This window comes from Gordonia sp. NPDC127522, from assembly GCF_042672305.1.
Lineage (GTDB): Bacteria > Actinomycetota > Actinomycetes > Mycobacteriales > Mycobacteriaceae > Gordonia > Gordonia hongkongensis.
The window spans coordinates 650528-708198 of the sequence record NZ_JBHXVK010000002.1; the positions used below are offsets into that span (position 1 = coordinate 650528).

Annotated in this window: 51 protein-coding genes and 1 riboswitch (2 of these 52 running past the window's edge); of the genes, 26 read left to right on the forward strand and 25 right to left on the reverse strand. The window is 68.6% G+C overall.

What is annotated here, in order from left to right; translation table 11 throughout:
- The 3 genes from ACFVHY_RS07225 to ACFVHY_RS07235 form a co-directional block, all read left to right on the forward strand.
- Nucleotides 1-543 carry the 3' portion of an alpha/beta hydrolase gene (locus ACFVHY_RS07225; RefSeq protein ID WP_058252202.1) on the forward strand. It extends 432 nt beyond the left edge of the window, so only the last 543 of its 975 coding nucleotides appear in the window; the start codon falls outside the window, past its left edge; the stop codon is at nt 541-543.
- A 4-nt stretch (nt 544-547) separates the two neighbouring features.
- Complete coding sequence (locus ACFVHY_RS07230) at nt 548-955, forward strand: YidH family protein (RefSeq protein ID WP_390270158.1); 408 nt, start codon at nt 548-550, stop codon at nt 953-955.
- A gap of 75 nt (nt 956-1030) precedes the next feature.
- Complete coding sequence (locus ACFVHY_RS07235) at nt 1031-1312, forward strand: hypothetical protein (RefSeq protein ID WP_269552678.1); 282 nt, start codon at nt 1031-1033, stop codon at nt 1310-1312.
- Nucleotides 1313-1589: 277 nt separating this feature from the next.
- On the opposite strand, the gene ACFVHY_RS07240 is transcribed toward ACFVHY_RS07235, so the two are convergent.
- From ACFVHY_RS07240 to ACFVHY_RS07250, 3 genes are all read right to left on the reverse strand, one after another.
- Complete coding sequence (locus ACFVHY_RS07240) at nt 1590-3506, reverse strand: ABC transporter ATP-binding protein (protein ID WP_058249912.1); 1917 nt, start codon at nt 3504-3506, stop codon at nt 1590-1592.
- An 89-nt stretch (nt 3507-3595) separates the two neighbouring features.
- Nucleotides 3596-4327: a cysteine hydrolase family protein gene (locus ACFVHY_RS07245; protein WP_390270162.1), complete on the reverse strand. Its 732-nt coding sequence runs from the start codon at nt 4325-4327 to the stop codon at nt 3596-3598.
- Between the two features lie 82 nt (nt 4328-4409).
- A complete protein-coding gene (locus tag ACFVHY_RS07250; RefSeq protein WP_390270165.1) occupies nt 4410-5780 on the reverse strand; it encodes a purine-cytosine permease family protein in 1371 nt (456 codons plus the stop codon).
- 180 nt (nt 5781-5960) lie between these two features.
- On the opposite strand from ACFVHY_RS07250, the gene ACFVHY_RS07255 reads away from it, so the two are divergent.
- Both ACFVHY_RS07255 and fgd read left to right on the forward strand, forming a co-directional pair.
- Nucleotides 5961-6641: a GntR family transcriptional regulator gene (locus tag ACFVHY_RS07255; protein ID WP_390270168.1), complete on the forward strand. Its 681-nt coding sequence runs from the start codon at nt 5961-5963 to the stop codon at nt 6639-6641.
- 135 nt (nt 6642-6776) lie between these two features.
- On the forward strand, nt 6777-7787 hold the full coding sequence (gene fgd, locus ACFVHY_RS07260) for a glucose-6-phosphate dehydrogenase (coenzyme-F420) (RefSeq protein WP_390270171.1): 1011 nt from the start codon (nt 6777-6779) through the stop codon (nt 7785-7787).
- Here fgd and ACFVHY_RS07265 read toward each other — a convergent pair whose 3' ends face one another.
- Nucleotides 7788-8687 carry a LysR family transcriptional regulator gene (locus tag ACFVHY_RS07265; RefSeq protein WP_078113230.1) on the reverse strand — a complete coding sequence of 300 codons (900 nt, stop codon included), beginning with the start codon at nt 8685-8687 and terminating at the stop codon, nt 7788-7790.
- Nucleotides 8688-8783: 96 nt separating this feature from the next.
- Here ACFVHY_RS07265 and ACFVHY_RS07270 point away from each other — a divergent pair, with 96 nt between their 5' ends.
- From ACFVHY_RS07270 to ACFVHY_RS07300, 7 genes are all read left to right on the forward strand, one after another.
- Nucleotides 8784-9875, forward strand: a complete 1092-nt coding sequence (locus ACFVHY_RS07270) for a DMT family transporter (RefSeq protein WP_390270174.1) — start codon at nt 8784-8786, stop codon at nt 9873-9875.
- Nucleotides 9833-10423, forward strand: coding sequence for a hypothetical protein (locus ACFVHY_RS07275; RefSeq protein ID WP_390270177.1), 591 nt, complete (start codon nt 9833-9835; stop codon nt 10421-10423). Before ACFVHY_RS07270 ends, ACFVHY_RS07275 begins: the two co-directional genes overlap by 43 nt.
- 17 nt (nt 10424-10440) lie before the next feature.
- Nucleotides 10441-11046 carry a TetR/AcrR family transcriptional regulator gene (locus ACFVHY_RS07280; RefSeq protein WP_065630369.1) on the forward strand — a complete coding sequence of 202 codons (606 nt, stop codon included), beginning with the start codon at nt 10441-10443 and terminating at the stop codon, nt 11044-11046.
- Nucleotides 11043-12731 carry an FAD-binding oxidoreductase gene (locus tag ACFVHY_RS07285; RefSeq protein WP_390270180.1) on the forward strand — a complete coding sequence of 563 codons (1689 nt, stop codon included), beginning with the start codon at nt 11043-11045 and terminating at the stop codon, nt 12729-12731. The genes ACFVHY_RS07280 and ACFVHY_RS07285 overlap by 4 nt, the downstream gene beginning before the upstream one ends.
- 41 nt (nt 12732-12772) lie before the next feature.
- Nucleotides 12773-14971: a phosphate acetyltransferase gene (pta, locus tag ACFVHY_RS07290; protein WP_390270388.1), complete on the forward strand. Its 2199-nt coding sequence runs from the start codon at nt 12773-12775 to the stop codon at nt 14969-14971.
- Nucleotides 14968-16170: an acetate kinase gene (locus ACFVHY_RS07295; RefSeq protein WP_390270183.1), complete on the forward strand. Its 1203-nt coding sequence runs from the start codon at nt 14968-14970 to the stop codon at nt 16168-16170. The genes pta and ACFVHY_RS07295 overlap by 4 nt, the downstream gene beginning before the upstream one ends.
- A 278-nt stretch (nt 16171-16448) precedes the next feature.
- Nucleotides 16449-18284: a DUF222 domain-containing protein gene (locus tag ACFVHY_RS07300; protein ID WP_390270185.1), complete on the forward strand. Its 1836-nt coding sequence runs from the start codon at nt 16449-16451 to the stop codon at nt 18282-18284.
- 2 nt (nt 18285-18286) lie between these two features.
- On the opposite strand, the gene ACFVHY_RS07305 is transcribed toward ACFVHY_RS07300, so the two are convergent.
- Genes ACFVHY_RS07305 through ACFVHY_RS07315 form a run of 3 tightly spaced genes read right to left on the reverse strand, consistent with a single transcriptional unit; the run spans nt 18287 to nt 23339 of the window.
- Complete coding sequence (locus ACFVHY_RS07305; RefSeq protein WP_390270391.1) at nt 18287-20887, reverse strand: tetratricopeptide repeat protein; 2601 nt, start codon at nt 20885-20887, stop codon at nt 18287-18289.
- Nucleotides 20888-20892: 5 nt separating this feature from the next.
- Nucleotides 20893-21891, reverse strand: coding sequence for a glutamate ABC transporter substrate-binding protein (locus tag ACFVHY_RS07310; protein ID WP_390270188.1), 999 nt, complete (start codon nt 21889-21891; stop codon nt 20893-20895).
- Nucleotides 21888-23339 (reverse strand): hypothetical protein, encoded by a 1452-nt coding sequence (locus tag ACFVHY_RS07315; protein ID WP_390270191.1) that lies wholly within the window; start codon nt 23337-23339, stop codon nt 21888-21890. The genes ACFVHY_RS07310 and ACFVHY_RS07315 overlap by 4 nt, the downstream gene beginning before the upstream one ends.
- Nucleotides 23340-23688: 349 nt before the next feature.
- Here ACFVHY_RS07315 and ACFVHY_RS07320 point away from each other — a divergent pair, with 349 nt between their 5' ends.
- From ACFVHY_RS07320 to ACFVHY_RS07330, 3 genes are all read left to right on the forward strand, one after another.
- A complete protein-coding gene (locus ACFVHY_RS07320; protein ID WP_390270193.1) occupies nt 23689-24171 on the forward strand; it encodes an NUDIX domain-containing protein in 483 nt (160 codons plus the stop codon).
- 883 nt (nt 24172-25054) lie between these two features.
- The gene (locus tag ACFVHY_RS07325) at nt 25055-25906 is read left to right on the forward strand and encodes a hypothetical protein (protein WP_390270196.1); all 852 of its coding nucleotides are present in this window, start codon (nt 25055-25057) and stop codon (nt 25904-25906) included.
- Nucleotides 25907-25911: 5 nt separating this feature from the next.
- Nucleotides 25912-26526, forward strand: coding sequence for a class F sortase (locus ACFVHY_RS07330; protein ID WP_390270199.1), 615 nt, complete (start codon nt 25912-25914; stop codon nt 26524-26526).
- A 20-nt stretch (nt 26527-26546) separates the two neighbouring features.
- Here ACFVHY_RS07330 and ACFVHY_RS07335 read toward each other — a convergent pair whose 3' ends face one another.
- Both ACFVHY_RS07335 and thiE read right to left on the reverse strand, forming a co-directional pair.
- The gene (locus ACFVHY_RS07335; RefSeq protein ID WP_390270202.1) at nt 26547-26933 is read right to left on the reverse strand and encodes a hypothetical protein; all 387 of its coding nucleotides are present in this window, start codon (nt 26931-26933) and stop codon (nt 26547-26549) included.
- A gap of 316 nt (nt 26934-27249) precedes the next feature.
- A complete protein-coding gene (gene thiE / locus ACFVHY_RS07340; protein WP_390270205.1) occupies nt 27250-27960 on the reverse strand; it encodes a thiamine phosphate synthase in 711 nt (236 codons plus the stop codon).
- Nucleotides 27961-28007: 47 nt separating this feature from the next.
- Nucleotides 28008-28119, forward strand: a riboswitch (TPP riboswitch).
- Here thiE and thiO point away from each other — a divergent pair.
- The 6 genes from thiO to ACFVHY_RS07370 all read left to right on the forward strand — a co-directional run bounded on the left by thiO (nt 28115) and on the right by ACFVHY_RS07370 (nt 34827).
- Nucleotides 28115-29179: a glycine oxidase ThiO gene (thiO, locus tag ACFVHY_RS07345; protein WP_390270208.1), complete on the forward strand. Its 1065-nt coding sequence runs from the start codon at nt 28115-28117 to the stop codon at nt 29177-29179. Its footprint overlaps the riboswitch before it by 5 nt.
- Entirely contained in the window at nt 29176-29388 is a 213-nt protein-coding gene (gene thiS / locus ACFVHY_RS07350) for a sulfur carrier protein ThiS (RefSeq protein WP_390270211.1), read from the forward strand. The genes thiO and thiS overlap by 4 nt, the downstream gene beginning before the upstream one ends.
- A 58-nt stretch (nt 29389-29446) precedes the next feature.
- Nucleotides 29447-30235, forward strand: a complete 789-nt coding sequence (locus ACFVHY_RS07355; RefSeq protein WP_390270394.1) for a thiazole synthase — start codon at nt 29447-29449, stop codon at nt 30233-30235.
- 71 nt (nt 30236-30306) lie between these two features.
- Nucleotides 30307-31350, forward strand: a complete 1044-nt coding sequence (locus ACFVHY_RS07360) for an ABC transporter ATP-binding protein (RefSeq protein WP_390270214.1) — start codon at nt 30307-30309, stop codon at nt 31348-31350.
- On the forward strand, nt 31347-32093 hold the full coding sequence (locus tag ACFVHY_RS07365; RefSeq protein ID WP_390270217.1) for an ABC transporter permease: 747 nt from the start codon (nt 31347-31349) through the stop codon (nt 32091-32093). Before ACFVHY_RS07360 ends, ACFVHY_RS07365 begins: the two co-directional genes overlap by 4 nt.
- Before the next feature lie 127 nt (nt 32094-32220).
- Complete coding sequence (locus tag ACFVHY_RS07370) at nt 32221-34827, forward strand: LuxR C-terminal-related transcriptional regulator (protein ID WP_390270220.1); 2607 nt, start codon at nt 32221-32223, stop codon at nt 34825-34827.
- A gap of 83 nt (nt 34828-34910) precedes the next feature.
- On the opposite strand, the gene ACFVHY_RS07375 is transcribed toward ACFVHY_RS07370, so the two are convergent.
- From ACFVHY_RS07375 to ACFVHY_RS07390, 4 genes are all read right to left on the reverse strand, one after another.
- Nucleotides 34911-35597 carry a phosphoribosyltransferase gene (locus ACFVHY_RS07375; RefSeq protein ID WP_390270223.1) on the reverse strand — a complete coding sequence of 229 codons (687 nt, stop codon included), beginning with the start codon at nt 35595-35597 and terminating at the stop codon, nt 34911-34913.
- A 9-nt stretch (nt 35598-35606) separates the two neighbouring features.
- Nucleotides 35607-36077 (reverse strand): nuclear transport factor 2 family protein, encoded by a 471-nt coding sequence (locus tag ACFVHY_RS07380; RefSeq protein ID WP_390270226.1) that lies wholly within the window; start codon nt 36075-36077, stop codon nt 35607-35609.
- Nucleotides 36074-36940, reverse strand: a complete 867-nt coding sequence (locus tag ACFVHY_RS07385) for a hypothetical protein (RefSeq protein ID WP_390270229.1) — start codon at nt 36938-36940, stop codon at nt 36074-36076. Before ACFVHY_RS07385 ends, ACFVHY_RS07380 begins: the two co-directional genes overlap by 4 nt.
- A 62-nt stretch (nt 36941-37002) precedes the next feature.
- Complete coding sequence (locus ACFVHY_RS07390; protein WP_390270232.1) at nt 37003-38055, reverse strand: EamA/RhaT family transporter; 1053 nt, start codon at nt 38053-38055, stop codon at nt 37003-37005.
- Between the two features lie 268 nt (nt 38056-38323).
- Between ACFVHY_RS07390 and ACFVHY_RS07395 the strand changes: the two genes are divergently transcribed.
- The 3 genes from ACFVHY_RS07395 (at nt 38324) to ACFVHY_RS07405 (ending at nt 41535) form a co-directional block, all read left to right on the forward strand.
- Nucleotides 38324-39511: a carboxylate--amine ligase gene (locus ACFVHY_RS07395; protein ID WP_390270235.1), complete on the forward strand. Its 1188-nt coding sequence runs from the start codon at nt 38324-38326 to the stop codon at nt 39509-39511.
- A 142-nt stretch (nt 39512-39653) separates the two neighbouring features.
- Nucleotides 39654-39842: a hypothetical protein gene (locus tag ACFVHY_RS07400; RefSeq protein ID WP_390270238.1), complete on the forward strand. Its 189-nt coding sequence runs from the start codon at nt 39654-39656 to the stop codon at nt 39840-39842.
- 112 nt (nt 39843-39954) lie between these two features.
- On the forward strand, nt 39955-41535 hold the full coding sequence (locus ACFVHY_RS07405) for an MFS transporter (RefSeq protein WP_390270241.1): 1581 nt from the start codon (nt 39955-39957) through the stop codon (nt 41533-41535).
- Nucleotides 41536-41544: 9 nt separating this feature from the next.
- On the opposite strand, the gene ACFVHY_RS07410 is transcribed toward ACFVHY_RS07405, so the two are convergent.
- The gene (locus ACFVHY_RS07410; protein ID WP_390270397.1) at nt 41545-42120 is read right to left on the reverse strand and encodes a TetR/AcrR family transcriptional regulator; all 576 of its coding nucleotides are present in this window, start codon (nt 42118-42120) and stop codon (nt 41545-41547) included.
- Between the two features lie 120 nt (nt 42121-42240).
- Here ACFVHY_RS07410 and ACFVHY_RS07415 point away from each other — a divergent pair, with 120 nt between their 5' ends.
- Nucleotides 42241-43479 carry an oxygenase MpaB family protein gene (locus ACFVHY_RS07415; RefSeq protein WP_390270244.1) on the forward strand — a complete coding sequence of 413 codons (1239 nt, stop codon included), beginning with the start codon at nt 42241-42243 and terminating at the stop codon, nt 43477-43479.
- On the opposite strand, the gene ACFVHY_RS07420 is transcribed toward ACFVHY_RS07415, so the two are convergent.
- Entirely contained in the window at nt 43431-44066 is a 636-nt protein-coding gene (locus ACFVHY_RS07420; RefSeq protein WP_390270247.1) for a pyridine nucleotide-disulfide oxidoreductase, read from the reverse strand. The two genes, ACFVHY_RS07415 and ACFVHY_RS07420, sit on opposite strands and share 49 nt — an antisense overlap.
- A gap of 176 nt (nt 44067-44242) precedes the next feature.
- Here ACFVHY_RS07420 and ACFVHY_RS07425 point away from each other — a divergent pair, with 176 nt between their 5' ends.
- Nucleotides 44243-45730: a cryptochrome/photolyase family protein gene (locus ACFVHY_RS07425; RefSeq protein WP_390270250.1), complete on the forward strand. Its 1488-nt coding sequence runs from the start codon at nt 44243-44245 to the stop codon at nt 45728-45730.
- 44 nt (nt 45731-45774) lie between these two features.
- Here ACFVHY_RS07425 and ACFVHY_RS07430 read toward each other — a convergent pair whose 3' ends face one another.
- From ACFVHY_RS07430 to ACFVHY_RS07475, 10 genes are all read right to left on the reverse strand, one after another.
- Nucleotides 45775-46446: a TetR/AcrR family transcriptional regulator gene (locus ACFVHY_RS07430; RefSeq protein ID WP_390270253.1), complete on the reverse strand. Its 672-nt coding sequence runs from the start codon at nt 46444-46446 to the stop codon at nt 45775-45777.
- Between the two features lie 50 nt (nt 46447-46496).
- Nucleotides 46497-47288 (reverse strand): ABC transporter ATP-binding protein, encoded by a 792-nt coding sequence (locus tag ACFVHY_RS07435; RefSeq protein ID WP_390270256.1) that lies wholly within the window; start codon nt 47286-47288, stop codon nt 46497-46499.
- On the reverse strand, nt 47285-48109 hold the full coding sequence (locus ACFVHY_RS07440; RefSeq protein ID WP_058249620.1) for an ABC transporter ATP-binding protein: 825 nt from the start codon (nt 48107-48109) through the stop codon (nt 47285-47287). Before ACFVHY_RS07440 ends, ACFVHY_RS07435 begins: the two co-directional genes overlap by 4 nt.
- A complete protein-coding gene (locus ACFVHY_RS07445) occupies nt 48102-50105 on the reverse strand; it encodes an ABC transporter permease (RefSeq protein ID WP_065630387.1) in 2004 nt (667 codons plus the stop codon). Before ACFVHY_RS07445 ends, ACFVHY_RS07440 begins: the two co-directional genes overlap by 8 nt.
- A 126-nt stretch (nt 50106-50231) precedes the next feature.
- Nucleotides 50232-51506, reverse strand: a complete 1275-nt coding sequence (locus ACFVHY_RS07450) for an ABC transporter substrate-binding protein (RefSeq protein ID WP_390270259.1) — start codon at nt 51504-51506, stop codon at nt 50232-50234.
- 340 nt (nt 51507-51846) lie between these two features.
- Entirely contained in the window at nt 51847-53037 is a 1191-nt protein-coding gene (locus tag ACFVHY_RS07455) for a phosphatase PAP2 family protein (RefSeq protein ID WP_390270400.1), read from the reverse strand.
- 86 nt (nt 53038-53123) lie between these two features.
- Nucleotides 53124-53768: a TetR family transcriptional regulator gene (locus ACFVHY_RS07460; RefSeq protein WP_390270262.1), complete on the reverse strand. Its 645-nt coding sequence runs from the start codon at nt 53766-53768 to the stop codon at nt 53124-53126.
- A 37-nt stretch (nt 53769-53805) separates the two neighbouring features.
- Complete coding sequence (locus ACFVHY_RS07465) at nt 53806-56010, reverse strand: MMPL family transporter (protein ID WP_390270264.1); 2205 nt, start codon at nt 56008-56010, stop codon at nt 53806-53808.
- A gap of 166 nt (nt 56011-56176) precedes the next feature.
- Nucleotides 56177-56713 carry a hypothetical protein gene (locus tag ACFVHY_RS07470; RefSeq protein ID WP_390270266.1) on the reverse strand — a complete coding sequence of 179 codons (537 nt, stop codon included), beginning with the start codon at nt 56711-56713 and terminating at the stop codon, nt 56177-56179.
- Between the two features lie 98 nt (nt 56714-56811).
- Nucleotides 56812-57671, reverse strand: the 3' portion of a protein-coding gene (locus ACFVHY_RS07475) for a DUF418 domain-containing protein (RefSeq protein ID WP_390270270.1). It continues 316 nt past the right edge of the window; only the last 860 of its 1176 coding nucleotides appear in the window; its start codon lies beyond the right edge, outside the window — the gene reads right to left on this strand; the stop codon is at nt 56812-56814.

The window sequence follows — 57671 nt, forward strand, 5'->3', positions numbered from 1 at the left end:
ATCAACGAGCGTGGCTTCCGACGGGTGATCGTCGCCGGTGACTCGGCCGGCGGTTTCCTGGCCGCGAAGGTGGTCGAGGCCGCCACAGCCCGCGGCCTGCCCACACCCACGGCGCTGATCGGGTTCTCGCCGCTCCTCGACATGGACCTGGGGGTCCACCCGGACCGTTCGAGTCGATCCGACGCCTATCTGCCCAAGTCGAAGATGGCCCGGCTGGCGCCCCAATTCGACCAGGGGCCCGTCCAGCTGACCGGTGTGCGCCGCATCGCCGACGCCGATCTCACCTCGTTCCCGCCGACCGTGCTGGTCGCGGCCGAAGGTGAGATGCTCGAGCCCGACGTCATCGACCTCGTCGAGTCGCTCGACGCTGCGGGCGTCACGGCCGTGGCGCACCTCTACGCATGGCAGGTGCACGCCTTCCCGGTGTTGAGCGCCCGTCACCCGGAGACCCTGGACGCGGTCGAGGTGACCGCGGCCTTCGCCGCCGAAGCGATCCGAGAGGGCAAGAGCACTGACGAGCGAACGGGCAAACGGGCCGGCTGACGGGGTGAGTGCCCCGAACCCGGCGACTCCGGATGCGGTGAACCCGGGGCAGTCGTACGCCGACGAGTTGGAGACCAGACCGCCCGGCGCGGTGGACGCCCGATTCACCCTCGCCGCCGAACGAACGCTGCTCGCCTGGGTGCGGACCGCACTCGGCTTCATGGCGGCCGGTATCGCGGTGGTCTACCTCGCTCCCGACGAGACGACGCCGATGGTCGACATCGCACTTGGCGTCGTGATGGTCGGACTCGGTGCCTCGCTGGCGGTCCTCGGCGCCTGGCGGTGGCGACGGACCACGCACGCGCTGACCTCCGGTGGCGAGATGCCGGGGCCGACGCAGGTCATGCTCGTGGTCGCTGCGATAGTGGTGGTGGCCGTCCTCGTCGCGGTTGCCATGGTGATCCAGTCCTGACCTGCGCTCCACACCGGCACGCTGCCCATGTCGGCGGCCGCGACCATCAGCTGTCCACCACTGCAGGAGATCATCGTGACCACCGGCCCCGACTTCTCGCGGAGCGCGCAGACGTTCTCGATGACGCTGACCATCGTCGGCGCGACCATCCTCATCTTCTGCATCGGCTGGCTGACGGTCGGCTGGTGGCAGGACGGTCGGTGGTTCTGGGTGGCCGTCGGGATCGCCGTGGTCGTCGTGAACGTCGTGCTGATCGCCATGCAGCTCCGCCGCCGCCTCGGTGAGCGGGTCAAGGACACCGACGATCGCCCCCGGCGCCGTGGCCTGATCGACAACTTCGACGACCTCGACGACTGAGCTCACCCCCGCTATCTATTGCTCCCTGAGGTGCGAGGAGCGCATGCGACGCCCTCCCTATGCTCCCTGAGGTGCGAGGAGCGCTAGCGACGAGCCACGAAGGGCCTGGTGAGACACCTTGCGAGACCCTTCGTGACGGCCTCCGCAAGCTCCGGCCTCCTCAGGGAGCAGTGGTTGGGCTCGCTTCGCTCGCACCTCAGGGAGCAGGAAACCGGGCCGCGTCTGCCACCGCTCCCTGAGGAGCGGGCGGAGCTTGCGGAGCCCGCGTCACGAAGGGTCACGCCGTCAGCGAATCCGAGTCCTCGGGGTCGTCCTCGGCGAACTGCGTCCGGTAGAGCTCGGCGTAGCGTCCGTTGCGCGCCAGGAGCGTCGGATGATCACCGCGTTCGACGACACGCCCGGCTTCGAGCACGACGATCTCGTCGGCGGCCCGGATCGTCGAGAGCCGGTGCGCGATGACGATCGAGGTCCGTCCCTCGAGAGCCTCGCCGAGCGCCGCCTGAACCGCCGCCTCCGACGTCGAATCGAGATGTGCGGTCGCCTCGTCGAGGATGACCACCGACGGTTGTGCGAGCAGCAGGCGGGCGATCGTCATGCGCTGGCGCTCACCGCCGGACAGCCGGTAACCGCGTTCGCCGACGACGGTGTCGAGTCCGTCGGGCAGCGAGCCGACCAGCTCGTCGAGCCGAGCCCGTCGCAGTGCGTCCCAGATCTCGTCGTCGGATGTGTTCGGCTGGGCGAGCACGAGATTCGCCCGGATGGTGTCGTGGAAGAGGTGGCCGTCCTGGGTGACGAGACCGACGGTCCGGTGGACCGACGCGGTCTGCAGTTTCCGGATGTCGACTCCGGCCAGCTGGATCGAGCCCTCGTCGACGTCGTAGAGGCGGGTCGCGAGACTCGCGATGGTCGACTTGCCGGCGCCGGAACTGCCCACGAGAGCCACCATGCTGCCGGCCGGGACATCGAGGTCGACATGGTGCAGGACCGTCGTGCCGGCCCGATTGTCGAGTTGGGCAACCTCTTCCAGTGATGCCAGCGACACCTTGTCCGCCGCCGGATAGGCGAAGGACACGTCGTCGAATCGGACGGACACCGGCACGGGCCGCCCGCTCTCGGTGCCGGGCACCGGGACCGCGTCGGGCGCGTCAGCGATGAGGGGTTGTAGGTCCAGGACCTCGAAGACGCGCTCGAAACTGACCAGGGCGCTCATGATCTCGACGCGTGCGTTCGCCAGGGCCGTGAGCGGCGCGTACATCCGGGTGAGCAACAGGGCCAGTGAGACGACCGCGCCCGCGGACAGATGATCCTGTACCGCAAGCCATCCGCCGAGCCCGTAGACCAGGGCGAGGGCCAGCGCCGACACCAGCATCAGCGTCGTCATGAAGTACGCCTGCAACATCGACCGCCGTACGCCGATGTCGCGGACCCGGTCGGCGCGGTCGGCGAACTCGCGCGACTCGAGATCGGGGCGCCCGAACAGTTTCACCAGCGTGGCGCCGGGGGCGGAGAAGCGCTCGGTCATCTGCGTGGACATGCGGGCGTTGTGCTCGGCGGCCTCGCGGGAGAGCGCGGCCATGCGCCGGCCCATCCGCCGCGCCGGTATCACGAAGACCGGCAGCAGGATCAGCGCCAGCAACGTGATCTGCCAGCTGATCGCGATCATGACGCCCAGCGTCAGGGTGAGGGTGACGATGTTGGACACGACGCCGGACAAGGTGTCGCTGAATGCCCGCTGGGCGCCGATGACGTCGTTGTTGAGCCGGCTCACCAGGGCCCCGGTGCGGGTGCGGGTGAAGAACGCGATCGGCATCCGCTGCACGTGGTCGAAGACGGCTCGCCGTAGGTCGAGGATGAGACCCTCCCCGATGTTCGCCGACAGCCACCGGACCCCGATTCCCGCGGCGGCTTCGGCGACGGCGATCAGCGCGATGGCGACCGCGAGTCCGACGATCATCATCTCCGAGCCGCTCTCGGTGATGAGGTTGACGACGCGACCCGCCAGAAGCGGGGTCACGACGGTCAGCACCGCGGTGAAGACCGACAGCAGGAGGAACCATCCGATCCGGCGTCGGTGCGGTCGGGCGAACCCACCGATACGACGAAGTGTCACCCGGCGGTCGCCCCGCAATCGCTTGCTGCTGGGCTGGGTGGAGGACTTGTACATCATGTCCCAGGCCACGGACTGCATACTCATGCCGTCCACGGTAGAACTTAAACCCAACTTGAGGTCCAGCTTGTTCGCTGCCGGAGGAATCGCCGGCGGCGAACACGCTGGTCAAGCGACTAGACGGCGATCGCGGCGTCTGGCGTGGCACTCATCGCGGCGAGGAGTTCCGAGGACGTGGCCACGGCGCCGAACACCCCGCCCTGCATCGTGACCATGTTCAGCGCGGCCTCGTGGTTGGTCGGGTCGGTCGCACCCGTGCAATCGGAGAGGATGAGGCACTCGTAACCGCGGTCGTTGGCCTCCCGCATCGTCGTGTGGACGCAGACGTCGGTGGTGATCCCGGTCAGGATGATGTGCGTGATCCCATTCGTGCGCAACACGAGGTCGAGATCGGTCGCGTAGAAGGCGCCCTTGCCCGGCTTGTCGATCACGATCTCGCCGTCGAGGGGAGCGACCTCCGGCACGATCTGCCAGCCGGGTTCGTCGCGGATGAGGATGCGACCGCACGGGCCGGTGGAGCCGATCTCGGCCCCGATCCGTCCCGACCGCCAGCGCTTGTTCGCCGGGAGGTCGGAGAGGTCGGCGCGGTGTCCTTCACGAGTGTGGATGACGGTGAGGCCGGCATCGCGTGCCGCGGCCAGGACGCGGGCGGTCGGTTCCAGCGGGGTCCGCGTCAGCGACAGGTCGTATCCCATCGCGTCGACGTAGCCGCCGGGACCGCAGAAGTCCGTCTGCCAGTCGATGCAGAGCAGTGCGGTGGTGGCGGGATCGAAGCCGCCGTCATACGGCCAGGCGTACGGGCGTGCGGCGTCGATCGTCGGAAACTGATGTGGTGCAGAAGAAGTCATGGTCGATTCCTGGTCGGGTCGGGGTGAGCCTGTTTCTGCTCCCTGAGGTGCGAGGAGCGAAGCGACGAGCCTCGAAGGGCGGTCACACCGGCGCCGAGGTCGTGTCCTCGGCGGTCCGCGCTGGCGTCGACGACGCGTCGGTGGCAGCCGGTCGGCTCAGAACTGCTGCGAGGGCACCGGATACGACGATCCCCACCGCGACGACGCACAGGGCGGGCGCGAAGTAGTGCGTGACGAGGGCCGCGACCGCGCCGACGACCCACGCGACGAACGAGGACACACGCCAGGCCGCCGGGGTACCGGCCGCCGCGGGCCGCCGCGTCCGGGGGAGCACCTGGTCGACGATGAGAACTGCGCCGAGCGGCGGGACGACGACGCCGAGCAGGTTGAGCCAGTCCTCGAAGTGCTGCCAGATCCCGGCGACGGCGAGCGCGACGCCGACGGCTCCGAGGAACACTGTCAGGACGCGCATCCGGATGCCGGTCAGCTCGCTCCACCCGACGGCGCCGTTGTAGAGGCAGTGTGTGCACACCGAACCGAGGTTGATGAACACGAAGGCGATCGCGATCGGGGTCAGCACCCCGCCGTTGTCGATGAGGATGCCGAGGAAGCCGCCGCCGTTGGCGGCCGGATCGTCACCGGCGCCCATCGCCACGATGACGCCGCCGATGGTCAGCGCGATGGTGTTGCCGATCGGGAAGGCGCTGAAGGCGGCGAAGAAGGCCTGCTTGCCGTTGACCGACCAGCGGGTGAAATCGGCTGTCATGGTGCCGGAGTCGGCGAACAAGGCGACCACGAGCGTGACCGCTGCGCCGAACGTCAGCGCCGTCGCGCCGGCGCCACCGGCGTAGGAGGTGAAGTCGCCGGCGCCGGGCGCGGAGGAGGCATCGACGATCGCGAGGACCCCCAGGATCAGGTAGAGCGGGGCCGCGATGATCCCGATGACGGTCAGTGCCCGGATACCGAGCAGCGTGGCCGCGACATATCCGACGCCCGCGATCAGCGCGATGAGGGTGGCGTTCCAGCCCATGCTCGCCTCGAGCGTCGACCCGGTCAGCCCGGTCTGGAAGGCGAACCAGCCGATCACCACGGTGGTGAGGAAGGCGGCGGGGATGCGGTAGCCCTTCGAGCCGAAGGTCCGGGCCGCCATCAGCGCGAAGTTCTCGCCGGTCCGACCCGCCTGGTAACTGAGCAGTCCCACGTAGGCCATCAGGATCAGGTTGCCGACCGCGATCGCGGCCATGCCCGGCCAGAAGCCGAGCGAGTAGACGATCATGCCGCCGAACACGGCGCAGGTCAGGATCATCGGGAACCCGAGCCACACCGACGACACCGCGAAGAGGGATTTGCGCGCCGACGCCGGGACGGGCCGGTCCTCGTACTCGTCGAACGTCGTCGACGCGGACTCGTCGGGGCCGGTACCGGCGACCGGTATGTCAGAGGTGGCGCTCATGGGTTCCTCCCGAACCTCAATGGAAAGTTCCTATAGGAAACGCTTCGCGCGTCGCGTCGTCGTTGCCGGTTCGTAAACAGCCGATTAACCCGCTTCGCCTTGGGTGCGCGGATTTTCTCTGCATACCGGCGTCGTTTTGCCACCGAGCCCGCATCGGCGGATTCATATAGGATCGCGGGCATGATCGAGCGCGGCGCCGACCTGGGCGCGACCCCCGCCCCGGCCGACCGAATCCGACTCGACGTGGAAGAGGGCATCCTCTCGGGGCGACTCGCGCCCGGCACGCGGATCAACGCCGACGAACTCGCTCGCGAGTCCGGGGTGAGTCACATCCCCGTGCGGGAGGCCCTGCGTTCGCTGGAGGCCGAGGGGTGGGTCGTCCGTCGCCACAACCGGGGGACCTATGTCCGCGACCGGGATTCCGCCGAACTGTCGGACCTGTTCGAGGCGCGGCTCATCGTCGAGCGGCGAGCGGCCTGGCTCGCCGCGCAACGACGCACCGCGGCGCAGCTCGACGCGCTCGTACGGATCGTCGACCGGCAGGAGAAGACCGCCGACGATGCAACGCTGTCCGCGATCAACTGCGACTTCCACGTCGGGCTCGCCGGTTGCGCGCACAACCGCGTCCTCGAGTCGATGGTCGCCGACGTGAACAAGCGGGTTCGCTTCTACTACCTGCCCACCGCGGGGCGCCGTCACGACGTGTCGGTGGCCGAGCACCGCGCGATCCTCGACGCCGTGCGCGACCGCGATTCCGAACGCGCGGCAGAGCTGCTGGAACGGCACATCGCCGACACCCGGGCGGGGGCGTCCCGGACGCTGGCCCCGGGTGATGTGGACGCGGTCGCCCCGGCCGGTTGAGGTCCCGTCCGGCTCCCGACGTCGGCGTCTGTCCGCATGCTCTACGTTGGTATGCGAGGTCACACGACAATTGGGCCGACTCCGCAGACCGGCCCGCGCCGGCGGGTGAGGGCCGGTGGCGAAGGAGCGATGGACATGGCAGAACTCAAGCTCGGTTTCAAGGCATCGGCGGAGCAGTTCGATCCGCGCGAGTTGGTGGAGATCGCGGTCGCGGCCGAAGAGCACGGCATGGATTCGGTCGCGGTGAGCGATCACTTCCAGCCCTGGCGGCACAACGGCGGCCACGCGCCGTTCTCGCTGGCCTGGATGGCGGCGGTCGGCGAGCGCACCAAGCGCGTGCAGATCGGCACCTCGGTCATGACCCCGACCTTCCGCTACAACCCCGCGGTCATCGCGCAGGCCTTCGCCACGATGGGCTGCCTCTACCCCGGACGCATCATGCTCGGTGTCGGCACCGGCGAAGCGCTCAACGAGTACGCGACCGGTTTCCAGGGAGAGTGGCCGGAGTTCAAGGAACGCTTCGCGCGCCTGCGCGAGTCGATCAAGCTCATGCGCGAACTGTGGACCGGCGACGAGGTCAACTTCGACGGCGAGTACTACCACACGCAGGGCGCCTACATGTATGACATTCCCGAGCAACCGATCCCGGTCTACGTCGCCGCCGGCGGGCCGGTGGTCGCACGCTACGCGGGCCGTGCCGGCGACGGTTTCATCTGTACCTCGGGCAAGGGGCCCGAGCTCTACACCGAGAAGCTGCTGCCCGCGGTCGCCGAGGGTGCGGCAAAGGCCGAGCGCGATGTCGACACCATCGACAAGATGATCGAGATCAAGATCTCCTACGATCCCGATCCTGAACTGGCGCTGGAGAACACCCGGTTCTGGGCCCCGTTGTCGCTGACCCCGGAGCAGAAGCACAGCGTCAACAGCTCGACCGAGATGGAGCGGCTGGCCGACGAGCTCCCGATCGAGCAGGTCGCCAAGCGGTGGATCGTGTCCTCCGACCCCGACGAGGCCGTCGAGAAGGTCAAGTTCTACACCGACGCCGGACTCAACCACCTCGTCTTCCACGCCCCCGGCCACGACCAGCAGCGGTTCCTGGAGAACTTCGAACGCGACCTCGCCCCGCGCCTACGCAAACTCGGCTGATCACGAAAAACCCTGCGCGACAGCGGCGTCGAGCATCTCGAGCACCCGTTGGACGGGCGGCAGGTCGAGTCCGCTCTGTCGTACCCGGACCCGCACCTCGCGTGCGGGCGTCGGGTCGACGATGGGAACTGCCGTGACGCCGGGCGGCAGGTCGACGAGCGCGAGCCGGGGGACGACGGTGAGTCCGACCCCGGCCGCGACGAACCGTATCGCGGTCGGGTAGTCCTGGGTCTCGACACTGAAGTCGGGTACGAAACCGACCGACGTACATGCGTCGAGTACTGCCTGCCGGCAGGGGCCCCGCGCCACGTCGTTGTCGACCCACGGCACCTGGGAGAGCTCGCGCAGGGTCACCGACTCCAGCGCCGCCCATGCTGAATCCACGGGTACGACAGCGGAATACGGGTCGGTGGTCAGCCGGCGTCCGACGAACCCGGCCACGTCCGCGGACGGGCGTTGACTGTCCTCGACATAGATCTCGATGTCGGGTGCCGCCGACGACGGGCCCATCAGCTCGATGAGGCGGAGATCCAGTCGCAATCCGGGGAACTCGCGCGAGATGGTGGCGACGATCGGCGGGATCCAGGTGGCGCCCGCCGAGGCGAAGTAGTTGATGCGCAGCTGACCGAGTCGGCCGTCGCGCAGCTCCGAGATCAGACCGTCGATACGGGCGATCTGCTCGAAGACGGTGTCGGACTCGCGGGCCAGGATGGTGCCGGCCTCGGTGGGCACGATGCCGCGACCGTCTCGCTCCACCAGCGACAACCCGGTCTCGCGCTGCAGGGTGGCGATGTGCTGGCTGACCGCTGACGGCGTGTATCCGAGCGAGGCCGCGGCTCCGCCGATGGACTGCTCGCCGATGACCGAGCGCAGAACCCGAAGGCGGTGGATGTCGACCATGGGGCGACGATACCGCGGCGACTGTGCAGCGACACTGAAATGTTCGGAACAAGTATTCACTTGTCCTGAAGTGCCGGATGAGTGAATCTGGAACACATGTCCTCGCGCCCGACACCGGCATCGGCTGGGTCCGCCACCGCATCCCTGCCGGCTCTGGCCGCCGTCGTCACCGTCGTGCTGTGGGCGTCGGCGTTCATCGGAATCCGCGCGCTCGGTGACACGTTCTCACCGGGTTCCATGGCGTTCCTGCGGTTGCTGGCTGCGGTGATCCCGCTGACGCTCATCGTGATGGTGGTACGTCTGCGCGCACGGACAACCGGGGCGCCGGCCCGTCCGCTGCTACCGCGCGGCCGTGCGCTCGCCCTGGTGACGGCGTACGGGGTCGCCTGGTTCGCTGGTTACACCGTCCTGCTTAACTGGGCCGAACGCCACCTCGACGCCGGGACCGCGGCGCTGCTGGTGAACCTGGCGCCGATCCTCGTGGCCGTCGCCGCGGGACTGTTTCTCGGAGAGGGGTTTCCGCGTCACCTCGTGATCGGTATGACGATCGCCTTCGCCGGCGTGGTGCTGATCGCCGCCGGCGGGTCCGCCACCGCGGACGCGCACGCCGACTGGCTCGGCATCGTGCTCGGGGTCGGCGCGGCGGTTCTGTACGCGACCGGGGTGCTGATCCAGAAGTCGGCCCTACGTACCGTCGACGCGCTGACCGCGACCTGGCTGGGTGCGGTCGCCGGCCTCGTGGCCACCGCGCCCTTCGCCCCCGCCGCCGTCACCGAACTGTCCGGCGCCGAGCCGGGGGCGATCTGGGCGGTGATCTACCTCGGGGTCGGGCCGACCGCGATCGCGTTCTCCACGTGGGCCTATGCGCTGGCCCGCACCGACGCGAGTGCGATGGCGGCCACCACCCTCGTGGTCCCCGCGATCGTCATCGTCCTGTCGTGGGCGCTGCTCGACGAGTTGCCCACCGGCGTCGGCATCGTCGGGGGACTCCTCTGTCTCGGTGGGGTCGCCATCGCCCGCCGATTGCTGCCGATGAGACCGCGTACGGGCCGGTCGGCGCGTAGCCTGGACGTGTCGTCGCCGACGATGACGCCCTCCGATACACGACGCGTTCCCGGCACGACCGCAACCGAGGAGACATCGCCATGCGCAAGTTCGTCGCCGGCCTCGCCATCGGCGGATCGCTGACTTTCGCTACGGCGACAACCCTTCTGGCTGTCGACTCGGAGTCGCCCGCGGCGTCGCCCAGTGTGAACTGCGGACCGCTCGCCGGTTCCGGACCGATCCCCGGGTGTTCGTACCGCGTCGACGGGACCCGGCTGCAGATCGGTCTCTACAACAATGCGACGCGCAATCCGGCGGTGGAATGCACCCTCACACCGAGCGGCGCGGTCCATCCCACGGCCGCCACCACGATGGGGCCGGGGTCGCGTGGGGTTCTCACGGCGTCGGTGTATCCGAATGTGCCGAGGACCTTCGTCGTCCATTGCCTCGGCGGCGGTGCGGGCGCCGACCGCGTGGACCGGCAGACCACGATCACCGCGCGCGCCGAGACGCCGGAGCCGGCGCGTACGACGCCTTCGGTCCGCCGTACGTCACCGGCGCCCGTCCCGTCGGCGCCTTCGACGTCATCCGAGCCGGAGGGCCCCGCCGAGATCACCACGACGCCTCCGACCACCGAGGACGCCGCACCGGGCAACGCCGTGACCACCACGACGGTTCCCGCCTCATCCTGATTCGCTACGGTTTTCGCATGGATCGTGACCGCATGGTGGATGTCGGAGTCGGGCTGGTGTCCCGGTTCGGGGCCAAGACGCTGAGTCTGACGTCGGTGGCCCGGCACGCCGGGGTGGCGCGGGCGACCGCCTACCGGATGTTCGGCGGCCGCGAAGCGCTGGTCACGGCCATCGTGGAACGCGAGGTGTCGCTGCTGCGGGTCAAGTTGATCGAGTGGTCGGCGACCGCGCCCGACGCGGCGGGCAAGATCCACGCGCAGGTGGTGAACGTGCTGCCCTACATCCGCAACCACGACGCGTTGCAGTACGTGCTGCGCAAGGAGCCGGAGGAAGTGGTCCGCGCGCTCGTCGCCACCAACGATTCGGCCGGGCCCACCCTCATCCATCAGATCGTGTCGGAGGCCCTGCCCGATCTGGAACCCGAGATCGGGGACCAGCTGTTCCCCACCCCGCGGGGGGCCGCGGAGTTCCTCGTGCGCACCATCTACTCCCTCATGCTCATCCCCGACAGCTTCCTGAGTGACGAGCAGATCGCCGAACTGGTCGTGCGGGCGATCGTCCGAGACGACACCGAGAGCGGTGGCGCGCCGACGGGCGGCAACCGGCCGGGCCCGGTCCGATGACCGGCGAGCACGTGTCCGACGAAACCGCGATCCCCGTCGTGGGGATGCTTCGGCCGCGCTGGGGAGACCCGGCGCGCACGGCCGAACTGCCCGGCGCCGCGGCTGCGCTGGCCGGGGACCGGAAAACCGACGCCGGCGTCGACCCGGGGACGATCTCGCCGGCTCGGTCGACGGTCGATGCTGCTGTCCGCGAAGAGGTCTCGGCTGTCGTCGGCGCCGACCACGTCTCCGACGCGGACGCGGCACGGGTGCAGCACACGCGCGGGTACTCCACCCCGGACATCCTGCGGTTGCGCGCGGGTGACGCGGACGACGCGCCCGACCTCGTCGTGTACCCGGGCGACCACGAGGAAGTGGTTGCGATCCTGCGGTTGTGTTCGGAGCGACGGATCGCGGTGGTGCCGTTCACCGGCGGGACGTCCGTGGTGGGTGGGTTGACACCCGACCGCGCCGGATTCGCCGGCGTGATCAGTCTCGACCTGCGCCGCCTCGACCGCGTGGTGGAGATCGACGAGATCTCCCGGACGGCGACCCTGCAGGCCGGTCTGCGCGGACCCGCGGCCGAGGCGCTCCTGCGCGAGAAGGGTTGGACCATCGGTCATTTCCCGCAGTCCTATGAGGGCGCCGGGATCGGTGGCTATGCCGCGACTCGCTCGGCCGGCCAGTCCTCGGCCGGATACGGGCGCTTCGACGAGATGGTCGAGGGTCTCGTGTTGGCGACTCCGCGGGGAACCATCGAACTCGGTACCGCGCCCCGGTCGGCGGCCGGACCCGACCTCCGTCAGCTGGTCCTCGGGTCGGAGGGCGTGTTCGGTGTCATCACGAGCGTGCAGATCCGTATCCGGCCGGCGCCGACGACCCGCGTCTTCGACGCCTGGCGGTTCGCCTCGTTCGCCGAGGGCGCGACCGCTCTCCGTCGGCTGGCCCAGGACGGTCCGCTGCCGACGGTGCTCCGGCTGTCCGACGAGGTGGAGACGGCGTTGAATCTCGCTGATCCCGTCGGCGCCGGGAGCGAAGCGAGCGGGCCGGATGACGCCGGCGCCGGGAGCGAAGCGAGCGGGCCGGATGACGCCGGCGCCGGGAGCGAACACGGCGATGATGGAGCCGGTTGCCTGGTCGTCGCCGGGTATGAGGGTGCGGCCGACGAGGTAGCGCGGCGACGCGACGCCGCGTCGGCGGTGTTGATCGAGGCCGGTGGCAGTGCACTGGGAGATGGTCCCGGGGAGGCCTGGCGGACAGGACGTTTCGCGGGGCCGTACCTTCGCGATCCGTTGCTCGATGCCGGGGTGTTGGTCGAGACGCTCGAGACCGTCGCGTTCTGGTCGAGGCTGCACGATGTGCGCGCCGCGGTGACGGCCGCGCTGACGGACTCGCTCACCGCGTCGGGTACGCCGCCGCTGATCATGTGCCATGTCAGTCACGTCTACGAGTCGGGTGCCTCGCTGTACTTCACGGTCGTCGCACCGTTCGCCGACGACCCGCTGGCGCAGTGGGCAGCGGCGAAAGTCGCGGCCAATTCCGCGATCCGGGCGTCCGGTGCCAGCATCACCCATCATCACGCGGTCGGGCGGGATCACCGTGACGCGTACCACGACGAGATCGGGCCCCTGGCCCTGGACGCATTGCGGGCGGTCAAGGCGTCGCTCGATCCCGACGGTGTGTGCAATCCGGGTATTCTGCTCTGACGTCCGACTCCGGACCGGGGTTGCCCGGCCCGTCCGCCACTATGCTGGGGCGCATGGCCACGGATAGAGTCCAGACCGCCAACGCCGACGGACCCGCGACTGCGGATCACGTCGTCGCCGACCCCACCACCAGCATCTACATCGCCTCGGCCGAAGGCGAGACCGGTAAGTCCATCGTCGCGCTGGGGTTGCTGGCCCTGCTGTCGGCGACCGGCGGGCGGGTCGGGGTGTTCCGTCCGATCTCGCGGACGGCCGCGGAGGATCGTGATCCGATCCTCGATCTGCTCCTCGACTACGAATCCGCCGACCTCCCGTACGAGGACTGTCTCGGCGTCACCTACGAGGAGGTGCACAACGATCCCGAGGGCGCGGTCGCCGAGATCGTCGCGCGCTTCCACGCCATCCAGTCCCGCTGCGACCGCGTGGTCATCGTGGGTTCGGATTACACCGACGTCGGCACCCCGTCGGAGTTGAGCTACAACGCCCGGATCGCCGCGAATCTCTCGGCGCCGATGGTGTTGGCGATCAAGGCGATCGACCGGTCGCCGGAGGAGATGCACGGTCTGGCCGAGGGGCTGATCGCCGAGGTGACCGCTGCCCATGCCACCCCCGTCGCGCTCGTTGCCAACCGGTGTGACCCCGATCGCCTCGACGAGATCCGGGACCAGTTGCGCAGCACCGGGATTCCGGCGCTGTGCCTACCCGAGGAGCCGGTGCTCTTCGCCCCCACGATGGGGGAGCTCAAGGAGGCGCTCGGGGCGACGATGTACAGCGGCGACGAGGAATTGCTCGACCGCGAGGCGCTCCGGGTGATGGTCGGTGGCATGACCGTCGAGCACATCCTGGAGCGGCTCACCGACGGCACCGTGGTCATCACGCCCGCCGACCGGTCGGATGTTCTCCTCGCACTCGTGAACGCCAACACCGCACAGGGTTTCCCGCGTCTCGCCGGCATCATCCTCAACGGCGGACTCAAACCGCACCCGATGATCGAGGCGCTGGTGAGCGGGTTGAAGCCGACCCTGCCGATCATCAGCTGCCCGCAGGGCACCTACGACACCGCGCGTACCGCCGCTCACACGCGCGGCAAGGTGGGGGTGGGCTCGGTACACAAGATCGAGGCCGCGCTGGCGATGATGGAGACCCATGTCGACCCCGAGAAGGTCATGCGCAACCTCAACGTGTCGACGCCGACCGTGGTGACGCCGCAGATGTTCGAGTACCGCCTGATCTCCCGTGCGCGCGCCGACCGGAAGCACATCGTGTTACCGGAGGGCGACGACGACCGGATCCTGCGGGCCGCCAACAGGCTTGCGCGGCGCAGCGTTGCCGACCTCACTCTGCTCGGTGATCCCGAAGCGGTGCGCGAGCGCTCCATCGAACTCGGACTCGACCTCGCCGACGTCACGGTCATCGACCCGGCCGAGTCGGAGTATCTCGACGAGTTCGCCCGGATCTACACCGAGCTGCGCAAGCACAAGGGCATGGATCTGGAACGGGCCCAGGAGAAGATGCGGGACGTGTCGTATTTCGGCACGATGATGGTGCACACCGGGCGCGCCGACGGCATGGTGTCGGGGGCGTCGCACACCACGGCCCACACGATCCGGCCGGCCTTCGAGATCATCAAGACCAAGCCGGGGGTGTCCACCGTGTCGAGCGTGTTCTTCATGTGCCTGGCCGACAAGGTGCTCGCGTACGGCGACTGCGCGATCGTCCCGGATCCGTCCGACGAACAGCTCGCCGACATCGCCATCTCCTCGGCGCAGACGTCCGCGGCCTTCGGTATCGATCCCCGGGTCGCGATGCTGTCGTACTCGACCGGGACATCCGGATCGGGTGCCGACGTCGAGAAGGTGAAGACCGCAACCGAACTCGTGCGCGAGCGGCAACCCGAGCTGCTGGTCGAGGGGCCGATCCAGTACGACGCCGCGGTGGAACCCTCGGTGGCGAAGACCAAGATGCCCGACTCGCCGGTGGCCGGCCGAGCGACCGTGCTGATCTTCCCCGACCTCAACACGGGCAACAACACCTACAAGGCGGTCCAGCGCAGCGCGGGGGCGGTCGCGATCGGCCCGGTGCTGCAGGGCTTGAACAAGCCGATCAACGACCTGAGCCGCGGCGCCCTCGTCTCGGACATCGTGAACACGGTGGCCATCACCGCGATCCAGGCTCAGCAGGAAGGCGTGGACCCACTCGCCGAGAACGTCGCCTCCGCCGAGGCCGAGGGTTCCCGATGAGCGGGGCGTCGGGTGCGGTGCTGGTGCTCAACGCCGGCTCGTCGTCGCTGAAATACCAACTGGTGCAACCGTCGGACGGCACGGTGATCGCGGAGGGCATCGCGGAGCGGATCGGCGACTCCGGTTCGTCGATGACGCACGAGCAGAACGGCGAGACCGTCACCGAGACACTGGAACTCGACGATCACCTCGCTGCGGTCCAACGGGCGGAGCGTTTCTTCGCCGACAACGGAACCGATCTGGCCGACGCGGGACTGAGCGCGGTCGGACATCGGGTGGTGCACGGTGGCCGGTCGTTCTACGAGCCGACTGTGGTGACTCCCGAGGTGATCTCGGAGATCGAGCGGATCTCCCCGCTGGCGCCGCTGCACAATCCGGCCAACCTGGTCGGCATCCTGGCGGCCCGGGAGTTGCTCCCCGACGTCCCCTCGGTGGCCGTGTTCGACACCGCGTTCTTCCACGGGCTCCCTGACGCGTCGGCGACATACGCGATCGACCGCGCGGTCGCCGACGAACATGCCATCCGCCGCTACGGTTTTCACGGCACCAGCCACGAGTACGTCTCCGGCCGGGTGGCCGAGTTCCTCGACCGCGACCCGGCGTCGCTGAACCAGATCGTGCTGCACCTGGGCAATGGCGCGTCGGCGTCGGCCATCGCGGGCGGCCAGCCGATCGACACGTCGATGGGGATGACCCCGCTCGAAGGGTTGGTGATGGGGACCCGCAGCGGCGACCTCGACCCCGGACTGGTCCTGCATCTGAACCGGGTGGCGAACCTGTCCGTCGACGAGATCGACACGCTGCTCAACAAGCGTTCGGGACTTCGAGGTCTATGCGGCGAGAACGACTTCCGCGCCATCACCGAGCTGATGGACAACGGTGACGACGCCGCCCGACGCGCCTTCGACGTCTACATCCATCGCCTACGCCGCTACCTCGGCGCCTACGCATTCGCCCTCGGCCGCGTCGACGCCATCACCTTCACGGCCGGGGTGGGGGAGAACTCCGCAGTCGTCCGCGCCCGTGCGCTGGCGGGGTTGGAAGGGTTCGGAATCGTCGTCGATGACGAGCGAAACGCTGTGCGTGGCAAGGAGGCTCGACGCATCTCGGCGGATGACAGTGCGGTGGAGGTGCTCGTCGTGCCGACGAATGAGGAGCTGGCCATCGCGAGGCAGTCGGCGGCGGTGGTGGCCGGCTGACTTCGGGTGGTCGGAATCGTCCCGACTGCGTACTCGAACGTCGACATACCGGCCCTGGGGCGAGGGGCGGCGCCGTGGATGTTCGAGCAGGACGACGGCACTGTTCAGGAGGCGCCGGATTTCAGACCGAGCCGCAGGATGGTGCGAGCCTCGGCTGCCCCTACCACGCGCCACCGACAAGATGCGCTCTGCGACTGAACTGCGAAAAGCGTTGCACACCAGTACCATAGCGGCTACACTCGAACATGTATTCGCGCAATCGTCTCCGGGGGGTGACAATGTCTGACGAATCAATCACGCCGCAACCGCGCGCCGTCGAGCTCGTGGCCGAGCTGCACGCGACCCTCGACAAACTGCAGACCGTCGACTTGTCCCCGTGCACCGACGAAGAACTGATGGAAGTCGCCGCCGCGACCGAACGCGCGATCGCTCGAACCACTTACGCCGGCGACCGACAAATCGCCGAAATCGAGGCTCGTGATCTCCCCCGCAAGACCGGCTGCCGCACTCTCATGCAGTTCATGACCCACCGGCTGCGGATCTCCAACCCGATGCGTCGACGCAAGCAACTGAACGCCACCGCCGCGCTGACTTGTCTCAACGGCGACCGTCTCGAACCTGAACACCCCACGCTGGCAGAAGCTTTCGCCGAAGGTTCCGTGGGGACCGGGCACGTCCAGGCCGCCATCGATGTCCTCGACCAGATCCCGCATGCCGTCGACCACGACGTGAAGGTCGCCGCCGAGCGACAGATGGCCGAAATCGCCGAAGCACACACCCCCGCCGAGATCACCCAGCTCGGCGCGCGGCTGCTCGCACACCTCGATCCCGACGGCACACTGTCCGACGACACCGACCAGAAACGACGCCGCGGCCTGTGGATCGGCCGACAACGAGCCGATGGCACCGCCAAGATCTCCGGCACGCTGACCCCCGCACTTGCCGCCCGGCTGACGATGATGTTCGCCGTGTGGGGCAAACCCGGGCTCAACAACCCCGACGACCCCGCCTCGCCCAGCGGGCCGGCCGGTGCCGCCGACCCCGACGCCCTGGCCACCGCCGCCGACCGCGACGGCCGCACTCTCGCCCAGACGAACCACGACGCGCTCGACGCCGCACTGGCCGCCGGCTTTGCAGACGGGACTCTCGGACAGTCGCATCGCGGCCTGCCCGTGCAGCTGATCATCAAAGCCGACCTCTCCGAACTGATCCGGGGTGCCGGACTCGCAACCACCGCCACCGGCACCCTGCTGCCCATCCCCGACCTGGTCGCGATGGCCGCCGGCATGCAACCGTGGCTCGCGATCTTCAAAGACGCCACCGCCGTTCCGCTGTACTTCGGACGGGGCAAACGGCTCGCCACCCGCGAACAACGCCTCGTCTCCTTCGCCCGCCCAGACGGGGAAGTGTGTTCGGCACCCGGCTGCGATCAACCCGCCACCCACATCGAGCTTCATCACGCCGAACGAGACTGGGCCAAGGGCGGACTCACCGACATCGACGACCTCGCACCCGCGTGCCCCCGTCACAACCGGATGGTCGGCGACGCACCTGGCCAGTACACCACCCGCATCGTCCGGTTCGGGCCCGACGAAGGCCGCTGCGCCTGGCGACTTAACGCCGAACCCGGTGCGCCACCCAACCCCGAGCACCTCAACCGCCGACCCGACATACCCCGGCGGTTCGCACAACATCTGAACACCGTGCGCGACGAGATCCACGGACCCTCAACCCGGCCCGGCGGTCAGACGCGCCCGACCCTTCGTGACGCGCCCTCCGCAAGCTCCGGGCACTCCTCAGGGAGCAGGGGTGACGCGCCCTCCGCAAGCTCCGGGCGCTCCTCAGGGAGCAGGGGTGACGCGCCCTCCGCAAGCTCCGGGCGCTCCTCAGGGAGCAGGGGTGACGCGCCCTCCGCAAGCTCCGGGCGCTCCTCAGGGAGCAGGGGGCCGGGCGATCAATCACGCCGCTCGTGGCTGAAAACCAGCCACGTCATCGACGTCCGACCACCACGGCGCGTTCGTCGAACCCGTCCATCACCGGTCGAGGCCCACCTCGCGGAGCTCCTGGGCGAAGACCCGCTCGTGCGCAACGCAACAGGGACGTTCTTCGGATAGCCCTAGAACAACGTATTCGGCCGGACGTAGTTGGCGAGGTCGACGAGCATGAACCGGTGGTCCCGGTTGGTGCGGGTCAGGCGGGCCAGCTGGCGCAGCGAACGTTCGGTGCCGGTGCGAATGCCGTACTCGGTGAACGGGAATCCGAGCAGCGTCGAGGGTTCGTTGTCCTGCTCGGCGTCGTCGGGATTGTCGTGAATCCACCCCAGCGCGGTGCCCAACACGATGAGCAGCATCCGGGCCTTGCGTGGTTCCGTGTCCGGGATCTGTTCGAGGCGCCGCGCGGCCTCGACGATCTGCTCGCGGGTCACCTGCGAGGTGGGTCGGCCGTGCACGAGCGCGATGATCGCCGTCGCGCGCGCCGTGTTGAAGTGGCGGCTGGTGGCCGGCACCTCGTCGAGCGGCTGGATCGCGGCGTCGATGTCACCGGCCGCCACGGCGAGCCGGGCCAGACCGAACGCGGCGGTCACGATGCTGTGATCGGTCAGCCACAGATCGTGATAATGGTGCTGCGCAACGTCATACAGTTTGGCGATCTTCTCGGCGGACTTCGCCGGGCCCTTCTCGTCGGCCAGCCAGCGGCCGATGAGTTCGGCGGTACCGGCGACGGCGAGCTTGGGCGCGACCTCGCCCGGCATCGCGCCGAGGACCTCGTCGAAGCGCTCGTAGGCCAGTTCGGGTTCGTCGTTCATCAACGCGCAAATGCCCATGTACCACTCGACCCGCCACGAATCACCGTGGTGGGTGCGGACTTCCTGGAGAAGGGCGAGCGCGGTGTCGACGTCGTCGAGCTGCAGATGCGCGCGGGCCTCGGCGAGATCGATCTCCCGCGACGGGTGGGCGTTCTTGACCGGCCGACCGCCGAAGAGCGAGGCGAAACCCTCTGCCCGGGCGGTGTTGATGGAATCCAGGGTCTGTCGCGGGTCCGACAGTGCCGCCGAGGTGAGCAGGCTCGCCGCCGGGTCGAGTGGGTTGACCAGCGGGACCGGCAAGGCGTTGGCGATGTCGACCGGATCGTAGAACGCCGCCTGATCGGGGTCGAAGAAGCCATCGACCGGCGCGAGCATCAGGTCGGTGCCGAACGTCGAGCGCTGCGGGGTGAAGACCGTGGACAGCGCGGGCCGCGGGACCCCGGTGTGCACGGCGACCGTCTCGCGCAACACGTTCAGCACCTGGGTGCTCATCTCCTCCGCGGAGACGAACCGATCGGCCGGGTCGGGGGCGGTGGCGCGTTGCAGGAGGCGGTAGTACGACGGATTGTTGCGGAAGACAGGCGTCTTCGACGCGGCGGGCAGACCGTCGACGTAGCGTCCGTTCCGCATCTCCATCGGCACGGTCAGGACCGCGAGAGTGCGCCCGATGCTGTAGATGTCGGTCGCGATCTGCGGTCCGGTCTTCACGATCTCCGGTGCCTGGAACCCGGGCGTGCCGTACAGGTGCCCGTAGCCGTTGATCGGCGAGACGGCACCGAGGTCGATCAGCTTCACCTCGTCGCTGCCGACCATGATGTTCTCGGGTTTGACGTCGTTGTAGACCAGGCCGACCGAGTGCAGATAGCCCACGGCGAGAAGCACTTCCAGGATGTAGGCCAGGCCCTGCTCCACCGACAGCAGGGAGTTGTCCGGATCACCCGCGGTGATCTGCTTGAGCGTCTGGCCGCCGATGTACTCCATCACGATGTAGCCGAAGCGGTCATCGTCGTCGACGTGCTCGACGAAGTTGTAGATCTTGACGATCCCGGGATGGTTGACCGAGGCCAGGAACTGCCGTTCCGCGACCGCGACGCGCTGCGCCTCCGAATCCGAGGAATTCAGCAGGCCTTTGAGGACGACGGGCCGATCGCTCACGTTGCGGTCGATGGCCAGGTAGATCCAGCCGAGGCCGCCGTGGGCGATGGCGCCGGCGATCTCGTACTGGTCGGCGACCAATGTTCCGGGAGCCAGTCCCGGGACGAAGGAGTACCGGGCGCCGCAGTTGCCACAGTCGCCGGTCGGGGGACCGGCGCCCTCGCCCTCGGCTCGACCGACGGGTTTGCCGCAGCGCCAGCAGAACCGCTTGCTGTCGGCGATCACCGGGTCGTCGATGACGGCGTCCTCGGGTTCGATGTCGGTGATCTTCGGCATCTCGACCAGGCCACTGCCGAGCCGTCGCTCGTGCACCGGCGGCCGACGCCGCGGAACCAGACGCCGGCCGAGCGGACCCGAGTCGGGTTCGGGATGGGGCACGGCCGGACGCTGCCGTTCGACGCGGTCGGTCCGGTCGTCGGGGTCGACCCCGACGGTGAACACCGGTGCGACGGCCTGGGTTCCGACATCCGGGTCGGCGCGGCGGCCGGGCCGGGGGTCGGTGGTGTCGGCCATGTCGTCGGGGCCCTCGGTCAGCGCCGCCAGGTCGGCCCGCTGGGTGCCGACGTCGACCACCTTCGCGGTCGTCTCGGCGTCCTCACCACTGGGACGGCCACCGCCCGGGCCGGGACCGCCGGGATCGGGGTCGTCGTCGCCGAGCAGGGCGTCGAGCGAGACCCGCTGGGTTCCGAGGTCGCCGCTCCGGTCGCCGTGGGTGACGTCGTCTGTGTCGTGATCGTTCCGGGCCGCGTCGTCCATGGGCATCAGTCCCGGTAGTACGGCTGAGGCGCGCCGTACCCACTGTCGAGGATGGACAGCCACCGGTCCCGGATCTCCTGCCAGCGGCCGGTCACCCGGATGCGCTCGAGCACTCCGTTGACGAACCGGATCATGTCGTCCTGCCCCTTGGGAATCCCGACGCCGTAGAACTCCTCGCCGAGGCTGGGGCCGACGACCCGCAACCACGGATCCTGCGCGGCGAGACCGGCGAGGATCGCGTCGTCGGTGGTCGCCGCGTCGATCTGACCCTGTTGCATCAGGACCAGACAATCGGCCCAGGTCGTCGTGCTGACGATCTTGGCTCGGGGCTGGATGGCCTGGATACGACCGATCGAGGTGGTCCCGCGCGCGGCGCAGACCCGCTTGTCGGCGAGCTGCGCCGGACCGGTCACGTTGGAGTTCCGGAACGACAGGATACGCTGCGAGGCAACGTAATAGGGGGCCGAGAAACTGATGTCGCGCAACCGGTCGCAGGTGATGCTCATCGTCTTGATCACCAGATCGACCGTCATGTCCCGCAGGGCGTCGATCCGCTGCGCCGAGCTCAACACCTGGAACTCGACGCGGCGGTCGTCGCCGAAGATGGCGCCGGCGATCTCGTGCGCGATGTCGACGTCGAAGCCCTGGATGTCGCCGGTGATCGGATCGCGGAAGCTGAACAGGTTGGACCCGATGTCGAGCCCGACGATCAGCCGACCCCGCTCGAGGATGCCGGCCATCGTCGAATTGATCGGCATCTGACGCGGGGGCGGCATCTGGACGGGCGGCCGCAGGGTCAGGGTCGCGTTGCAGGCCTCGGAACTCGGCGGCGGTTCGACGGGCACATCGACCTGCACGCCGGGCAGCATCGGTTGCCCGGCGGTCGCGGTCGGCGGGGGAGATTCGGGTGCGGGGAAACGCACGCACCCGGTGGCGACGAGGCCGGTGAGCGCGAGCAGGACCACGACGGTCAGCAGGCGGCGAGGCGAGGGGACGGTCGTCATCGGTACTCCCGGATGCGCGGGATGAGACCGCCCACGACCGCGACGCCGGCGAAGACGGTGAGCAGCAGGATGCCGGTGCCGGTGAACCCGAGGACCCGTTGCGCGGTGTTGATGTCGTCCCGGAAGGAGTTCCGGGCAGTCGTGATCGCATCGACCAGCGCGGTGTCCACCGCGGTGTAGGCGCGCGCCGAACTGTCCGGTCCGTCGCCGACGGTGTGCAGGCGCGCGAGACCGAAGTTGCCGGTCTGGATGTAGCGGCGGACCGCGGCGTCGGTGCGGCGCCACTCGGTCAGCGCCGCCGTGACCGTGTCCAGTTGTTCGCCGGTGACCGCGCTGTCGCCGTCTTCGGTGCCCTCGCGGACGTCGTCGACGATGTTGCCGATCTCGCTGGTCGCCGCGGAGAAGCTGCGCTCGAGACCGCCCTGATCACCGCGGCGGATGAGCGAGAGCGTCTCGGCCGATCGCGCCTGCTGGGTCAGGATCCGGGCGGCGGTCAGGTCGCGGAGCGGGTCGGCGCCTTCGGTGCGGGCGTCGCTGGTGGCGGCCACCGACATCAGACCGGAGGCGAGCAACCACAGGGTCCCGACGCCGAGGGCGAAGATGGCCGCCACGATGCCGATGTTGAACCGCCGCCGGGTCCGCCGCGCCAGGTAGCGCGACGTCAGGACAAGCGCGGCGAGCAGGAACAGCAGCGGCGCGTACACGGTCCATGGTGGACGGGTGAGGGTCTGCTGGGGGTCGGCGATGGCCATCGATCGCCGTTCGTAGAGGCGCTGCGCGGCCGGGAGGATCTGGTCCTGCATCATCGACGACGCCTGGCCGAGATACGCCGATCCCACCGGGTTGCCGAGCCGGTTGTTCGTCCGCGCCGTCTCGATGAGTCCGCTGTAGACCGGGATCGAGGTGGACAGGGTCTCGAGATCGGCGCTGACCGCCTGCTCGGCCCGGTCCGACACCATGCCGGAACCGGGTTCGCTGGAGGTACCGGTCGCCAGGATCAGCGACGACGACGCCGTCGCGAGCGCGTCGGAGTAGCGCTGCCGCAGATCGGGGGTCTCCAGTCCGCCGGAGATGAAGGCCGCGTTCGCCGACGCGTCGGCGATCGACAGCGAGCTGTAGAGAACCTGCGCGGCCTCGGCGAGCGGTTCGGTCCGATCGATGAGGCGCTGCAGGGTCTGGGTGCGATCCTCCAGGACCGTCGATGCGTACAGGCCGGTGCTCAGACAGCCGAGCGCCAGGATTCCGCAGATGATGATCAGCTTGCCGGGGGTCGTGACCGCGAAGTGGCGCAGGGTCTGGAACGGGGACTGGGCGCGTTCCCGGGCGGTGGCGACGAGTTCGCGTCGGTCGGCGAGCACCTGGCGGATCGGGGGTGAGGCCTGCGCCGGACGGATCGTGCGACCGCCACGCGTCAGCGCCGTCCGCACGGAGGACGCGTCGCCGGTCACCTACCTGATCCCTTCTCAAACGCTGGATCGTCTCCGGTGCGGTCCTACGGTCACCGGTTCCCCGTTCCGGATTCGCGTGACCGGGCGATCAACGTCAGGGGTTGTGTCATCTGGGTCATCGTTCACCGGGTCGTGCGTGTTTCACCCTATGTCATCGTGCCGGGTTCCTCCCGAGTCGACCGGCGCCGCGCCGCCGACCTCGGCGGTTCGCGCGTGCCGGGTGCTCGCCGACGGCACCTCGTGGTTCCGAGCCGCGATGAGAGGGCTTCGCGGTCTCCCTGGCAGGTGTTGCGCATCTCACTTACGGTGGAGGCACCCGGTCGGGGCGACCGGGTTGCGAGGAGGCGTGGTGCGCGGCGACGGCGACGGCTGGGTGATCGATCCCGACGGTTCTCGATACTGGGGTGTCCACGGCGCGGCAGGTCTCCTGCTGCGGGCGCCGCTGCCGGACGGATCGACCGGGGTGCTCCTCCAACATCGCGCCGCGTGGTCGCACCAGGGCGGCACGTGGGCGCTGCCCGGCGGGGCCCGCGACTCGCACGAGGGTGCCATCGACACCGCGATCCGCGAGGCCGAGGAAGAGGCCGGGATCACCGCCGACGACTTACGCGTAGTCGCAGCGGTCGTCACCCTCGAGGCGCCCGGCGGATGGACCTACACGACGGTCATCGCCGAGACGGACTCGCCGGTCCGCACGGTCGCCAACTTCGAATCCACGGAACTGCGATGGGTCGACGAGAGGCGCGTCGATCAACTACCGCTGCATCCCGCGTTCGGGCTCGCCTGGCCGTCCCTCCGCGACCGGATCGCGATGCTCGATCCGCAGGGATGAGCGGGGCCGGCGGGTGCGGTGACCGCCTGGCGATACCCACCGAGGGTGGAGACGGGGTGGTCCGACCCCTCGCGGCATGATCGGATTCGCGCCCGAATCACAACCCAGCGCGCGCACCGTGTCGCAGAATTGGACCAAGTCCATCTGTTTTCGACAACAAATAGTTGACTTGTGTACGAGATGGCTTGTCTGATCGTACGGAGTGCGGAATGTGACCATGATCATCAATCCGTCAGGTTTGTCCGAATCACGAATTCGAGCGTAGGCTGACGCAGCCTTCAATAGGCAAACGGGGGGCATGGCCGGGGGGCCGGGGGATCGCTTTCAATCAGGGATGGGGCCCTGATTCAGGGATATTGTCATGCCCATTTTCATTGGGCGCATTCGTCGTGCGATTGCGCCCGCCTGAGATGGGGGAATATACGTGTCGATCAAGAAGATGAATCGCGCCACCAGGACGGTCGTGACCCTGGCCGCAGCGGTCGGCCTGTCAATGGGAACCGGTGTCGCCGTTGCTGTTCCGGGATCTCCTGCGGGTGAGGTCAGCAGCGCGGAATCGCCTGCATCGGATACGTCGAGCGGCGACGATTCCGGATCGGATGCGCCGAGTGATGATGACGCCGGGTCGGACTCGCCGGCGGACGGGGATTCCGGGCCGGACGTACCGGCGGACGGGGATGTCGAGTCGGACGTACCGGCGGACGGGGATGCCGAGTCGGGTTCGCCGACGAGCGAACAGCCGACACCTTCGCCGACATCTGAGGAGGCCGAAGCGGTTTCGCCGGCCGAAGAGACTGCGGACTCAGAGGCTTCTCCCGGGGCGCCGGATGTGTCGGAGCGGCGCGCAACGGCGAGGATGACTCCGGAGGAGCTGGACGAGTGGGTGGATGAGAACACCTGGACTCTGCCAGACAGTGATCTTGCCGGAAATGGTCCCAAGTATTCGGTGAACCCGAAAAGCGTCACGGTCTATTACCCGGACGGAAAGGTCGCCGAAAAGGGGCAGCACGTCAACATCCGAGTTCGGAATCCGAAAACCGGCGAAGTGAAGACCCTGGGAACTCACATCGACGGGAATGGTCAGTGGAGTGAACAATTTATCGGTCAATCGCCGTGGGTCATCAATATCCGGGACCACAAGGATTTCCCGGGATGGGATTCCTACGAGATCACCTGGGTCCAGGTGTACGACCAGAACCACCATTTCGGTGAGCACGAGGAGCCGCCGATTCCGGGCGATCCCGGCGATCCGACTGGCCCCACGGATCCGACCGACCCGACCGACCCGACGGACCCGACAGACCCGACCGACCCGACGGATCCGAGCGACCCGACGGATCCCACGGATGACCCGACGGATCCCACGGACCCGACAGATCCCACGGACCCCGTTGAGCCGGGAGAACCTGTGATCGTCCCGGTTCCCGGTCCGGGCGTGACGATCGACATCCCGATCATCGATCTGCCCAGGTTCGAGGTGAGTTCGCCGAACGTCCCGACGATCGGCCCGGGTGGCGAACCAGTGCGTCAAGTGGAGAATCGAGACGGCACGGTCATCTACGGGTATGAGCGTGGACCCTCGTTCGTTCCGGTCGGGTACACCGACGGTCTGACCTTCGAGACCGGAACCGAGATGAACGCCTCCGAGGCCCCGTGGGTCCAGATCTCGGCGGGTCTGATCGGCATCGCCACGCTCGTCGGTCTGGGCGCGGTGGTGCGGCGCGCGCGGCGGTAGCCGACATGACCGCCCACCGCGGCGCCGGCCTCGCCGCCCTCGCCGCGACCGCGGGACTGCTGTTGGCCGGTTGTGGTGCGGGACAGGACGTCCCTGTTCCGCACCACACCGACTCGGCGGAGGCCGTCGAACCAGTGCCGGCATCCGAGGCTGTGTCCCCGGTCCCGCCGGCTGCGCCCGACAGGTTGAGCATCCCGGCCGTCGACATCGACGTGGCCGTTGAACCGATGTCGGCCGATCGGTGCCCGGTGTTGAATCCGCCGTCGAATGACTCGGCGTATTGGGTGGGCTGCCGGGCGCTGCCCGGTACGGACTCCGATGGCACCGTCTTCGTGATCGGCCACGCGGTGACCGGTGGGAGTGCGGTCTTCAACGACCTGGCGGAGGTCTCGCCGGGTGACACCGCGACGTTGCGCACGTCGAATGGTCGTCTCACCTATCGCATCGTCGACACCGAGCTGTACGGCAAGTACGGCCAGGCGCAGCTCGAACCCAAACTGCGCGAACGCATTCCGGGGCGCCTGGTGCTGGTCACCTGCTACCTCGGCAGCGACGGCCGCCAGCTCACCGACCAGAATTTCGTCGCCTACGCCGACCTCGAGTCCGCTGCCGGCGACTAGGGCCGACCACCCGGCCGAGCTCAGGCCTCGACGCGCTGCTGTGCGTCCAGCAATCGGTTCGCCCCGGCGACCAGCGCGTGGACGTTCGCCTCGTCGCTGCTCGCGCCCTCACCGACGGCCCAGGCCTGCCGGCCGTCGTGCTCGCACAGCAGGAACGTCGTGACCACGCCGTCGACGACCCGCTGGTGCAGCCGGACGATCTGAACCGGGGCGCCGACGTCGTACAGGATCGAGGTCATCGCACCGACGGGGCCGGCGGCGACGGCGCTGCGGGACATGATGCGGTCGGCGATCGCGAGCGTCGCGCGGCACTCGACCAGGTCGCCCGAGCACGGGACGGCGGAGAAGGAGCCCATCCGGATCGTGCCGCCGCGGGAGTACTCGTCGGTGAATTCCTGCCAGGTCATCCCGGCGGCCTCCTCGTGCATCCCGGGGGGAAGCGGGCGGCCGAAACGTGCGGCGAAGTGGTCGCCGCCGTGCCGGTCGTCGCGCTCGGTCCACGAACAGGATCGACGAGGTAGATGAAGAGGGTGCATCTCGAAAACCGATTTCGGTCGAAGAACGGATGACCGACTGGAGAGCGCAACCGACCCGCAGCGGGGGGTCGGTCAGATTCAGACCCCGCTGCGGCGGGTTACGAGAACGCTCGTGATGCACAACATGATCGGTCCACCATAGACCTGCGACACCGACCGGGCAAACGTGTTTCCGCCGGGGGAACCGCTAGAGCATCCCGGCGAGTTCGGTGGCTGCGGCGGCCGGGTCGTCGGCCGCGGTGATGGCCCGCACGACGACGATGCGCCGCGCCCCGAGCGCGGTGACCTCCCCGACGCGGCCGGCGTCGATACCGCCGATGGCGAACCACGGCTTGGCTGATCGTGTTGCGGCCGTTGAGGACACGAGGTCGAGGCCGGCGGCGGCGCGCCCCGGTTTGGTGGGGGTGGTCCAGCACGGACCGACGCAGAAGTAGTCGACGTCGTCGTCGGCGATCGCGGCGGCAGCCTGCTCGGGGTCGTGGGTCGAGGCGCCGATGACGACATCCGGTCCGACGATCCGGCGGGCCGTCGACGGCGACAGATCGCCCTGTCCGACGTGCAGGACATCGGCCCCGGAGAGCGCCGCGATGTCGGCGCGGTCGTTGACCGCGAGCAGGGCGCCATGCGCGTCAGCGACCATCCGCATGCCCGCGAGGATCTCGAGTTCCTCGCCCGCCTCCAAGGTCCCGAACTCGCGCTCACCCGGCGAGTTCTTGTCGCGCAGCTGCACGATGTCGACGCCGCCCGCGAGCGCCGCGTCGACGAAGTCGAGCAGGTCACCGCGTTCGCGCCGGGCGTCGGTGCACATGTACAGGCGGGCCGTGGAGAGCCGCCGGCGACGGTCCGTCGCGGAGCCGGGGTCCGTCGACGCGGAGCTGGTGCGGTTCGGGGTCGTCACGCCGACCAGGCTAACCGGACCCCCGACGCCCCGGCGTATGGTGGATCGCACGAACACACGGGAGTCCGGATCGGCCGGGCTGAGAGTGCGGACAGATTCCGCTGACCGTCGAACCTGATCCGGGTCATTCCGGCGAAGGAAGGTGATTCCCAGCGTGGATTCCCCACCGCAGCGTCCTGCTCGCCGCGCCCTGACGATCGTCGGGGGCGGCGTCATCGGGCTGACATGTGCGCTCACCGCGGCCGACGCCGGGTGGCGGGTTCGCGTCCTCGACGCCGGCGCCGACGAGCGCGCGTCCTGGGTCGCCGGCGGCATGCTCGGCTCACTCGGCGAAGGTCATCCCGGGGAGGACGCATCCCTGGCCCTCTCGGTCGAGTCGGTCCGGCTGTGGCCGGCGCTCGTGAAGCGGCTCGACGACCCGGGCGTCGTCACCGCCACCGACTCGCTGTTCGTCGCGGCCTCGGCCACCGACATCGAGTACCTACGGCATCTCGCCGACTTCGTCTGGGCCGGGCAGCCCGCCACCGATGCCGCGCTGCAGTCGGTGACCGGCCGCGACATCCGGACCCTGGAACCGTCGCTGAGCTCTCGACTGGTCGGTGGCTACCGCGCGGTCGGCGAGTGGTCCGTCGACAACCGGCGGCTGCTCGAGGCGTTGCGCGCCGCCGCGACGTCGGCGGGTGCCGAGTTGGTCTCCGCGCGCGTCGAATCCCTGGCCGATCTCGACGACCTCGGTTCCGACACCCAGATCCTGCTCGCCGCCGGACTGGGCACCGCGGCCCTCTGGCCGGGCGTGGACCTGCATGCGGCGAAGGGGGAGATCCTCCGCCTGCGCCGCACGCGCTGGTCGGTGCCGCCGCCCGGCCACGTCGTCCGGGCACGCCTCCACGCGCGGGCCGTGTACCTGGTGCCGCGCGAGGACGGAGTCGTCGTCGGCGCCACCCAGTACGAGGCCGAGGGGATTGCCGACCGCGCGCCGCAGGCCGGCGGGGTCGCGGATCTGCTCGCCGACGCGATCGAGGTCTTCCCCGGGCTGCGGACCTACGAACTGACCGAAGCGGGGGCCGGTCTGCGGCCGTGCACCGCGGACGGATTGCCCATCGTCACCCGTGTGGACACACGAACGGTCGTGGCAACCGGGCACGGGCGCAACGGGATCGTCCTGGCCCCGGGCACCGCCGCCCGCGTGCTGTCGATTCTCGAAGGAGCAGAGGAATGAGTATCACCGCGAACATCACCGTCAACGGCCAGAGCGTCGACGTCGGCGCCGATACGTCGGTGCGCGACGTCGTCACCGGTCTGGGGTTGCCGGACCGGGGGATCGCGGTCGCGGTGGACGGCGCGGTCGTCCCGCGCGGCCGCTGGGACCGGCACACCATGACCGACGGCGCCGTCGTCGAGATCGTCACGGCGGTGCAGGGTGGCTGACCTCGCCGATCTGAAGCCCGACGCCTCGGGGGCCGAGCAGAAGTCCGGCGACGAGACGATCCCGGATGCGGACCATCTGCGCATCGCCGGTCGCGACTTCTCGTCGCGACTCATCACCGGTACCGGCGGCGCGTCGAATCTCGCGACCCTGGAACGCGCGCTGGTCGCGTCGGGGACCGAGCTGACCACCGTCGCGGTTCGGCGCGTCGACGCGGCCTCGGGCACCGGGGTCTTCGATCTGCTGCGCCGGCTCGACATCGCCGTCCTGCCCAACACCGCCGGCTGTCACACCACCGCCGAGGCGGTCCTGACCGCCCAACTGGCGCGCGAGGCGTTCGAGACCGACTGGGTGAAGCTCGAGGTGGTCGCCGACGAACGCACCTTGATGCCCGACGCCATCGAACTCGTCGACGCCGCGGCCGCGCTGGTCGCCGACGGTTTCGTCGTGCTCGCCTACACCAACGACGATCCGGTCCTGGCCGCGCGACTCGCCGATCTCGGGGTGGCGGCGGTGATGCCCCTCGGGTCGCCGATCGGGACCGGACTCGGAATCCTCAACCCGCACAACATCGAGATCATCGTCGACGACTGCCGCACCCGCTTCGACGACACGCTACCGGTCATTCTCGACGCGGGCATCGGGACGGCGAGCGACGCGGCCCTGGCGATGGAACTCGGTTGCGACGGCGTGCTTCTGGCCACGGCGGTGACCCGGGCGGAGAACCCCGAACTGATGGCGACGGCGATGCGGCACGCGGTGGCCGGGGGCCGACTGGCCGCGCGCGCCGGCCGGATCCCCAAGCGCTTCTGGGCGCACGCGTCCTCGCCCGGGCGCGACCGGGACTGACGCGCGATCCCGCGACAGGCCATCCGAACGACAGACCGGGCTGCTCCGGGTTCGGCGGCTATGGTCGAGGCGTGTTGCAGGTAGCGAATCTGACGAAGGACTTCGGCGGTCAACGCGCGGTCGACGACCTCACCTTCGAGGTGGGGCCGGGACGGGTCACCGGTTTCCTGGGGCCCAACGGTGCGGGCAAGTCGACGACCATGCGGATGATGCTCGGACTCGACCGCCCGACATCGGGCACGGCGACGATCAACGGGCGGCGCTACCGGGACCTCGAGCATCCGCTGCGGCAGGTCGGTGCGCTGCTCGACGCCCGGTGGGTGCATCCCAATCGCAGTGCGCGGTCCCACCTGCGGTGGCTCGCGGCGAGCAACCGGATCCCGGCCGCCCGCGTCGACGAGGTGCTCGAGACGGTCGGGCTCACCTCGGTGGCCAAGAAGCGCGCCGGCGGCTTTTCGCTCGGTATGTCGCAGCGGCTCGGGCTGGCGGGTGCCCTGATCGGCGACCCGCACACGCTGCTGTTCGACGAGCCGGTCAACGGCCTCGACCCGGAGGGCATCGTGTGGATCCGCGGGTTCATGCGCAAGCTCGCCGCGGAGGGGCGGACGGTACTGGTGTCGAGCCATCTGCTCACCGAGATGTCGCTCACCGCAGACCATCTCGTCGTCATCGGGCGGGGCCGGCTGATCGCCGACTGTTCGGTGGCGGAGTTCACCGGGCGGGCCCGGCAGTCGGTGCGGGTGCGCGGCCCGCAGCTCGAACAGTTGCATGCCGCGCTCGCGTCGGCGGGGCTGAATCCCGCGCCGGGTGACCCGGATGCCCACGGGCGCCCGGTGATGCGCGTGCCGGACACCACGACCGATCGGGTCGGCGACCTCGCCGCCGCCGCGGGCATCACCCTGCACGAACTCGCCGCCGAATCGGCGTCACTGGAAGAGGTGTTCATGTCGATGACGGCTCACGCCGTCGACTACACCGCCGTCGACAACCGCGCTGTCCACAACCCCGCCGTCCACAACCCCGCCGTCCACAACCCCGCCGTCCACAACCCCGCCGTCCACAACCCCGACGCCCACAACCGGGCCGTCGGGAACCACGGGGGAGTGAACCGGTGATCGCCGCGATCAACGCCGAACGGATCAAACTCGCCAGCACCCGGTCGCCGTACTGGTGCCTCGGCGTCGTCGTGGTGCTGGGCCTGGGCTTCGCGGTGCTGCTCGGCGCCATCGCCGGCGGTTCCTACGGCCGTCCCGGCGAGACCGACACCCTGACCGACGACTTCCTGCTCGGCGTCAACCAGTTCGGGGTCGCGGTGCTCGCGATCATGGCGATCCTGGGCGTCACCACCGAGTATCGCTTCGGCACGATCCGACCGACGTTCGCGGCGATCCCGCGTCGGCCACAGGTCCTCCTCGCGAAAGCGGTCGTGTTCGGCGGACTCTCGTTCGCGGTGGTGGCCATCGTGTCCGTCGTCGCGGTCGTGGCGGCGCAGGTGCTCGCCGGCGTCGGGGTCTCGCTGACCGGGCCCGAGACCGTCCGGCATCTCTGGGGGACGCCGGTTTTCGCGATGCTGTGCGCGCTGATCGGCCTCGCGGTGGGTGCGCTGGTGCGGCATTCGGCCGGTGCGGTGGCGATCGTGCTCGTCTGGATGCTGGCCCTCGAGCGGATCGTGTCGGTGCTCCCGCGCGTGGGTGAGCACATCGTGTCGTTCCTGCCGTTCCTGAACGGGTGGAACTTCCTCGCCGGCGGGAGCGACACGTTCCACTGGAACGCCTACGGCTCGTTGGCCTACTTCGCGGGCTTCACGATCGTGTTGCTGGCGGCGGCAGTGGCCGTGACCAATGCCCGGGATGCGTAGTTCGCGGATATTCTTTCGCCGATGTCAAATCCGGGATTAGCCGCGTGTCGACAGGGCCATCCGGTCGGACCACATTGGTGCTTCCGGGCGGCCCATTGTAGGGCCCGGCAGACTAAAATTCGCGGTTATGTCCACGAATTGGCCGCTCGTCGAGCGCGATCGGGAGTTCCGCACGATCCAGGCGGCCCTCAGGGGTGAGACGACCGGCTGTGGGGTGGTCCTGACCGGTGACTCCGGCGTGGGCAAGACGACCCTCGCCCGGCACGTCACCGCCGAGTTGCCGACCGGGGTGCGCTGGGTGGCGGGCACCGAGTCCGCCCGCTCGATCCCGCTCGGTGTGTTCGCGCATCTCGTCGGCCCGGCGACGTCGAGCGATCCGGTCACCTATCTTGCGGCGGCCCGTGAATCGCTGCTCGCCGACGGCGATGTCGTGATCGGGGTCGACGACGCCCACCTGCTCGACGAACTGTCGGCGACGCTGCTGCATCAGCTCGCGATCGACCGTGCGGTGCACATCGTCGCGACGGTCCGCAGCGGCGAGACCGTCCCGGACGCGGTGACCTCGCTGTGGAAGGACAATCACCTCACGCGGATCACGTTGTCGCCGTTCACCAAAGAGCAGAGCGTCGACCTCATCGAGTCGGTGCTCGGCGGGCAGCTCGAGGAGCATTCGGCCGATCTCATGTGGGAGGCCTCCGGTGGGAACGCCCTGTTCCTACGGCATCTCGTCGACGGTGCGCGGCAGGCCGACACGCTGCGGCAGGTCAACGGCGTGTGGCAGCTACGCGGACGCGCCGCCATCACCTCGGAGCTGGCATCGCTGCTCGAGGGGCGGATCGAGCAACTCGACGCTCCGGTCCTCGGGGCCCTCAAATACCTCAGTCTGTGCGAACCGCTCGACATCGACGTCCTCGCCGAGCTCGCCGGCGAAGAGGCCGTCGAAGAGGCGGAGATCGCCGGGCTGGTGCGCATCACCCGCGACGGGCGGCGTCTCGACGTCGCCTTCCACCATCCGCTGTTCGGTGAGGTGATCCGGCGCCGCCTGGGTCTCGTGTCGTCGCGGCGGCTGCGCGGCCGGCTCGTCGAGGCGTTGCAGTCACGGCCCACGAACACCCCGGCCGAGCGGATTCGGCTCGCCGATCTCGCGATCGAGAGCGACGTGGAGGTCGACCTCGCGCTGGTACGGACCGCCGCCCGGGATGCCCTGAACCTCGCGCAGACGCCGCTCGGCGAGCGATTCGCGCGGGCGGCGCTCGACGAGGGCGGCGGCCTCGAGGAGGCCGAGCTGCTCGCGCGGGCGGTCATGTGGCAGGGGCATCCGGACGAGGCGCGGGACATCCTGTCCCGCTTCTCGCCCGACGATCTCGACGAGGGTCGACTCGTGCTGTGGGGCAATTCGATCATCGGCAACACGTTCTGGGCTCTGGGCGACGCCGATCGGGCCGACGAGATCCTGCGGTTGCTGACCGAGCGGGTCACCCACCCGCCACTCACGCCGATCGTCACCGGGATCGCCTCGGCGTGCGCACTCTTCGAGAACCGGATCGACGAGGCGATCACGCTGTCCGACACCGTTCTCACCGAATCCAGGGCGCTGCCGTGGGCGGTGGAGTGGGCGGTCTTCGGTGGCAGCCTCGCCCGTGCGGTCGCCGGTCGGGGAGCGGAGGTCGGGGCGCTGGCCGAACATTCGCGCGAGGTCGAGGTGGACGGATTGCTCCGGTTCCCCACCGGCTTCGGCGAGACCCTCGCACTGACCCTCACCGGCCGGCTCGACGACGCGGACGGCGCCGCGGGGCGTTTCGTGTCCGCCGCGCAGACCGCGCAGTACCTGGGCTGGGCGATGTCCGGAATACTGGTCGCCGCAGTCGAACTCGCTCGCGGATCGTGCGCCTCGGTGACCCGGCGGATGGAGCAGACCCTCGCCATCCTCGACAGCGGCCGGTTCTCCGAGTCCTGGAACTTCCCGGCCCACATCTTCCTGGTGCAGGCCCTGAGTGCGCTGGGGCAGGCCGACCGTGCCGCTGCCGCGCTGGCCAAGGCGCGCAAGCGGTCCGGCAAGCATGTCGCCGTCTTCGGGCCCATGCTCGCCATCGCGGCGGCCTGGCAGTCGGCGGCAGCCGGAACCGTCACCCCCGCCGTCGAACTGGCGCACTCCGCGGCCGCATCCGCCCGTGCCGCCGGTCAGTTCGCGGTGGAGGCCGAGGCCCTGCACACCGCCGCCCGATTCGGGGACGGCGGCGTCGCCGACCGGCTCACCGAACTGGCCGAGCGCGTCGACGGTCCGCTCTCGGATCTGTACGCGCGCCACGCCGCGGCGCTCCGCGACGGCGATGCGGTCGAACTCGATCTGTGCTCCGCGGCGTTCGAGGACTCCGGGGTGTGCCTGTCCGCCGCGGACGCGGCCGCGCAGGCCAGTGTCCTGCACGACGCGGCCGGCAGACGGTCGGCGACCGTGGCGTCGGCCGCGGTGGCGAACCGACTCGCGTCGCAGTGCGGTGGCCTGCGGACGCCGGCGCTGATCTCGGCCGCGCAACCGTTGCCGTTGACCTCGCGCGAGCGGGAGATCGCCAACCTCGCGGCGGCGGGCTTGTCCAACAAGGACATCGCGCAGCGACTCACCGTCTCGGTGCGCACCGTCGAAGGACATCTGTTCCGCGCCTACACCAAGTTGGATGTGGGTGACCGTGCCGAGCTTGCTGAGCTACTCCTCAAAGACCAGCGAAAGCCCGGCTGAAAACCACCCGTAGGAAACGGACAGTCGACGACAGGTCGTCGGCGCCGCTCGGGCGGGTGGTTTTCAATGGGGTCTTCGACGGCTCAGTCACCCGGCCGGCTGAGGGCCGCGATCACCTCGTCGTCGTCCACCTGGGTGAAGTCGTCGTAGGACAGGCCGACGGCCCGGAACGGCGTCGGCGTCACGAGGACGACGACCTCACCGACGCCGCGATCCCGCAGTCGCTGAATCGTATCCGACGGCGCGGTCGGCACGGCCACCACCACCCGGGCGGCGCCGGCTGACCGGGCGGAGTCGACCGCGACGGCCATGCTCGACCCGGTGGCGAGACCGTCGTCGACCAGGATGACCGTTCGGCCGGACAGCTCGGCGCGCGGACGACCGCCGCGGTAACGTCGTTCGCGGTCGTCGAGGATACGTCGCTGTCGATCGGCGGCCTCGCCGAACTCGCTGCGGGACACCCCGAATCGACGCGGTATGTCGTCGTTGACCACCAGGTGGTGCGCGGTGAGCGCGCCCATGGCGAACTCCTCGTGGCCGGGCGCCCCGATCTTGCGCACCACCAGCACGTCCATCGCGCACCTGCCTGTCGACGCCGCGATGGCGTCGGCGACCTCGCGGGCGACCGGAACCCCGCCGCGCGCGAGTCCCAGGACAACAGGTTCTGTTGTACCGGCCTCCGGAATGCCGGCGCCGTACCGGACTTCGACGACCCGCGCACCCAGCAACCGACCCGCCTCGCGGCGGTCGGCGAAGATTCGGGCGCGCATGGACAGGCCTCAGACCCGCACTGCGGGACCGACCTTCAGTGCGAAGCTCGGCACGTCGGCGAGACCGACGGTGGCCTCGTAGGTGCGGTCATAACCGGTGCTGCTGATGCGCCAACCGTCCGCGGTGCGGCGGTAGGTGTCGTCGTAGAACGCCGCGCCGATGAGCATGAACGAGAATTCGGCGACGATGACCCGGTCCTGCAGGTACCAGCGTCCCCGAGCGGTGTCCCCGTCGATCTCGATCTCCGGGTGCGCGACCCGGTGTTCGGTGATGACTGCGGGACCGACATTCTCCCGCATGTATCCGACCAGTTCATCTCGATTCGAGAACACCAGGCCCTCACCGTAATTGCCGGTGACATCGTCGGTGAGGGTCGACTCGAACGTCGTCCAGTCCTTGGTGTCGAGGGACCTCAGGTAGCGATACTTGAGGCTCTCGATCGCCCGCAGGTCCTCGAAGCCGCCCCCGGGCGCGCTCATTTCGATCTCGTTCCCGGCAGGATTCCCGCATCGATGACGGCCTTGACGACCGGTCTCGTCCGGGTCAGGAGGTCGTCGGTGCCGGCCCAGATGAACTCTCCGACAGCATCGGTAGTGGCCTCGATGTCGTCGTAGGTCGCCGCACCGGCGGGCGTGAGCCGATGCCCGTCCTCGACACGCTCGACCAGTCCGGCATCGACGAGACGGTCTACGCTTTCCTCCCACTCCTGTTCCGACCATCCCCGGGTCATCAGCACGATGCGCTTGCCCAGGGTGCGGCGCCGAACCGTGGGATCGGGGAGTTGCGACTCGTGGAACACGGCCGCGTCGAAACCGTTCAGGCCGTTGAGCGCGAGGGCGGCGATGTGGTTGTCGCCGCGCCACTCTCGGAGGATGGCGATGGCATGCCACAGGCGAAGGCGCGCGGTGTCCGGTCGAGGGGCTGTCGACCACGCGGCGGCGAGCGGGCGTCCTCCGAGGGGTAGTCGGGCGGCCAGATCGTAGTAGGCGGAGGCGAGTTCGTCGAGGACGGCGTCGTCGATGGAGTCGCCGAGGATCTCTCGCAGCGAGTCGTCGAGCATCTGATTGCGTCGTTCGTGGATCCGGTCGAGTCCGGCGTCGACGGCCGCGGTCCAGCTCTTCGCGATGAGTTCGTGATTGAAGTTGTAGAAGGCGGAGGCGACGACCGAGGGCGCGCACGGACCGAACGGGGCGCCGCGCGCACCGACATAGAAGGAGTATCCGTTCAGCCCGGTGTCCTGCTGCGCGCCTTTCAGTCTCGGGTTGAAGTAGGCCAGGATGTGGAAGGGTTCGAGGGTTTCGTAGGCGAGCCGGGCGGCGGAGCCCGTGCTGGTCGATGTCATCAACCCACCCTCTCCATCCGCGGGGCGGGTGTCAACCACCTGCGACGACGAGAGCGGGACCGTCAGGTGCGCCCGGAGTCGCGGCTGTCGAAGACGGCGTCGTCGCTCGTCCACCGATCGGTTTCCGCGACGTCGGGAGCGGCGTCTGCCGCGGACGCTCCCTGCTCCTCGTCGGACGCGGGTTCTTCGCGGCCACGGCGCCACCCGCCCTTCATGGGCGGCGCCTCGCCGAGGTGATCCGGGTCGACCGAGCCGTACCAGGCGACCAGCACTGCACCGATGACCGCGCCGACGAAACCGAGGATGGCCAGCCAGCCGAGTCCGGGTTTGGCCGTGTCATCGAGGAAGACGACCCCGACCAGGCTCGGGCCGGCCGTCTCGCCGACCACGAGCACCGCGGTCACCCCGTTCACCGCGCCGAGTTGCAGGGCGACGGTCTGGACGTAGAAGCCCACCGCACCCGCGGCGGCGATGGTCCAGGCGGCCGGATCGGTCAGCAGCGCCACGGGGTCGAACGGCTGGATTCCGTCGAGGATGCGCACGGCGATGGCGATGATGCCGAACAGCAGACCCGCCGATGCGCCGCCGACGATGGCGCCCGCCGGACCGAGGTTGTAGACGCCCACCAGAGCAAGAGCGCACAGGGCGAGCGTCGCGACGAACAGACCCCAGTGGAATCCGACCTCTTCCCCGCCGCCGGTGTGATGGGACGACGCCACGCCGAGCAGGCAGAGCGACATCACGACCAGCCAGATGGCGACCCATTCCCGCGTGTGCAGCGCGATGTTCAGGATGATCGTGCCGAGCAGGGCGGTGATGACCAGGTTGGCCGACACGATGGTCTGCGAGAGGAACAGCGGTAGGAACCGAGCAGCCAGGGCACCACCCGCGAAGCCGAGCACGACCAGCGTCGTGCCGAGGATGAAGGCCGGATCGACCAGCGTCGACATCGTGGACGAGAGGGTCGGTGCGCCGTTCTCGGTGGTGATGCCCTCACCCTCGTCAGCAGCGGCTTCGGCCACGCGGCGGGCGCCGAGCGCGCGCAGGACCGTGGACATCCCATAGGCGACTGCGGCGAGGCACGCGGCGATGACGCCGATGACGAACAGCTGCATGCCTCCTCCAACTCGGCCCGGATGAGCCTCGACAGGCTCGGACCGACGACCACCCCGACTGCGTACGCACGCGATCGGCTCGGGCCGCACCAGCGCTGTCCGCAACTGCTGCTCCGCAACCGGAAGCGAAGCACACGGACCGGCCGATCGTGGCAAAACTAACAGGGTGAACCGACAGGACGGTATCGAATATTCCCGACGCGACCGGTTTTTTTCGCAGTCCGTCCGGCGTCCGTGCTCGGGGTCCGTCGGCACTACACTCGCTCGGGTGAACAGCGCCGGACAAACCCATGTACTGATCACATTCGGCAGATCGTTCCTCACCCTGGAACTCGCGCGGCTGATGGCCGCGGCGGGTCACCGGGTGAGCATCGTCGACTCCATCCCGGTCGGGATCGGCCGATTCTCCAACGCGGTGAGCGACTTTCACCGCGTGCCCCCGCCGAAGTTCGAGCCGCTCGCATATTGCCTCGCCCTCGCCCGGATCGTGGCCGACAACGACGTCGACATGGTGATCCCGGTGCACGAGGAGACCGACATCATCGCGATGCTCGCCGAGGTGTTCCCGCCCGAATGTCGGCTGTTCCTCTCCGATTTCACCACCGAGAACCGCCTGCACAACAAGTACGACTTCCAGGAACTGCTCGTCGAACTCGGAATCCCGACGCGCAAGTTCGCGCGGGTGTCCGGACCCGAGGACGTCGGATCGCTCGATTTCACCAAGCCGTTCGCGCTCAAACACTGCTATTCGCGGGGCTCGCAGAAGGTTCACAAGGTGACTCCGGGCGATCCGCTCACCTGGCTCGAACACGATGAGCAGAACCCGTGGATCGCACAGGAATGGGCCTCGGGGAACAACTTCTGCACGTATTCGGTCTGCCACGAGGGTCGCGTCCACGCCCACGCCACCTACCCGGTGGACTACGCCATCGACGGCAGTTCGTGCCTCAACTTCCGGTCCGTGGATCATCCGCGGATCGCCGGGTGGGTCAGCGATTTCGTTCGCCGGGTGAACTTCACCGGCCAGATCGGGTTCGACTTCATCGAGGACCGGAACGGTGGCGGCGACCTGTTCTGCATCGAGTGCAATCCGCGCGCCACGAGCGGGATCATGATGTTCACGCCCGAGGACGGCGTCGATCGCGCGTTCCTCGGGACCTGGGATCCCGACGACGGACCGATCACGCCCGGGTCGGGCGTGGACAAGATGATCGGGCTGGGCATGCTGCTCTACGGGTGGCGTCCGTCGTCGCGCAAGGACCGGACCCTGCGCGACTTCGTCCGCGACTTCCGCGCCGCGTCCGATGTCGTCAGCAGTCCGTGCGACCAGAAGCCCGCGCTGATGCTCCCGTTCGCCTATGCCGGGATTCTGCGCAGTTGCCTCAAGTACCGGGTCGGGCTCGCGGAGGGTTTCATGCACGATCACGAGTGGGACGGCCTCCGCATCAGCCTGTGACACCCGTCGTGGATTCGGCACTTCGGGATGGGGACGGCACCGACGTCAAGGCGTAGAATCCCCAGTCACCATCACCTGCGTGTTGACCCCATGCGCAGGGTTGTCCGGGGGGACTCGAGCTCGAGGGGAGCTGCTCGTGTACATGTCCAGCATTCTGCGTCGCACGTCTGTAGGGGTCGCCGCTGTCGGCGCCGCCTGCGCGATCGGTCTGGCCACCGCGCCGGCCGCCTCCGCCGCGCCGGCGATCCAGCCGGTCGAGGCGGCGGGGTCGGTGGCGTCGATCTGCTTCAACATCCCGATCGGGCCGGCCTCGGTCAGCATCTGCCTCTGATCTGATCCGCGGCATCCGAAGTCGGATGGCGCCGACGTGACCGGGTGACCAATTTGCGCCCGGTCGGGTGCGATCCCCGGCCCGATGGCGCTCGCGCACGTACGATTCCCCGATGACGTCGACAACGGCCGAGGTCGAGGCGGGGACGGCTCCCAAGCGGGCGAAGGCGATCCTGGTCGCGCTGATCCTGGTCGCCGGGGTGGCCAACATCAATCTCGCGGTGGCGAATGTCGCGCTACCCGACATCGGCAAGGCGCTCGACGCGAGTTCGACGCAGTTGAATCTGGTCGCGGTCGGTTACTCGCTGGGCCTGGCGGCGTCGGTGCTCTACTTCGGCGCGCTGGGAGATCGGCACGGGCGCAAGCGGATGCTGGTCATCGGCATGTGCCTGTCGATCCCGGCGTCGCTCGTCGCCGGTTTCGCGCCCAACGTCGAGGTCCTGTTCGGTGCTCGTCTGGTGGGCGGCATCGCCGCGGGCCTGGCCTTCCCGACCACCCTCGCGGTGATCACCGCACTGTGGTCGGGGCCGAAACGGGTCCGGGCGATCGCCGCGTGGTCGGCGTTCGGCGGTGCGATCTCGGCGCTGGGACCGGTCCTGTCCGGGGCGCTCCTCGAGATCCTGGCCTGGCACTCGGTGTTCCTGGTGACCCTGCCGCTTGCCGTCGTCGCGCTGATCGCGGCGTGGCGGTTGGTGCCCGACGACAACGGCGATCAGGCGGCGGTCGTCGACAACCTGGGCGGCGTCGTGTCCATCGTGATGGTGGGCTCGCTGGTGCTGGCGATCAACTTCGCCCCGAACTCCGATCAGCGACTGCAGGTTTACATCCTGGCCGCGATCGCGCTGCTGGCAGGGGCGGGTTTCGTCTGGCGGCAGCTGCGTGTGCGGGTGCCGCTCTTCGACCTGCGGATCGCGGCCCGACGCACCTTCTGGGTCGCGGCGGTCGGTGGGCTGATCGTGTTCGGCACGCTCATGGGCGCGATGTTCATCGGCCAGCAGTACATGCAGAACGTGCTCGGCTATTCGACGCTGGCGGCCGGCGCCACGATCCTCCCGGCGGCGGCCGCCATGATCATCGTGGCCCCGCGCTCGGCCAAACTCGTGCAGAGCATGGGGTCGCGGTTCACGTTGCTGTCCGGTTATGCCTTCATCGTCGTCGGCCTGGTGCTCGCGATGCTCACTTGGGATGAGGACGCCCACTTCTGGCATGTCGGCCTCGTCTACGTCCTCGTCGGGGTGGGCGTCGGTCTCGCCGGCACCCCGGCGTCGCAGTCGCTGACCGGTTCGGTGCCGGTGCAGCGCGCGGGCATGGCGTCGAGCATGTCCGATCTGCAACGCGACCTCGGTGGCGCGATCCTGCAGTCCACCCTCGGCGCGATCCTCACCGCGGGTTACGCGAATCAATTGCGGGACACCATCTCCGGTTCGCCGCAGGCCGATCAGGTCACCGAACAGACCGAAGCCGCCCTGGCGAAGTCGTTCTCGAGTGCCGAGGTCCTGGCCGAACGCTATCCGCAGTACGCCGATCAGATCATCGCCGCGGCCCGCGACGCGTTCGTACAGGGCGACAAGAACGCCTACGGCGCGGCGGCCGCCATCGTGGTGGTGGGTGCTGCGGTGGTGTTCTTCTTCTACCCCAAACACGAGGCGGAGCGAACGGCGATGGCGGAGTACGCGGAACAGCGCAGCCTGTGAGTCGCTGACTCAACCAGCACTGCCCGGTGGCGGTGAGTCGAACGCCGCCAACAACATTCGTGCCGCCATCGCGATGAGCGAGGTCCGGTCGGCGTCGCGGGGTCGTTGCAGGGCGATGCGCAGGCACAGACTCGCGGTCGCACCCATGGTGAGGAACACCAGTTCGTCGATCGCCCGATCGTCGAGGTCGGGCCTCATCCGCGACGGGAGGATCCGCGCCAGCGGCAGGAGCGGTCCCTCGACCTCGGCCCAGGCGTCGCCGAAGCCGTGTTCCCCGATCTCGAGCGAGGCGCGGAGGACCGGCGCATGTGACTCGAATGACGACACTAGGGTCTCGACCACCGTGACCATCGCGGTGTCCGGTTGCTGATCCATCGCCCGGCCGATCCCGCTCGCGAGGGTGGCGGTGATGTCGTGAACGGCGGCGAGGCGCAGTTCTTCGACGATCGCGTCCATGTCGGCGAAATAGCGGTACACCGTCCCGATGCTGACGTGCGCGTTGTCGGCGAGTTCGGCGGTGGTGGGCCGTCGGCCGGGACGACGCTCCAGGAGTGTGAGCGCCGACGTGAGGAGGCGCTGCCTCATCTCACGACTGCGCTGCTGCTTGGGTGCCTTGCGCCGTTGCGATGCGGTGGTTTTGGGAGTCGTCGACGGTGCCATCAAAAGTGAATAGTAAGTGAGGAATGCTCGTGTTCTCATGGATCCATGGAACGGAGCGCACCCGCCGACCTCGTGAACACCGACCTCGCCGTGCAGCGGTTCGGGACGGCCGGCCGTGACTGGCTCGATCAGATGTGGATCGCCGACCCGCTCGCCGACGCCGTGGCCGCCGACCGGCAACCGGGCGGCCCGACCACGACAGTGCTGCGGGCGGCGCTGAAGAACGGCATCGACTCGGTCGACGACGCCACCGACTCGTTGCGCGCGCTGTTCGGGTTCCTCGATGACGAGCCCGACTGGGTCGATCATGATCGGATGAATCGCGCGGCCGACGCGCTGGTCGTCAACACCGCACCGCTGGGCATCGTGCTCGGCGCGGCATCGCTGGTCCGCGGGGCGGGAAACACGATCGCGGGCAAGCCACTCGCGGTCACCGGGCGTTACGTGTCCCAGCCGGCGGTGCGGTCGGTGGAGGTCGGTGAATGGCTGGGGCAGGTCCTGACGCCCGGCGGGATGCGCCGTGGCGGCGACGGTTTCGCGTACACGGTGCGGGTCCGGATGATCCACGCACATGTCCGGTCCATGCTGCTCGCGCGCGGAGACTGGGACGAGACCGCGTGGGGCGTGCCGATTCCGCAGCCGTACATGGCGTTCACCATCGCCGAGTTCGGGCACATCGCGATCGACGCGATGCACAAGCTGGGGGTGCGGTTCACCGACCGCGAGCTCGACGACATCTATCACCTGTGGCGGTACGTGGGGCATGTGGTCGGGATGAGCCCCGAGCTCAACCCGGTTTGCGAGGCCGACCACGTCCGGATCGAAGAGCTCTATCGGCTGACCTCGCCTGGGCCGGGTCCCGACGACCGGGACTTCGTGGTCGCGTTGACCGACGACTATCTGGTGCCCGAACTGGCCGCGGTGTTCCCGGGGCCGCAGGCCCTGCGACGCCGGCTGGCCACGAAGACCATGCACGGACTGCAGCGGGTGTTCATCGGTGACGCCGACGCCGACGCGCTCGGAATCCCCGACGGCCGGTTCAAACATCTGCTGAGACGGGTCGGACCGGTTCTTGCGGTGGCGGATTCGGCGCAGCGGGTCGGTGGCGCCCGGCGGGCACGAGCACGCGTCGAGAAATCCTACCGCGCACGGGATGTCGCCATGGCGCGGATGCGGGAGGACTACCGCGTCACCCACGACCTCGTCGACGCGGCGCCCGGCCCGCAGGCCGCCGCTCAGCCGTCGAATCGGCTCGCGGCCGTGACGTCCTCGGTCAAGCAGTAACTGACCGACAGCGGCTGTGTGAAGGCCCATTTCGTCTCGTCCTCGGTGCAGGTGAGGGAGTCCGCACCGCGGCTGACGGTCTTGGCGAGGATGGTGCTGTCTGCGGGGGAGGCGTCGCACGCGACCTCGCGGTAGTCGGCGAGTTTGCCGCCGCCGATCGGGATCTGGTAACAGGTGTCGACGGCGAAGTTGGGTGTGAGGCAGAGCTTCTGGTCGCCTTCGCCGAAGGTGAGCGCGGAGGTGTTGGGGGTGCCGCATTCCGCCGACGTGTTGACTTTGTCGGCCGCGTAGAAGGTGAGCCCCTCGGTTCCTTCGCACTCGGCCTTGGTCGCCTCGACCTTGCCTTCGCCGGCTTCGGCACCGATCTGCAGGCACTCGCCCACGTCGATGTCGGAGGCCTCTTCGATCGACTGCGTGCCGACGCTGACGCTGCAGGCCGCCAGCGCGGCGAAGCCCACGCAGGCCGCGATGACCGTGGCATGCCGGCCCAGCTGCCACAGAGGCTTGTCCACGGACGGCACGTCGCCGCCGGACTCGGCAATCCGATCGTCGGAGGGGTGCGAATAGCTGGCGGTGCTGCGCGACATCGTCGTTCCTATCGTCTGGAGTGGGCGCGTGCCCGGTCTCGGCGGCTCATCGTGGTGTTCGGGTGATGAACGACAGGATGTCGCCGGGCGCTTGGTGCGAACTTGGGGTCGACTTGTCCGGCCCTTGAGAGGCGCGTCCAAGTCGGGAGCGTGTAGCGGCGGCGAGAGGAGAGCCGATGTCAGGTCCGTCCGGCGATGTCGTCCGCGTGGTGCTGCCGCATCAGTTGTTCGAGTCGCACCTCGACGCGGACCCCGGCACCCGCTTCGTCCTCGTCGAACACGATCTGATGTTCCGGCAGTACCGGTTCCACGTGCAGAAACTCGTCCTGCACCGGGCGAGTATGCGCAGGTTCGCGGACCGGCTGCGGGACCGGGGTTTCGAGGTCGACGTGCTCGAGACCGACGCGGAGGAGTCCAGTCACGACCAGCTCGTGGAGTACCTGTCCGGCCGGCACCCGGCGTCGGTTCACCTGTACGACGTCGTCGACGACTGGCTGACGGGCGACTTGCTGGCGGCCTTCCAACACGCCGGGTGCCCACTGGCGGCCGACGACATCGCCGAGAGTCCGAACTTCCTCACCACCCGTGCGCAGATCCACGAGTTCTTCGCCGGCAAGCGGCCGCGGATGCAGCAGTTCTACACCTGGCAGCGACGACGGCTCGGCATCCTCGTCGACGACGATGGCAAACCGGCGGGCGGTCGGTGGAGCTTCGACACCGAGAACCGGAAGAAACTGCCGAAGAACCGTGAGGTCCCGCAACCGACACCGCCGGCGCGACATCCCGAGGTCGACGCCGCGATCGCCTGGGTGGCCGACGAGTTTCCCGACAACCCGGGCGACGCCGACGGTTTCGCCTGGCCCACCGCCCACGACGAGGCGCGGGCCATGCTCGAGCAGTTCCTGGCTGACCGGTTCGCGGAGTTCGGACCCTACGAGGACGCGATCAGCACCGAGCACCCGTTCGTCTTCCATTCATTGCTGACGCCCGCACTCAACACCGGGCTCCTGAGCCCACGAACGGTGCTGAGAAGGGCGCTGGAGGCCGGTGGACGTAACCGCGTCCCACTGGCCAGCGTCGAAGGGTTCGTGCGGCAGCTGATCGGCTGGCGCGAATACATGCGGGCGTCGTACGAGACCCGCGGGCGTGCCCTCCGGAGCCGAAATCATCTTGGCCACGAGCGCAAGCTGTCCGACGGGTGGTGGACCGCCGAGACCGGACTCGAGCCGGTCGATCTCGTGATCCGGCGAATCCTCGCCAACGGGTATGCCCACCACATCGAGAGACTGATGGTCCTGGGCAACGCGATGTGCCTGCTCCGCATCGACCCGGAGCAGATCTACGAGTGGTTCATGGAGATGTTCGTCGACGCCTACGACTGGGTGATGGTCCCCAACGTGTACGCGATGAGTCAGTTCGCGGCCGGTGAGGCGATCACCACCAAGCCCTACGTCTCGGGCAGCAACTATCTGAAGAAGATGTCGGACATACCGCCCGGCGACTGGACCGCCGACTGGGACGGGCTGTACTGGACGTTCGTTCGCGACCACCGGGACGTCTTCGAGGCCAATGCGCGGTCGAACTTCCTCGCCCGGGCCTACGACCGGTTGCCCGCGGCGACGAAGGCGGGCCACAGCCGGCGTGCCGGCCGCTGGCTGGGGTGACCGCCCCAATCCAGAGTGCGCCAGTGTCGACCGCCTGTCACGGTTCAGCGCTGCCCGAGCGATTCGTCGAGAGCGCGCAGCTGGTCCGCGCGGACGTCGCGGAGCACGGCGAGGGTCGCGGTGATCGCGAGGTCGCAGGCCTCGTCGACGCCGGCGCCGTCGACGATCAACGCGCGGTGGGCGACGTCGAGGCTCATCCCCAGCAGGAGCGACGCGAGGGTGTCGGCACTGGCCGCGATCCGCGCGCCGCGTTCGGCGTAGTTCTGGCGTAGGCGTGCGGCGATACGGGGTTCGAGCGCGGCGTACAACCGGCGGTCACTGCCACCCTCCCGGTGGCCGATGAGGACACGCAGACCTGCCGGGTGGCGTCGGGCGTAGTCGAACAGGGCCTGCACCGAGTAGCGGGCGCGGGCGCCGTAGGGCATGTCCTCACTCGCGTCGTACACCTCGAACATGAACGAGGTGAACGTGTCGAGCTCGCGGGTCATCACCCGGTTGACCAGCTCGTCGCGGGACCCGAAGTGGGCGTAGAGGGTGACCCGGGTGGTGCCGCCGCGTTCGGCGATGGCGGTCATCGTGGTGCGCTCGGCACCGACCTCGGCGATCACCGCGCACGCGGCGTCGAGCAACTCGTCGTCGGTGGGCCGATTGCGGGTGTTGCGGGCCGGTCGTGCGACGTCCGTGGCCACCGGATCGTCGGTGTCTCCGGTGGCCACGTCGTCCCGGTTCCGTTCGTCTCGTCCGTGCGCCTGCAGACCGCGCGGCCTTAGGAGGCGCGGTCCTCGACGGTGCGCCCGAAGTAGGCCGCCTCGACCATGTCCCGCCGGTTGCGGAGTTCGCTCGCGGGTGCCGAGAGCGCGACCCGACCGTGGTGCAGCACGATGGCGGCGTCGGCGATGCCGAGAGCGAGATCGATGTGCTGTTCGACGAGGACGACAGCCATCTGGTGTTCGTCGGCGATCGATCGCAGTCGGGGCAGCAGGTCCTGGACCGCGACCGGGGACAACCCCAGGCTCAGCTCGTCGATGAGGAGGACCTTCGGGTCCGCCAGCAGCGCCTTGGCGAGTGCGAGCATCTGCTGTTCGCCGCCGGAGAGATTGCCGCAGCGTCGGCCCCGCATCGTCTTGAGCTTCGGGAAGTACTGGTAGACGGTGTCGAGGTCGGGCCCGTTACGACGCTTGGCGAGACGGAGATTGTCCGACACCGACAGACGGTGGAAGACGCCCCGGGTGTCGGGGACCAGGGTGATCCCGCGCCGCGAGTTGCGTTCGATGCGACGGTCGATGGGGTCGCCGAGGGCGGTCACCGTGCCCGACATCAGTCCGAGGGCACCGACCGCGGCGAGCAGACTCGTCGTCTTGCCCGCCCCGTTCGGACCGAGCAGCGCGAGGATCTCGCCGGGACGGACGGCGGCGCTGAGACCGCGGACGGCGGGGACCCCGCCGTAACCGACGGTGACGTCGTCGATCGTCAACACCGGTGTCGTCGAATCCGGTGTCGTCGAATCCGGTGTGGTCGGGTCCGGTGTCGCCGGGCCGGGGGCGGCGTGCGCGCTCATCGCGTTTCCTTCGGGTCGGGTCCGGTCGGGGCGGCGTCCGGGTCCACCTCGGGACTGCCGAGGTAGGCCGAGATGACCGCCGGATCGTCCTGGATGGCGGCCGGGGGCCCGCTGGCGATCACCCGGCCGAAGTCGAGCACGTACAGGCGGTCGCACACGTCGAGGACGAGCGACATGTCGTGGTCGATGAGCAGGATGCCGATACCGGTCGCCGCGATCCGGCGGAGTTCGGTCCCGAAGTCGCGGCTCTCGTGGGTGTCGAGTCCGGCGGCCGGCTCGTCCAGCAGGACGAGTTGCGTCCCGCCGACCAACGCCCGCGCGACACCGACGAGCTTCTGCTGTCCCAGGGTCAGCTCGCCGGGGAACTGGTCGGCGGCATCGGCCAGGCCGACGAGTTCGAGTGCCGACGAGATGACATCGGCGGGCGGACGGGAACCGTTGAGGACGTCGGCGAGCATGGCACGCAGGCCGACCGGCTGGACCGCCACGGCCAGGTTCTGCTCGACGGTGAGGTCGGTGAACAGTTCGCCCGCCTGCCACGTTCGGGCCATGCCGGCCCGGCGTCGACGATGGGGGCTCGCCTTGTCCAGTCTCTCCCCGCGCAACGACACCGTGCCGGTGGCCTTGGTGAATCCGGTGACCGCGTCGACGAACGTGGTCTTGCCCGCGCCGTTGGGTCCGATCAGTCCGACGATCTCGCCCGCCGAGACCGAGATGTCGATGTCGGAGTTGGCGCTGACGCCGCCGTACCGGACCGACAGCCCGCCCGTCTCGAGGAGTGTCGTCGACGTGGCCGGCTTCTCGAGTGTCGACTCAGACATGTGCACCCTCCTGTGCGTTCTGTGCCGCGCCGGGCGCTTCCGGACGGGGGGACGGTTTGTGCCGGTGGGCGCGTAGCTTCTCGCCGAGCTCCGACATGGCCCCCGCGACGCCGACCGGGTTCAGCACCGCCATCAGCAGGAGGCTGCCGGCGGCGAAGAGCTCGTAGTACTCACCGAGAGCAAGGGTTTGGTTGAGGAACACGTAACCCACGCCCAGCGGCCCGATGATGCCGGCGAGGACCGCACCGGCGAACGACGTGATGCCGCCGACGTAGGTCATCGCGAGCAGCGTCAGCCCGATCATCACCGTGAACGAGCCGGCCGACAGCTGTCCGCGGCTGTAACCGATGAGGCAACCGCCGATGCCGGCCAGGAACGCCGACAGCGCGAAGCCGAGCAATTTGGTTGCGGCGACGTTGATCCCGACCGACGACGCGGCGCGCTCGTTGGAGCGGACGGCCAGGAAGGCCCGGCCGGTCGAGCCGCCCATGAAGCGCAACACCACGAGAGTCGCGATCGCGACGACGATCAGGACCATCAGCGAGAACCGGATCGTGACCAGGTTGGTGCCGTCGCGCACCCCGAGGTCGAGGCCGAAGATCGTCGGGTCCGCGATGAGGTTGCCCTCGAAGGACGTGATCGCCGGGTTGTTGAAGACGAAGCTCTGGATGGCCAGGGCCGCAGCCAATGTCACGACGGCCAGCTGGGCGCCGCGGATCCGGAGTGCGGGCACGCCCACCAGGACACCGAGGCCGGTCGCGATCAGGGCGGCGAAGATCATGCTGAACGGGAACGGCACATCCCAGTTGGTCGTCAGCTTCGACAGGGCGAACCCGGCCGCGCCGGCGAAGGCCATGCTCGCCAGCGAGATCTGGCCGAGGTAACCGGTGAGCAGGACCAGCGACAGTGCGATGAGGCTGAGGATCACCGAGGTGACGACGCCGAACCGCCAGCTGCCGGACGTGAGGAGGATCGCCACGACGACCACCGCGATGCAGACGACGGTCGGGATCAGCCGGATGCGGGGGATCCGGACCGCGGGCATGCGCACCTCGCCGAGCGAGCCGCGCGACGGTATCCGACCGCCGAGCAGGAAGAGGGCGATGACGACGATGACGAACGGAACGGCGTCGCCGAGGCCGGCCTGCGCCCATTCCGGCCACCAGTCCTTGGTGGTGAGCCACGTGATGGTGGATTGGAATGCGCCGAGGACAAGGCCTGCGGCACAGGCGATCCCGAAGGAGGTGAGCCGGCCGACGAGGGCGACGGCCAGGGCCGGGATGACGAAGAAGGTGTAGCTGGTCTCGGTGAGTCCGATGGTGTAGGACGCGAGGACGACGATGAGACCGGTTGCCGCACCGGTGAGTGCCCACACGATCGCCGCGAGGCGGTCCGGGGAGTAGCCGGACAGTCGAGCGGCGAGTTCGTCTTCGGAGCCCGCGCGGGTGGCGACGCCCAGGGTGGTGAGCCGGAAGTAGGCCCACAGCACCAGTGAGATGGCGATGGCGACACCGGCCAGGATCAGGTCCGAGACGTTGACGACCGCGCCGGCGATGTCGACGGTGTCCTCCGGCAGGATGGCCTCGGCGAAGAGGTTCTCGGTCTCGAAGCGGAGATGGACGAGCGCCTGGATGAAGAGCATGAGTCCCACCGAGGCGACGACCTGGGCGAGCACCGGTGCCGAGCGGAGCGGCCGGAAGATGAGTACGTGTGCGAGCAGGGCCCAGACGACCGCGCTGAGCACGCCGAGGAACAGTGCCAACTCCATCGAGGTGGGGTCGGACTCACTCCCGAGTTTCAGTGTGCCGATGGGCAGGACGAGACTGCCGTCGGTGCGCAGTGCGGCGACGAGATAGACCGAGTAGAGGCCGATGGCACCCTGCGCGAAGTTGATGATGCCGGTGGCGGCATAGATGCCCACGAGGGACGACGCGAGCACCGAATAGATGGCACCGGCGGATAGTCCGAGGAAGACGAACTGGAGGAACTGGCCCATGTGGCGTACTCATTCGTTCGGCGCGTACGGATCTCACGCGCGTGTGAGGATGCGGAGCTTTCGGATCGGGGAGCAGAGCCGGGTGTGGCGGGGTGGGTGACCACCCCGCCACACCAGCGACCCGTGTCAGTAAGCGCCCGGGATGCGCTGCAGCGCAGCCGGAAGCGGGGTGATGAAGCCGCCGGTCGCGGGTTCGGTCTTCTTCTCGGCGACGACGTCGAACAGCAGCATCTCGGTGGTGCAGTTCGGTGTGGTCGGCTTACCGCAGTTGAGCTTCGGGCCGATGAAGGACTGGTAGTCCGTGACTGCCTTGAGCGCACCGAGCACGTTCGGGCCGGTGAAATCGGTGACCTTGGCGTTGTTGAGCGTGATCGCGAAGTCGGCAAGGGTCGCGAAGGTGCCGTAGGCGTAGAAACCGCCGGTGCCACCCTGCTCGTCGATGAATTTCTGGGCGATCCCGAGATTCGCCTTGGCCGGCTCCGGTGCGGAGTCCATGGCCGGGGGCTGCCAGATCGGTGAGTATGTCTGTGCGCCAACCGCTTGCGCACCCATGGTGTCGATGAAGTCGGTGCAGGCCGCCATGAACATGGTGCCCTCGTAGTTCACCGACCGCAGCGACTGCGCGAGCTTGGTGCACACGTTGTCGTTCTGTGAGGTCATCAGACCGGCCGCGGCGGGGTTGCCCTCGGCCAGGGTGGTGGCCAGCGAGGTGAAGTTCGGGCCGGTCGGCGGGTAGTAGACCGACTTGACGTCGATGCCGAGCTGGGCGCCGAGCGGCTTCATCAAACCGTCGAACACCTGATGTGCCTGGGGGAGATCGGCATTCGCCAGCGACAACGAGTTCTTGTTCGCGGCCTTGAGCTGCTGCATGAAACCGACGAGGAACGCGGCGGGAGGCGGACCGAAGTACACGCGGTTCTCCGCCGAGGCGCCGGTGGAGGTGTTGAACGGGATCTGGCCGACCAGCGGGATGCCGGCCGAGGTGAGAATCGGCACCGCGGAGGCGGATTCGGCATTGTAGCCGTCGATCGCGGCGACCACGCCGGCCTCGACGAACTGATTGGCGCACGACACCGTCGATTCCGGTGCGGTCTGGTCGATTCCGCAGTCGACGATCTCGACGGGCCGGCCCCCGATGCCGCCGATCTGGTTGTTGATGTAGTCCAGGGCGGCGTCCTTGCCGGTGGTCACGCCACCCTGGGTGGCGGGGCCCTTGGTGGGGTTGAACAACCCCACCTTGATCGCCTCGCCCGACGCCTTGGTGCCGCTGGCATCCGCGGCGGAGCCGTCCGATGATCCGCCGTCGTCGCTGCTGCACGACACGACCGAGAAGATGCACGCCGCGGCGACGGCGACTGCCGCCAACCGTCCGGCTCTCCTGCGTGAATTCGACCAACGCATGTTTCGACTGCCTTTCCCGATGATCTCCGGGCACGACGGAACCGCCCTGCGAGAGGGCACGGCGACATCGCCCCGGCGGGGCTTAGAAGGATTGAGTTCATCGACCCAGCGCTGTGTCTGGGTCCGCGATTCCGGCACCGTCCGCCCTGGTCACGGCGGTGAGTCCACGTCGGATGTGATGTGGGCCACTCGAAAAGTAGCCATACCCTTACGCCGGTGTCAAGCTGTTCGGCGAAACTGGACACACAGTGGACCACATGGCACGACACTGCCCGTCACGAACGAGTTCGCAACGGGCAGTGGGACAAACGATTCAGTTACCGGCAGGTCAGGGCGGCCCTCAGTGGACGGTCACCCGTCCGTCGCGGCCGACCGTGACGTCGGCGGTGTAAGCACGGACGAGGTCCAGGCGCTGCCAGGAGGCGCGGCCGGAACGCTGGTCGTCGAGCGGATAACCCGCGGGCGACGCGGTCTGTTCCAGGACCTGACGCCGCTGCTCGTCGGTCAGTCGCGGGTACGCCCCGGCGATCAGTTCGACGGCCTGTCGGGGCACCACCATCGGATGTGTCGGCGACGAGACGCGTCCGAATCCGTAGGTCATGCGCTGGGCGTAGATCGTCTGGGCCGCGGCGTCGGTGGCGTAGGGCGTGTCACGCGCAATGCACACCGAGAGGGCTGCGCCGCAACGCCATTCGAGTTCCTTGCGGATCTCGGTGGCAGACGCGGCGAGGAGCCGGCGAAACTGCGGGTCGTTCCAGCGATCGGCGGCGGCGGCCTGCCCGACGATCGCTCCACCGATCACGTCGAGCGGGTAGTGCACGCCCAGCACGATGCGGTGATGTCCACCCTCCGAGGCACGGGCGAGGAACTGCGGCGCGAGTTCCGGGAGCATCGATGCGAACAGGGTGCCCCGCCAGAAGAACAGGCTGGTGTGGCCGGACGGGAACGACGGGTTGCTGCCCAGCGCGTCGTACTCGCTGGCTCCGGCGCGCATGTACTTTCGGATCCGCTCGGGTGCGACGATGAACGGCCGCTCGTACCCGAACACGTACTTCTCGACGAGCGTCGCGTTCGCGAGCCCACCGGCGCGGGCGAGGTAGTCGCTGAAGAGGGCCGTGGTCTTCGGGAGGCGATCGGCGGCGAGGGCGTTCCGGAAATCCCGTCCGAGCCGGTCGCCGAAGGCATCGGACATCGTCCAGAGCGGATCGTCGTGTGCGTCGGCGAGTGCCCGGCGCTGCAGTCCCGGGTTGCCGGCCGCCGACTGGTTGATCGCGACCGCCGTCTCGAGATTGCGAGCCATCACCTCGGGGTGATCGCGGCGCAGGGCGGTGAAGGTCTCGACCGGTTGCAGGTACACGCCGCCCGGATACGACGAGATGTCCGAGGCGTAGAGCCGGGCGATGTCGGTCACCGGGAACGGCGCCGGGGTCGGCTTGGCCGGCGCGGCCTGGGCCGATGCCGCGAGCGAGACGGTGGCCGCGATGGCCGCGACGCCGGCGACGATTGATGTCGCCAGGCGTCGGCCCGGCATCGGTCGCGGTCGGGCAGCGTTGTCCGAGATCACGCTCTGAATCCTAGAGGGAATGTTCGCGGGGTGAATGGCCGGACAACTACTGTTCATCCGACCGGCAACCCCTGCTCGAGGAGATCGATCGCGCGCAGCGTCGTCTCGAGCTGGGGCATCTCCCGGTTGTCGTCGAACTCGGTGGCCAGGTGGAAGGTCACCCCGGCCACCGCGTCGAGGAACACCTTGAGCCGGAAGTCGTCGGGTGCGATCCGTAAGTAGTCGGCGATGAGCTGGGTCATGTCCGAGATCATGCGCTCGGACTCGACCTGAAAGGTCTTCTGCAGCAACGGCTCGGTGCGGATCAGTTGCATGCGGAGCGGATTGCCGACCCAGGGGTCGTCGACCGTCAGGCGGTGCAGCTCTGTCATCAGGCGCCGGATGAGGTCGAAGTGGCTGAGGCCGGGCGGCATGGACTCGACGATCGCGTGCGCCTCGGCATGAAGGTGCTCGTCACCGACGACCACCTGCTCCTTCGACGGGAAGTAGCGGAAGAACGTCGTATGTGAGACGCCGGCGGCCTCGGCGATCTGCTCGACGGTGGTCTTGGCGTACCCCTGCTCGGCGATCAGGGTGATCGCCGCCTGCCGGATCGCGTTGCGGGTGCGCAATTTGTTCTGTTCACGCAGGCCCATCCGACGCCCCGGTGCGGGTTCCGGGGCGTCGGAGTCGGCGTGCACAGTCAGGCAGTTGCCCATGCGTGCTCACTTCTTGTCAGAAGGATTGTGCGGCTTCTCAGCTCGCCGGGACCGGGGACCTGGTGTCGTCCGGTTCCTCGAGCCCACGATGGCGGACTGCTTCGCCCTCGATGTCGAAGTTGATCACGAAGCGGTCGAGCCAGCGCGGGAGGCCCCAGGCCCGGTCGCCGAGCAGCGCGATCGCCGCGGGTACGACCAGCATGCGGATCACGAAGGCGTCGAAGAACACTGCCGCGGCCAGCGCGAAACCCATCATCTTGGCGGTCGTCTCCGGGGAGAGCATGAACGCCGCGAAGACGCTGATCATGATGATCGCCGCCGACGTGACCACCCGGGCTCCGTGCCGGTAACCGGCGACGATCGCCTCCTTGGCCGACAAGCCGTGCATGAACTCCTCGCGCATTCGGGTCACCAGGAACACCTGGTAGTCCATCGCGAGCCCGAACACCACGCCGATGAGGAAGATCGGCAGGAAGGAGATGATCGGCTGCGTGTGGGTGATCAATCCCAGCCAGCCCTCCTGGAAGATCGCCACGGTGACGCCGAAGGTCGCCAGGACCGAGAAGACGAATCCGAGGGTGCCGATGAGCGGGACCCAGAGCGACCGGAAGACGCCGATCATGATCAGGAATGCGAGACCGACGACCACGACCAGGTAGGGGATGAGTGCATCGTCGAGTTTCTGGGAGAGATCGGACATGATGGCTGTCTGACCGCCGACGTGGAGTTCGGCGCCACGGTTCTCGACCGTTGGTGCGAAGGCGCGGATCTGCTCCATGAGGTCGTGTGTGGCGGCTGACGACGGTGCGCTCTCCGGGGTGACCATGATGAGCGCGGTGTCGCCGGCCCGATTGCCTGTCCAGGTGAGCCCCTCGGGGTTGGCGACATCATTCAGGGTTGCGATGTGGCGGACGGTTTCCTCGGCCGCGGCGTTGATCGCGCCGTCCTCATCGTGCACGACGACGAGCAAGGGGCCGTTGATGCCCTCACCGAAACCTCGGCTCAGCAGTTCCTGCGCGGGTGCTTCGGCTTCGCTGGACAGCGACAGACCGAGTTCCAGCTTGGTGGCCGGGATGGCCGCGCCCGCGAGCGCCAGCAGGCCGATCACGATGAACGGGATGGGCCATTTGACGACGGTGCGCCCGACCTTGACACCCAGGGTGTCGTCCTCGGATTCCACGGCGTGCTTGATCCAGGGGATTCGGGGTAGGAAGGCGAACCGCCCGAACGCACCGAGGATGGCTGGGATGAGGGTCAGAGCAGCCAGCACCGCGATGAACACGGCGACGCCGGCACCCGCGCCCATCTGAGTGATGATCGGGATGCCGATCACCATGAGGGCCACCACCGCGACGATCACGGTGAGGCCGGCGAACACCACCGCCGACCCGGCTGTGCCGACGGCTCGGCCGATGGCATCTGACGGCGCGCCGCCGCGGAGGAGTTCCGCGCGGAACCGCGACACGATGAACAGCGCGTAGTCGATGGAGACGGCGATGCCGAGCATCGTGACGATGGCGGTGGCGGACTCGTTGATCGACAGCGCCTCGGCTGACAGCGTGAGCAGCAGGATGGTGATGCCGACGCTGACGATGGCGGTGACGAGCGGTATGAATGCGGCGATGAGGGCTCCGAACGCCACGATCATCACGACGAAGGCGACGGCGAAACCGAGCAGTTCGGCTGTGCCGCCTGCTTCCATCACCTGCATCAGCGACCCGGTCGCCTCCACCTGCAAGCCGTCGACGGAGAACTCGTCCAGGATCGAGACCAGTTCGTCCTTGTTCTCGACGGTGAGGTCGAGGATCGGGATGTCCTGGCGCACCTGGATGAGGCCGACCCGACCGTTGTCGCCGACGACCTGCGCAGCGAGTGCTGGATCAGCGGCCGCAACCGTCAGCGGGTTGACGACGGTCTGCGGCTCGATCACGTCGGGGAGTCCGCGGAGGGCCGCGGCGAGTTCGTTCAGCTGCGCGGTGTGGTTCTGCAGCCCGTCCTCGGCAGCCACGAGGATGCTCGTGGACGCCTGTTCCTGCTGGGCCATGACCTGTGGGAAGTACAGCTCGACCTGTTCGGTGGCAACCCCCGAGTCGGTGCCGGGAAGGCTGAAGTCCTGCGCGAACTTGGGCTGGAGTGCGCCGACCAGTCCGGCGACCGCGATGAGCGCAGCCAGCCAGGCCGCGATCACCGACCATTTGTGGCGAAAGCAGAAGCTTCCGAGCTTGAACAGAAACGACGCCATGCGTGGACCCCTCTGGTGCTGCGGAAGACCGGCCCCCGAAGGTCCCGGCGCAGATGACGAGAGAAATGGTACCCACTAACACTCGGGACTGAGTACCACTTTTCGGAGCGGGCTCCGTCACACCGCGCTGCAGGTGTGGCCGGCGTCGCCTTGCGAGAGGGTCTCGTCAGCGCGCGTTCGGCGGCGTCTGATGTCCGCGGGGATCGGCGTCCGGGCGGTGACGCGGATCGATCGGGTTGTTCGACGGCTGACCGGCGTGCCGGCCTGCGATGTACGGGTCGTTCCGCCCGTCCGCACCACGCCCATCAGCACCACGTCCGTCGGCGCCCTGTCCCTCGGTGTCCCGTCCATCCGCGTTCCGTCGGACATCGGGGTCGAGACGGTCCGCACGGGCGAACTCGCGCTCGACCTCGTGCCGCGACTCGGCCGCGTGTCCCTGGTGGTGGCGTGCCTGTTCCTGCAGCCGCTTGGCCTCTGCGGCCTTGGCATCGGCTTCGGCCTGCGCTTTCCGTGCCCGGGCGTCGGCCTCCTCGGCGACGGCCTCGCGGTGGCGGACGGTCGAGACCTGTTGCGTGGCGTTCTGCCTGATCTCCTCGGCTTGAACCCGTCGGCGTGCCTTTCGCTGACGAAGCAGCAGCAACACGAGCGCAAGAATGACGATCACGACGACGACGGCGATGATGATCCAGATGGCGGTGTCCACGACTCACTCCTCGGTCGGATGATGGTGCGCGTCGGGTACCCCGCGGCGGGGATGGCTAACCCATCCCCGTCAGCTCGCTGACCTGCGGTGGAGCAGCGTCACCGCGGGTAGTCCACTCGTTCGGGTGGCATTCGCCGGTCGGCGGAAGCGGTGATGCGGTCGTAGCTTCGGTGCCACAGCCATTCGAGAGGGCCTCGCTCAAATCGGCTGAGCCACAAGCGGGAGAACAGCATGAGCACCACGGCGATGCCGAGGTACAGGGATACCGTGGCGGGGACCAGCGTCGAGCCGTCGAGATGGTGCGCGAGCCCCAGTCCCCAGCCGTAACAGACGGCACCCGCGATCGCGTTCTGCAACACGTAGCAGGACAACGCCATTCGACCGACCGGTGTCAGCGCACGGCCGCACCGCCCGGGTGTGCGGCCGTCGGCGTAGTACCCGGCGACCCATGCGAGCAACCCCAGTGCGACGACCGGCGCGAACCCGTACCGCCCCACGACGAGTCCGGCATCGCCACCGGCCAGTCCGACGGCGAAGTCGAGAGGTAGGGCGACCCCCAGCCCGACGGCCATCAGGCGTCGCCGAAGCCGGGCGCCGCGCGGTTGCAGGACGCCGGCGCGCAGCAGGGCCGCGCCGATGAGGAAGAGCGCGATCGACATCGGCAGGATGAAGAGGACCTCGGCACGGAACATCAGGAAGTTCTCGGCGCGGAATGCGATGAGGTCGACGAAGCTGCCGCTCGCGTAGGGGTTGGGGGAGAGCTCTGTGTCGGAGCCGGACGGGGCCGGTGCGGTCACGAGAACCCATGTCACCAGGACGAGCAGCGCCACGTGCACCGACGCGGCCAGGGTGATGGCGACGTACTGGCGACGAAGTCGCATCGACAGCAGGTAGGCGACGATGAGTCCGGTGACCGCGTATCCCATGAGGACGTCGAACTCGGTGAAGAGGAAGTAGT

Coding starts and splice junctions, on each gene's coding strand:
- ACFVHY_RS07240 (WP_058249912.1), bottom strand. CDS start 3,506: ATGAGTATGCAGTCCGTGGCCTGGGACATGATGTACAAGTCCTCCACC.
- ACFVHY_RS07245 (WP_390270162.1), bottom strand. CDS start 4,327: ATGACTTCTTCTGCACCACATCAGTTTCCGACGATCGACGCCGCACGC.
- ACFVHY_RS07250 (WP_390270165.1), bottom strand. CDS start 5,780: ATGAGCGCCACCTCTGACATACCGGTCGCCGGTACCGGCCCCGACGAG.
- ACFVHY_RS07255 (WP_390270168.1), top strand. CDS start 5,961: ATGATCGAGCGCGGCGCCGACCTGGGCGCGACCCCCGCCCCGGCCGAC.
- fgd (WP_390270171.1), top strand. CDS start 6,777: ATGGCAGAACTCAAGCTCGGTTTCAAGGCATCGGCGGAGCAGTTCGAT.
- ACFVHY_RS07265 (WP_078113230.1), bottom strand. CDS start 8,687: ATGGTCGACATCCACCGCCTTCGGGTTCTGCGCTCGGTCATCGGCGAG.
- ACFVHY_RS07270 (WP_390270174.1), top strand. CDS start 8,784: ATGTCCTCGCGCCCGACACCGGCATCGGCTGGGTCCGCCACCGCATCC.
- ACFVHY_RS07275 (WP_390270177.1), top strand. CDS start 9,833: ATGCGCAAGTTCGTCGCCGGCCTCGCCATCGGCGGATCGCTGACTTTC.
- ACFVHY_RS07280 (WP_065630369.1), top strand. CDS start 10,441: ATGGATCGTGACCGCATGGTGGATGTCGGAGTCGGGCTGGTGTCCCGG.
- ACFVHY_RS07285 (WP_390270180.1), top strand. CDS start 11,043: ATGACCGGCGAGCACGTGTCCGACGAAACCGCGATCCCCGTCGTGGGG.
- pta (WP_390270388.1), top strand. CDS start 12,773: ATGCTGGGGCGCATGGCCACGGATAGAGTCCAGACCGCCAACGCCGAC.
- ACFVHY_RS07295 (WP_390270183.1), top strand. CDS start 14,968: ATGAGCGGGGCGTCGGGTGCGGTGCTGGTGCTCAACGCCGGCTCGTCG.
- ACFVHY_RS07300 (WP_390270185.1), top strand. CDS start 16,449: ATGTCTGACGAATCAATCACGCCGCAACCGCGCGCCGTCGAGCTCGTG.
- ACFVHY_RS07305 (WP_390270391.1), bottom strand. CDS start 20,887: ATGGACGACGCGGCCCGGAACGATCACGACACAGACGACGTCACCCAC.
- ACFVHY_RS07310 (WP_390270188.1), bottom strand. CDS start 21,891: ATGACGACCGTCCCCTCGCCTCGCCGCCTGCTGACCGTCGTGGTCCTG.
- ACFVHY_RS07330 (WP_390270199.1), top strand. CDS start 25,912: ATGACCGCCCACCGCGGCGCCGGCCTCGCCGCCCTCGCCGCGACCGCG.
- ACFVHY_RS07335 (WP_390270202.1), bottom strand. CDS start 26,933: ATGACCTGGCAGGAATTCACCGACGAGTACTCCCGCGGCGGCACGATC.
- thiS (WP_390270211.1), top strand. CDS start 29,176: ATGAGTATCACCGCGAACATCACCGTCAACGGCCAGAGCGTCGACGTC.
- ACFVHY_RS07370 (WP_390270220.1), top strand. CDS start 32,221: ATGTCCACGAATTGGCCGCTCGTCGAGCGCGATCGGGAGTTCCGCACG.
- ACFVHY_RS07375 (WP_390270223.1), bottom strand. CDS start 35,597: ATGCGCGCCCGAATCTTCGCCGACCGCCGCGAGGCGGGTCGGTTGCTG.
- ACFVHY_RS07380 (WP_390270226.1), bottom strand. CDS start 36,077: ATGAGCGCGCCCGGGGGCGGCTTCGAGGACCTGCGGGCGATCGAGAGC.
- ACFVHY_RS07385 (WP_390270229.1), bottom strand. CDS start 36,940: ATGACATCGACCAGCACGGGCTCCGCCGCCCGGCTCGCCTACGAAACC.
- ACFVHY_RS07390 (WP_390270232.1), bottom strand. CDS start 38,055: ATGCAGCTGTTCGTCATCGGCGTCATCGCCGCGTGCCTCGCCGCAGTC.
- ACFVHY_RS07400 (WP_390270238.1), top strand. CDS start 39,654: ATGTCCAGCATTCTGCGTCGCACGTCTGTAGGGGTCGCCGCTGTCGGC.
- ACFVHY_RS07405 (WP_390270241.1), top strand. CDS start 39,955: ATGACGTCGACAACGGCCGAGGTCGAGGCGGGGACGGCTCCCAAGCGG.
- ACFVHY_RS07410 (WP_390270397.1), bottom strand. CDS start 42,120: ATGAGGCAGCGCCTCCTCACGTCGGCGCTCACACTCCTGGAGCGTCGT.
- ACFVHY_RS07415 (WP_390270244.1), top strand. CDS start 42,241: ATGGAACGGAGCGCACCCGCCGACCTCGTGAACACCGACCTCGCCGTG.
- ACFVHY_RS07420 (WP_390270247.1), bottom strand. CDS start 44,066: ATGTCGCGCAGCACCGCCAGCTATTCGCACCCCTCCGACGATCGGATT.
- ACFVHY_RS07425 (WP_390270250.1), top strand. CDS start 44,243: ATGTCAGGTCCGTCCGGCGATGTCGTCCGCGTGGTGCTGCCGCATCAG.
- ACFVHY_RS07435 (WP_390270256.1), bottom strand. CDS start 47,288: ATGAGCGCGCACGCCGCCCCCGGCCCGGCGACACCGGACCCGACCACA.
- ACFVHY_RS07440 (WP_058249620.1), bottom strand. CDS start 48,109: ATGTCTGAGTCGACACTCGAGAAGCCGGCCACGTCGACGACACTCCTC.
- ACFVHY_RS07445 (WP_065630387.1), bottom strand. CDS start 50,105: ATGGGCCAGTTCCTCCAGTTCGTCTTCCTCGGACTATCCGCCGGTGCC.
- ACFVHY_RS07450 (WP_390270259.1), bottom strand. CDS start 51,506: ATGCGTTGGTCGAATTCACGCAGGAGAGCCGGACGGTTGGCGGCAGTC.
- ACFVHY_RS07455 (WP_390270400.1), bottom strand. CDS start 53,037: ATGCCGGGCCGACGCCTGGCGACATCAATCGTCGCCGGCGTCGCGGCC.
- ACFVHY_RS07460 (WP_390270262.1), bottom strand. CDS start 53,768: ATGGGCAACTGCCTGACTGTGCACGCCGACTCCGACGCCCCGGAACCC.
- ACFVHY_RS07465 (WP_390270264.1), bottom strand. CDS start 56,010: ATGGCGTCGTTTCTGTTCAAGCTCGGAAGCTTCTGCTTTCGCCACAAA.